The organism is Kroppenstedtia sanguinis (genome assembly GCF_050433445.1).
In the GTDB taxonomy this organism is placed as follows: Bacteria; Bacillota; Bacilli; order Thermoactinomycetales; family DSM-45169; genus Kroppenstedtia; species Kroppenstedtia sanguinis.
The window spans coordinates 57167-105165 of the sequence record NZ_JBNPXF010000010.1; the positions used below are offsets into that span (position 1 = coordinate 57167).

Genomic DNA, 47999 nt, shown 5'->3' on the forward strand with positions numbered 1-47999 from the left:
AGGCAGAAGATCCCAACAGCGGCGGTCGGCAGATGCCTGGCCATTACGGGGATAAACGGTTCCGGGTCGTTTCCGGCTCCAGCCCCGTCACCACCCAATTATTGCATGCTGTCGGTGTGGCTTTAGCCGCCAAGATGGAGAAAAAAGATTTTGTAACCTTGACTACCTTCGGGGAAGGCTCCAGCAATCAGGGGGATTTTCACGAAGGATTGAACTTCGCGGGTATTCATAAACTTCCCGTGATCTTTATGTGCGAAAACAATAAATATGCTATCTCCGTACCGGTGGAAAAGCAATTGGCCGGGGGAAGTGTTGCCGCTCGGGGGCAGGGCTACGGCATGCCAGGGATCGAGGTGGATGGAAACAATCCATTGAAAGTATTCCAGGCGGTGCGGGAAGCTGCTGATCGGGCCCGTCGAGGGGAGGGCCCCACTTTGATTGAAGCGATCTCCTACCGCCTGGTTCCTCATTCCAGCGATGACGACGATCGGACTTATCGGAAAAAGGAAGAAGTGGAGGAAGCCCGCAAAAAGGACTCTTTGGTTCAATTCAATCAATATTTGCAGGATATTGGACTGTTGGACGAAGAGAAAGAGGAGATTCTCAACCGGGAGATCACCCAACTGGTGGATGAAGCGACAGAATATGCGGAAGCGGCGCCCTACCCCGAGGTGGAACAGACTTATACTCATGTCTATGCGGATTAGGAGGAGAGAAACATGCCGGTGATTTCCTATATCGATGCAGTAACCCAGGCCCTCCAGGAAGAGATGCAACGGGATGAGCGGGTGTTTGTGTTGGGGGAGGATGTGGGCGTCCGGGGTGGAGTTTTCCGAGCCACCGCCGGTCTGATCGAAGAATTCGGCGCTGAGCGGGTGTTGGACACTCCCTTGACGGAGTCCGCCATCGCCGGGGTTGCCATCGGAGCCTCCGTCTACGGGATGCGTCCGGTGGCGGAGATCCAATTTGCTGATTTCATCATGCCGGCGGTCAACCAACTCGTCAGCGAAGCGGCTCGGATGCGCTATCGTTCCAACAATGATTGGCATTGTCCGATGGTGGTGCGAGCCCCTTATGGAGGCGGAGTTCACGGAGCACTCTACCATTCTCAGAGTGTGGAGAGCATGTTTGCAGGGGTGCAAGGACTGAAGATCGTGACCCCCTCCACTCCTTACGATGTAAAGGGTCTGCTCAAAAGTGCAATCCGGGATGAAGATCCGGTCCTCTTCTTTGAACATAAACGGTGCTATCGCCTGATCAAAGGGGAGGTACCGGAAGAAGATTACACCCTTCCGATCGGCAAGGCGGAAGTGAAGCGGGAAGGCACGGATGTGACTGTCATCTCTTACGGAATGACCCTCCATTTTGCGTTAAAGGCGGCGGAGGAGCTGGAGAAGGAGGGGATCAGTGTCCATGTACTGGACCTGCGCACCCTGATTCCCCTGGATAAAGAGGCGATCCTGGAAGCTGTAGCGCAAACGGGGAAAGTCCTGATCATCCACGAAGACAACCAGACCGGTGGCTTTGGCGGGGAAGTGGCGGCGGTGATCGCACAGGAAGCTTTCTTTGAACTGGATGCTCCGGTCCGTCGTCTCTGTAGCCCGGATGTGCCGGCGATGCCTTACAGCCCGCCTTTGGAAAAGGAATTTATGCTTAATCCTGAAAAAGTGACCCGGGCCATCCGGGAGTTGGTGGAGTTTTAAAGGAGGAGGTACACCGATGGCGACCGATATTACGATGCCTCAGCTGGGGGAGAGCGTGACGGAAGGGACGATTACCAAGTGGTTGAAGCAACCCGGGGATTCCGTCGCTAAGTATGAGCCCCTCTGTGAAGTGGCGACCGACAAAGTGAATGCGGAAGTACCCGCCACCTTTAGCGGTACGATGACGGAGATCGTCACGGAAGAAGGGAAAACGGTGGAGGTCGGGGAGCTGATCTGCCGGATCCAGGAAGATGGAAAAGGGGAGGCACTCCTTCCTGAGCAGAACACGGAGCAAAAGCCAGAAGCGGAAGCCTCCGTGACAGCCCCAGGGGACGAATCGATGAAACGTCGCTATTCCCCGGCGGTACTTCGCCTCGCCCAGGAGAACGACATCGATCTGGAGCAGGTAGAGGGAACGGGAAAAGGCGGCCGCATCACACGTAAGGATCTGCTGCAACTGATCGAATCCGAACAGGCCGATACTGCTACACTTCGCAAGGAACCTGTGGAACCGGTGACACCCACACCGACATCGGAGCCTGTCCAAGCCGCAGTCTCGCCAGCTACCCTTGCCGAGTCCGAATCCGCTATTAGTTTGGAGCCGGGGGATCAGGAGCTTCCTCTCACCAATGTGCGCAAAACCATCGCTCAGCGCATGGTGACCAGTAAACAGGAAGCCCCTCACGCTTGGATGATGATGCAGGCGGATGTAACCGGTTTGGTCAAACTGCGGCAAATGAGGAAGGAAGAGTTTAAAAAGAGAGAAGGCATCTCCTTGACCTATCTGCCTTTCTTCATCAAGGCAGTGGTGGACTCCCTGAAGGAATTCCCCTATCTCAATTCCACCTGGGGTGGAGACCGGATCATACTGAAAAAGCGGATCAACATCTCCATCGCTGTCGCCACGGAGGATGCACTCTACGTTCCGGTGATTCATGATGCCGACGAAAAAAGCATCCTGGGCCTGGCCAAGGCGATTCAGCAACTGGCGGAGAAAACCCGGGCTGGTAAGCTGGCTATGGATGATCTGTCCGGTGGTACTTTTACTGTCAACAACACCGGTTCCTTCGGTTCCATCGCCTCTCAGCCGATCATCAATCATCCCCAGGCGGCAATCCTCTCAATGGAGTCGATTGTGAAACAGCCGGTCATCAAGGAGGATATGATCGCTGTTCGCGATCTGGTCAACCTCTGCCTCTCTTTGGACCATCGCATTCTGGATGGTCTGATGGCTGGTCGCTTTCTCCAGCGGGTCAAAGAACGTTTGGAGTCCTACGGCCCCGATACACAGATTTAGATTGGTTCTTTTAGCACCCTGTGATCAGGGTGCTTTTTTGAGAACTCGGCGATATGGGGTAAGCGTTGTGATTTACTTGGGTCTTGGACGGTTGGGATGGGGTTTCACCTATTGTTCCGTTGTTCAGACGAGCCCAAGTCACTCCATGTGATCCCCACCCTCCCTGTGAACAGTTTTTTATGAAGGTTCTAGAGACAACGGCAATCTACTTTTCCGTCGCGCCTCTTTCATAGAGAAGGGATTGCCTTTGCTATTTTATATGCGATATATTTCATATAGCCTATGGAAGGATCCGGCGGAGCAGGGGGCTATTCCGGGAATGGGTCCATGAAGGACCAGGTGGGGTTGGCAGGGGGGAGATGGGAAAAGGAGGAACTCAATAAGTGTCTCAGGGTAAAAACGATCGGATCAAAGGTTTTGCTATGGTGTTGGGGGCGGCGATGCTGTGGGGAGGCTCTGGTACCGTGGCCCAGCATCTTTTCCAGCAACAACAGGTGGATCCCGGTTGGCTGGTGACTGTCCGTCTGCTGGTTTCGGGAATCCTGCTTCTCCTGTTTCTCTCCTTGCGCCAAGAAAGAAGGTCCGTGCAAGCCCTCTGGAAAAATCCGAAGGACCGGAGGGAGCTTCTGCTATTTGGAGTGGTGGGGATGTTGGGGGTCCAATATACTTTTTTCGCTGCCATCGATGCGGGAAATGCGGCTACAGCGACGTTGCTCCAATACTTGGGACCGGTCCTGTTGACGGGATGGGTGGCTCTCTCCATGGGACGAATGCCGCAGAACCGAGAGTGGGTGGCGGTTAGTTGCGCATTGGTGGGTACCTTCTTTTTGGTTACCGGCGGCAAGGGGTCTTCTCTCTCGATCTCACCTACGGCTTTGATCTGGGGATTGCTATCAGCGGGTACCCTCGCCTTTTACACGGTGTATCCTTCCCGGCTGTTGAAACGATGGGGTTCGGCACCGGTAGTGGGGTGGGCGATGTTGATTGGTGGGGTGACTCTGGCATTCCTCTGTCCACCTTGGGCAGCCCCTTGGTCGGTTTGGAGTGTAGGAACGATCCTTTTGATCTTGCTGGTGGTAGTGTTTGGGACGTTGGTGCCTTTTTTTCTTTATTTGGACAGTCTCCGTTTTCTTCTGCCATCAGAAACGGGAATGCTCTCCTGTGCCGAGCCTCTGACCGCTGCGGTGCTGGCGGTCTGGTGGCTGGGGGTGCCCTTTGGGCCGGGAGAGTGGCTGGGGGCCATTCTGATCATGGGGACAGTGATTCTTCTTTCTATCGGCGGCCGCCGGGAGCAAGCCCTGGACCAGAGCGACTCCAAACCTGCAAGAGGGGTTTGATATAGAGCAAAGCAAAGCGGCTTCCCCCGATGGAAGCCGCTTTTGTGAGGTGGGTATCACATTTGAGACCTAAATTCTAATGAGCCAAAGAGGCTCCATGAAAACCCAAGCTTCCCTGTACCGACTTTAGATCCCGATCAATTCGTCGTAGATCGCAAGGAAGGTGACACAGAGAGTGCCCAGAGTTAATAGACCGCCAATGTAAAATCCGGGCTTGTTCCCTTCCTTTTTGTTGGTCAGGGTACCTTTGATGGCGAGGGCGGAGATGAAGATCAAAATCACAGTCATGTACATATGGATGTTTCACCCGCTTTCTGTGTTTAGAAGACGCACCTTTCGGATCCCAGCGTCCTTAGGATTTCCATTCTCCAAATCCAGTATACTGTCGGGTCGACGGGAGGGCAAGAGCTCGGGTGGCTACTCCATCCTGTGGATCGAACCGGGAGGGGAAACTCTCCGTGATCTGCGGGTGAACAGGGTTTTTCACGGATTTGTGAACATCATTAAAAGAAGGTCATCGCACCGCTGATCAGTGTGGTGAGAAGAAGGGTGACAATAATGACATAGACAACGGTTTTCACCCAGATCGGTTGCATGGAATCACCTCAGATCTATTTTAGTCGAGGGCTTCCCCCCTGTCCAATAAAAGGACAAATTCCCGATTTATTGACGCAAAAGAGTTTATTTTTGATATATTAAAAACAAAAGTGGAAAGGGCTGTTGATTCACCAGGAAATAGGAAGTAGAACCAAATGCGTTTTCCCTTTCGCCCTCACTGTTTCCGCTTAAAATAGGGGGAGCCATAACCCGGAGACGTGCAAGCTTTTGCAGTATACAGATGGGAGGGAGATTTTTGTTCAAAAAGAAGTTTCCTGGTCAGGGATTCAGAGGGGGGGCTGACATGAGGCCCTCACTTTCTCCGGAGGAAATCGATCATGTGGGCATTGCAGTAAAAAGTCTGGAAACGGCGATTCCTCTGTACCGGGATATCCTGGGGTTCTCTTTTCTCGGAAAAGAGACCGTTGACAGTCAACAAGTGCGCGTGGCCTTTTTTCGGCTGGGAGAAATCAAAGTGGAACTATTGGAACCGACTTCTCCGGAGAGCACCATCGCTCGTTTTATCGAGAAGCGTGGAGAAGGGATTCACCATATCGCTCTTGCAGTGAAGGAGCTGGAGGGAGAGCTGGAGGGATTAGCAACAGCGGGGATCCGCCTTATCGATGAGTGGCCCAAACCGGGGGCCAACGGGACCCAGGTGGCCTTTCTCCATCCTAAATCCACAGGAGGTGTTCTTTACGAATTGTGCCAACCGGGAAAGCAGGGGATCCGAATCGGGGAGGACCAGGATGTATAAAAAACTGAATGAACTGGAAGCTCGTCGTCATCGGGCGGAGGTGGGCGGTGGTGATAAAAAAATTCGCTCACAACATGATAAAGGGAAACTGACTGCACGGGAGCGAATCGCACTCTTGCTGGATGAAGACTCTTTTGTGGAACTGAATCCCTTTGTAGAGAACTCCGCAGCGGACATCGGCGAGGCACCTGGGGAAGGGGTGGTGACAGGGTACGGGAAGGTAAGCGGTTGCTCGGTCTATGTTTTTGCCCAGGATTTCACGGTTTTCGGGGGAGCCCTGGGCGAGATGCATGCCTTGAAAATCGCTCGCCTCATGGATCTAGCGGCCCAGAACGGCGCCCCGATTATCGGACTGAACGATTCCGGTGGCGCCCGGATTCAGGAGGGGGTGGCCTCTCTGGATGGATACGGACACATCTTCTACCGAAATTCCATCTATTCTGGTGTTGTGCCCCAAATCTCGGTCATCATGGGTCCCTGTGCCGGTGGAGCTGTCTATTCTCCGGCACTCACCGATTTTGTTTTTATGGTGGAGGAGACCAGTCAGATGTTTATTACCGGACCTAAGGTGATCGAGACGGTCACAGGCGAGCAAATCTCCTCTGAAGAACTGGGGGGTGCCGGGGTTCACTCCACCCTGAGCGGAAATGTCCATTTTACCTCCGCTTCGGAATCAGAAGCGTTGGAATCAGTCCGGCGGTTGCTCAGTTTCCTGCCTCAAAACCATATGGAGGCACCGCCTCGTATTCGCACCCCCAAGGATGATGGCTGGGTGGAAGACCTGATGGATGTGGTTCCAGTGGAAGGGACCAAGGTGTATGATGTACATAGGGTGATCGAAAGGGTTGTCGACGGGGGGGACCTCATGGAAGTGCATGAGAAATTCGCCCGCAACATCGTCGTCGGCTTTGGCCGGATCGATGGACAACCGGTGGGGATCGCCGCTAACCAACCTAAGGTGATGGCTGGGGGATTGGATATCGATTCCTCAGACAAGCTGAGCCGGTTTATTCGGTTTTGTGACAGCTTTAATATCCCGTTGATCACTTTTGTGGATGTGACTGGGTTTCTACCCGGAGTGAACCAGGAGTACCAGGGGATTATACGCCACGGGGCCAAGATCCTGTATGCTTATTCCGAGGCGACAGTGCCCAAAATCACCGTCATTATCCGCAAAGCTTTTGGCGGGGCTTATGTGGCTCTCAATAGCAAAGCGATCGGAGCGGACGTGGTTTACGCCTGGCCCTCCGCCGAGGTGGCAGTGATGGGGCCGGAGGGGGCGGCCAATATCATCTATCATCGGGAGATCCGGGAAAGCGAGGACCCCTCCGCCACTCGCACTGAGAAAATTGAGGAATACCGCAAGCAATTTGCCAATCCTTACGTGGCGGCAGCCAAAGGGATGGTGGACGATGTGATCGACCCGAGGCAAACCAGGAACAAGCTGAGACAAGCTCTGGAGATGTTGCAGAACAAACGGAAGGACCGGCCTGCTAAAAAACACGGCAACATCCCACTGTAAAGAAGGTCCGGTACAGGGCGATCAGATCCGATTCCGATCCACCTGGTTTCAAGACTCGGAAGGTGCTTCTTTACACGGAGAGAGGGTGTGCGATTCCCTTCAAGGAGGCACAGAAGAAACACATAGAATGTAGCTGGCGGTGCCACTAAACTTAAAAACAAGCGTGGGAACAGGCGAACAGATTGAAATGATGGAGGAATCAGCATGGTTAATGAAGAGCGTTTGCTGGATGAGTTTTTGGAATTGGTCCAGACGGACAGTGAGACCGGAGATGAGAGGGCGGTTTGCGATCTGTTGAAGGAGAAGCTGACTCAAATTGGATTTACGGTGACGGAAGACGATTCCGCATCTGTGACCGGCCACGGGTCAGGGAACCTGATCGCCACGTTACCGGGAGATGACCTGTCAGCACCGGCGATTTACTTCACTAGCCACATGGACACGGTTGCCCCGGGGATCGGGGTGAAGCCCCGGATCGAGGATGGCTATGTGAAAAGTGATGGAACCACGGTGTTGGGAGCGGATGACAAAGCCGGCCTGGCCGCCCTTCTGGAGGGTGTTCGTACGGTAAAGGAGCAGGGGATTTCCCATGGTTCGATCCAGTTGATCCTTACTGCTGGTGAGGAATCAGGATTAGTCGGCTCCAAGAGTCTCGATCCTGGGATGCTGAAGGCGGATTTCGGATTTGCCATGGATTCCAATGGGCTGGTTGGTGAGATTATCACCGAAGCTCCTTCCCAAGTGCGGCTGGATGTAGTGATCCGGGGCAAAGCGGCTCATGCAGGGGTGAATCCGGAAGACGGGATCAGTGCGATTCAAGTGGCCAGCCGGGCGATATCCAAAATCCCCTTGGGACGGATCGATAGGGAAACTACTGCCAATATCGGCCGATTTCAAGGGGGCACCGCTTCCAATGTGATTCCGGAAACCGTGGAAATCCTAGCCGAGGCCCGTAGCCGGGATGAGGCCAAGCTGGAAGCCCAGGTGGACAAAATGGTGAAAGGGTTCAAAGAAGCGGCCACCGAACTAGGAGCAGAGGCGGAAGTGAAAGTGACTCAGATGTATCCGGCTTATAAGTTCGGAGAATCCGACGCCGTTGTGCAAAAGGCGGTTGCCGCCGTGAAAAAAGTGGGTCGTCAACCGAAATTATTGGCCAGCGGCGGCGGCAGCGATGCCAACGTCATCGCCGGTCATGGCATTCCCACAGTCAATCTGGCCATCGGTTATGAGGAGATTCACACGACCCAGGAACAGATGCCGATTGCAGAGCTGAACAAAGCAGCAGAACTGGTGGCCGCTCTGATCGAGGCGAGCCGGGAATAAAACAGAGAGGATATTTACAGGCTCACGGATCAGAAATCCGTGGGCTTTTTTATAGTAAGTATGAGACGAGGGTGTTCTTATGGTTACAAACCAGCTGTTTTGCTAGATGTCCCTGTCTGCTTGGATTCCCTCAAGCGGTGGGATTTCTCGTGATGAGGGGAGAGAATAGAATGCAGATTCAATCCCGCAAAGAGCGATGCAGGAATGGAAGTGAATTCATCATTCGGAGTGCTGTTCTGGAGGATGCATCAGCTTTGCTTGATCTCGCCAGGTCCGTGATTGCGGAAGGGCATTACCAGATCACAGAGCTGAGTGAATTTCAGTTGACTGTGGGGCAAGAGAGAAAGTGGATTCGGGAGATGACCAACTCTCAAGATGGAGTGATCTTGGTAGCGGAAGCAAGGGGAAAGGTCATCGGGATGCTGGACTTCCAAGGGGAATGAAAAAGGCGTCTGAGCCATACCGGTTTTTTCGGAATGAGTGTGAGCCAGCCATGGCGAGGTAGAGGAGTGGGTTCTGCTCTGCTCCAGACCTTACTGGACTGGGCTGAAACCCATCCAACCATCGAGAAGGTGTGCCTGGAGGTATTCGCAGACAACGACAGGGCCATCTCCCTTTACCATCGGTTAGGATTCCAAGAGGAAGGGCGATGGAATCGGCAGGTAAAAACAGGAGAAGGGAAATACGTAGATCTACTTCAGATGGGGCCGGTTTGTGGACGACAATGAATAAAATTCGCGATAATTCGGGATGAATCCCCCGATATTCGTACAATCTAACAGCGATGGAGGATGAATAAAAAGGGGGATGGATCACCTTGAGTAATCGTTTGGAAGATGAGGGGAACCGGCGCCAACCATTTTGGCTCCATTTGTTTCCGGGTTTAAAGCAGGAGGGTGGGGTTGGCTCACCCGTGCCCTCTGCTGTCCCAGTGAAGGAGGAAGTGATGGATGAGTTCAACTGGAAGGTCAGGGACCGGGAGGTTGGAATCCTCTGGCGTTACACCCTCTGGAAATGGACGGATGCGACGGGGAATCCCTGCTGGGTAAAGACCAGTCGGGGCACTTTGAACCTCTACTTTTTCTCCATTTCGCTGATCGGTGAAGAGCGAGCTCTGTCCACCTCTCCTGATCCAATCTGAGGTTAACAAAACTCTCGATGGGTAGGATTTTTTGTTATCCCTCTGGGTAGTAAGAGGGAAGGCGGGTTGTGACCGCAGGTAAAGCCGTCTCTTTACTTGCGGTTTTTCACTTGTTCTGATTCCTACCTGTTCACAAAACAGTCAAGGATCGGGGACGAATTTCGATGGACAGAGGTGTCTCCCCGATGATTTCCCCGTCGGAATGAATGACGAGGGGGGGATCGGAGCGAAGGGTGATCCGGCGCCCCTCCAAGAGGAGGACGGAAGGATGGGAGGTATGTCTGCCTTTGTAGACGGAGGGGAAAAGTTTGATCAGGCCTGCTCTGGATAACCCATGAACGCAACAGAGATTCAAGAGTCCATCATCAGAGCGGGCCTCGGGGCAAATCTGCATACCACCGCCATAGTTGGGTTGGTTGCAGATGGCCACCAGCCACACTCGGTCAAAAACTTGTTCAATTCCATCCGTGATCAAGGTCACCTGGGCGGGTCGGTACTGTTTCAATGTCTGAAGAAAGCCAAGCAGATAGGCGAAACGGCCAAGACGTCGGCTGATAGAGGATTGATTCACCGCTTTCGCCACTTGACCATCAAAGCCGATTCCTCCAAAGCCGATCAGAGATCGGGTGCCGATCCGGGCGGTATCCATCGGTTGTATTTTATTGCGGAGCACCCGATACAAAGCTTGTTTCGGGTGCAGGGGAATTCCCTGAGCCTGGGCAAAATCGTTTCCCGATCCAGCAGGGATATAGCCGAGGGGGATTCCTGTATCTACCAGGGCATTCCCCACTTCATGCACCGTTCCATCCCCGCCTACCGCTACCACCGCCTCGATGTCACGACGGATCATCGATCGGACCAGTTCCGTCGCCTGACTGGGGGCGCTAGTAAAATAGACCTCATAGGGGGTCTGTTTTTGGATAAGCCATCCCTCCACTCTGGACCAGACACGTCGCCCCCGTCCATTGCCGGATACCGGGTTGACAATGAAAACATACATAGCTCACACCTCGATGTCCTTCCTTTTCCATGTCCCATAGAGCTGTCGATTCATATGAAGAAAAAGCCCGGGAGCCCATCGGCGCAGGCGCATTGCCCAACTCAGGCTGTGAGGGATGACCTTCAGCCGGGGGCGGTCGATCAATTGCAGGGCATGACAGGCGACCGTGTTGGCATCCAGTAGCCGTCGGGCAATCGGAGGCGGAAAGTATCCCGAGGGATCTTCAGCGCCGAAGAAGGGAGTTTGCACCGGCCCCGGACACAAAACCCCCACTTGGATCGCAGGGGCATATTCCAGATGGAGTGACTCTGAAAATCCCACCAGCGCAAATTTGGAGGCGACGTAGGGGGCCAGATTGGGGCTACCGGAAAGTCCCGCTACCGAGGCGATGTTCACCACGCGTCCGCCACCCCGCTTCAACATATGGGGAAGGAGGGTCAGGGTCATGCGGACCGCTCCCAGGTAGTTCGTCTCCATCATCGCTTGGTAATCCGAAAGTGGAATTTGGAGTGCCCCGCCGAAGCGGCCGAATCCGGCGTTGTTGATTAACACATCCACCTGTGGGTGGCATCGGATCACTTCGGCTATCAAATTTTCCACTTCCTCTTGACGGGTTACGTCACAGGTGAACCAATCCCCGGTCCCCAACTCTTCTCGCAGATGGCGGAGAGAGCGCTCGTTCCGGGCCACCAGCAGTGGATAATCCCCCTTTGCCACCAGTTCCCGTGCAATTTCCTTGCCGATGCCGCTGGAAGCCCCGGTGATCAAAACGATTCGTGACATTTGAATCCCCCGTTCATGACATCGGGACCTGAGGGAGGATGCGGCCGTCAATCCGTTCAAAAATATCATCCAGATCCCGCCCGGTGATGGTCAAACCGTGATTTTTCAATCCCACCACTGCACGGGAAGGGTCTTCCGCTTTGCGGATCTGATCTGCCACCGCTTCCGCCAGTTGCACTGTTCCGCAGGGATAGTTGATTTCTGTAGAAGTCACCCCATCCATCCAAGCATGGATATGGATAATGGCCCCCACCTCAGGATGTTCCGTATAGATCATCCAATGTTCAATCGCATCGACGGATGCCCGTTTGGGTTCGATCTGAGGAGGAACGCTGATTTCCATGGCCGGGGTGGTGTCATCAAAACCTTTGATCAATAGGATATCCCGTCCGATTTGATGAAGATTACCCTTATTTACCCCGCGGGCGCTCATCCAGAATTGGTTTTCTTCCCTGCGGGCGCTCAAATTTCCGTAGCTGAGCCCGCCGATCCCATATAATCGCTGGATATGACGGTAATCCCTAGGGGGTAACAGCTCCTGAATCGGGAACGGGGCAGGTAGCAAGTTCATCTCATCCAGTTTTTTTCCGGACTGGTAAATGTCCCGGGTGATTCTGTCTCCATCCCACAATGTTTCCGGCAGATCGGGGAAGAAGTGGTTATCGATGACCAACTGCGAAGTGGCCAAGGGTTGCAACCGTTCAAATACCTCCCGAAAATAACCTTCCGTGCCGAAGCTTTCCTTGACGGAATAACAGCCCTGTTCCAGGGTAAGAAAATAAGTTTCCGGTTCCCCGTTGCCAATGGATAGATAGATCATCAGGTTCCCGAGGGAACGGATGAGAACAGGGTATGCCGTATGTAAGATGTCTGTATGTGGCTTGCCTTCAGCCACGGTCACAACAAATGTCCCCTGTCCACTCCGCCGAAAATGACGGGGGCAGGCTTCATCGACGAAATTAAGAACCAGCTGGATTTTCGGCGGGACCTCCTCATCCAGCTGATATCCTTTGGATTCCATCTCCCGTTGCAATCCGGCAGCGAATTCTTTCAAAAAGGGGGAACCCTCCTGAGATCCGATCATTGCGAAGGTATTCATCTGATTTATCCCTCCTGTGATACCATAGGATTTATATTTATTTTTCCCTTTAAAGCCAAAATATACCTCGAATTGAACTGGCTTGTTTCATATGGCGTCACAGGTGTGTTGATTAGCTATATTTTAAGCAGGAAATAAGGTCGGGATGGTGGGACGGTGAAGAACCTTTGCGCTCTTTGCAAGAGATCGTAGCCGTCCCGCCATCCCCCTTCCCACAAGAAAAATTTTGCGACTCGGACAAGGAGAAGAGCGAAAGGTCAGTTTGTTTCTTTCACTCATTTCCTGGTTAATCAACAGCTCTGATTTTAGGTGGTAGATCGTGTTCTACCCTGCTCCGGCCATCCTACCAGGAAGTGAAGACCGGCCGCTTAAGAATCTGATCATCGGTCAGGGGCAAAGCCGGGGAGGTCAGCAATACCAGGATGAATGTTGCCCCTAAGCGTCTCTCGTGAGACTTTCAGATTGTAGTACCTGTGGCACAAAGGTCGCTTGAGTAACACACGACTCTCCTTCGCCCCCATTTTCCCAACAGCCCATGGGGTCATAAACGCGGGTCATTACGCATACTCCCTTTCCGAGGGAAGGAAAGGGGGAAGTGATGTGATTATTTGGAAACAAGGGACGGTTCTTCGGGTGGTGGAGGAAGAGAAAGAGGTGCAATGGTTGGAAGTAAGAGAAGAGGAGGGAAGGGAGGAGCGGGCGGTTCATTATCCTCTTTTGTTGGGCCGTTGTGAACCGGGAGACCGAGTGTGGCTCAACACCACGGCGGTTCAGTTGGGCTTGGGTACGGGCGGGGTCCACTTTGTGGCGGGTTGGGTGGATCGTCCCCCCCAATCGGAACCGGTTCAAGGTCACATGATGAAATTGCGTTACACCCCTTGGCAGGTAGCCCTGGCAACGGGTGAGGAGCCGGGAAGCCGCTATTCCGAGATCCTGAAAGAAAGGAATTCACTCGATGGTACACCGGTGTTGATTGGGGAATTGCATAGTATGTTACCAGTAGCGGTGGCCACTTGGCGGGATTTGGCCGACAGTGACCCATCCCCCCGCATCGTCTATGTGATGACGGACGGTGGTGCTCTGCCGGCTCCTTTCAGTCGGCACATCCGGTTGTTGAAAGAAGCCGGTTGGCTAACGGGAACTGTGACTTGTGGTCATGCTTTCGGTGGGGATCTGGAAGCGATCAACCTCTATTCTGGGCTGTTGCTGGCCCGCCATGCTTTGCAGGCGGATCTGATCTTTGTCTCTATGGGACCAGGAATCGTGGGGACGGGGACCCCCTTCGGCTTTTCCGGAGTGGAGCAGGGGCAGGCGGTCAACGGGGTTTACAGTCTGCAAGGGTTGCCTGTGGTGATCCCTCGCATCCAGTCCGTGGATCCGAGAGAACGTCATTGCGGGTTGAGTCATCACACGGTCACCAACCTCACGTCAGTGGCGTTGGCCCCTGCAGTGGTTCCTCTGCCACAGCCTTTACCTGAAGAGATTCTGGAAGAGATCGGGGGCTTGCAGGAGCGTTGCCAGGTAGGACACCATTGGTTGGAGGCGTCCGTCACCGCCGAGGAAGTAGAGGAACGTCTCCTGAATTATCCGGGGAAGGTTCGCAGTATGGGGCGCGGGATTCGGGAGGATCCACTCTTCTATCGGACTATTTCTGCTGCGGCGGTTGTTGCTTTTCAACTATGGAAAGGGATCGGTGCCGGATGGACTGCTGCCGACGCAATAGCTCATCTAACGTCAGCTGTTGGCGGGAGTATTGCCGCAACCAAGCCTGCACCTGCCACCCTTTTCCGACGATCCTGAGCTGTCTTTCGCCCATCTCCACTTTCATCTGTTTCACCTCTGGTCATGGATTGGCAAATGCGGAGAAGAGACACGTCCGCACCAGTTTATCTGAAGGAGAAGAAGATTATACCTGCCCGCGTGTTTCGGTGAGGGGGGCAGAATCCTGTATAATGGATAGGGATGATTTAGGAGGTGCTGAAGTTGAGGAAATTGGAAGAGCAGACGATTCATAGTCGCACCCTATTTGAAGGCCGGGTGATCCGGGTGGAGTTAGATGAAGTAAGACTTCCCAACGGGGAGACCTCCACCCGGGAGTTGGTCCGGCATCCGGGAGCGGTTTCGGTGTTGGCTGTTACTGAGGAGGGGAAGATCGTCTTGGTACGGCAGTACCGGAAACCCTTGGAAAGGGAGATTCTCGAATTGCCCGCGGGCAAACTGGAGCCAGGGGAAGAGCCGGCAGACTGTGCTCGGCGAGAATTGGAGGAGGAGACGGGGTACCGGGCGACGGAGTTGACGCACTTGGTCTCCTTTTACACTTCCCCTGGCTTTGCGGACGAGCTATTGCACTTGTATGAGGCACAAGGGGTGTCCGAGGGAACTTTTCAACCTGATGAGGATGAGTTTGTGGAACGGGTGGAGCTGACTTTGGAGGAAGCTTTTGAGCGGGTGAAGTCCGGGGAGATTTGCGATGCCAAGACGGTGACGGCTCTTTATATTCTGCAAGGTCGGGAGCAAAGGGCTCGATGACCCTGAAATCGGTTTTTGCCGACCTCCATATCCACATTGGCCAGACGGAAGGTGGACTCCCAGTGAAAATCACTGGTTCTCGCAATCTCACCTTTGACAATATTGTTCAAGAAGCGGCCCACCGCAAAGGGATCCACATGATCGGCATCATCGATGCCCATTCGCCGCCGGTTCAAGAGGAGATCGCACGCAACTTGGATGAGGGACGTTATGAAGCTCTGCCCGGAGGCGGAATCCGTTATCGGGAGACCACTGCGATTCTCGGCGTGGAGATCGAGGTGAAAGGAACCGGGAGAGGTGTGGCCCATCTGTTGGCCTATTTTCCCAATTTGGATGTGATGCGCACCTTCAGCAGTTGGATGTCCCACCATGTGAAAAACATGCAATTATCCACGCAACGCTTCCACGGAGACTTGAGAGACCTGGAAGGGAAAGTGGCGGACTTAGGCGGATTGCTGATACCAGCCCATGTGTTTACCCCCTTTAAAAGTGTCTACGGCAGTGCGGTGGATCGGATGTCAGATCTGTTGAACCTGGATCAATTGGCCGGGGTGGAATTGGGACTCTCCTCGGATTCTACGCTTGCCGACCAGATTTTCGAGCTGGAGCGGTTTACTTTTCTCACTAATTCCGATGCCCATTCCCTGCCGAAAATCGGCCGAGAGTACAATGAGCTTTTGCTTGCAGAACCTAGCTTTCAGGAACTGAAGCGGGCTCTTCAGCGCCAACAGGGGCGGCGGGTGTTGGCCAATTACGGACTGGATCCAAAGCTGGGAAAATATCATCGGACGCGTTGTCTCAACTGTGGAGAATTGCTCATTCCCACAGAGTCCGGTCGCTGTGAGTACTGTGGTAGCACGAAAACGGTGAGGGGGGTGGCAGACCGGATTGAGCAGCTAGCCGACCGTCCGACCACTCATCCGGCCCACCGGCCTCCCTATATCTATCAGGTGCCCTTGGAGTTTATCCCGAAGCTGGGGCCCAAAACCTTGCAAAAGTTGCTTCAGCGGTTCGGGACGGAAATGGAGATCTTGCATCGGGCCTCCCTGGAGGACATCGCCGAACTGGTCGGGGCATCGGTGGCGACCCAGATCCGCCTCGCCCGGGAACGGCGATTGGAGTTTGAAGAAGGGGGCGGCGGTAGCTACGGCCGGGTAAAAAATCAGGTCGTGGCAGGCCGATTCAAGGAATGAAGGAACAAGGGATCACCTATGCTCTCAGGCAAATCGCACCTTGGAAACACGTGGGTCTCGCAATCACTTGGGAAAACACATCCTGACTGTGCAAGAAGGATATAAATCACGGCGTTTCTAAAAGCGTTGTGAAACAGGGAGGGTGGGGTTTCAAATGGAGTGATTTTGGCTCTCCAGAACAACCCCATCCCGACCGTCCAAGAAGATTCATGTAAATCGTAGCCTTTCTAGTCTATCTTTCTCCAACCGCTCATAGAGATAGAGAGAGTGGACAAGGAGGGAGTCTAGATGAGGAAGATGGGCATTCGCCAGACATTGCGGTTGCATGTGGAGAGCCAGATGTCTCTGTATCTGTTTGTAGGCGTGTTGTTTATGATGGGTGTGATTTTCGGGGCGATCATCGTCAATACCTTGTCCCCGGTTCAAAAGGAAAATCTCCTCGGCTACCTGGGACACTTTTTCCAGGGGCTGGATCAAAAAGATGCCGCCGATCCCAAGATCGCCTTTCAACACTCGCTAGGGGGACATTTTAAAACACTAGGACTGATGTGGATCCTGGGCATATCTGTGATTGGGATTCCCTTCGTCTTTGTCCTCATGTTTTTAAAAGGGTTGGTCATCGGCTTTACCGTCGGTTTTCTGGTGAACCAGCTCTCCTGGGAGGGACTATGGTTCTCACTGTCTGCGGTGGTGCCGCAAAATTTGTTGGTGGTTCCGGCATTGATGGTGGTTGCAGTCAGTGGAACGGCTTTCTCTGTCTTGTTAGCCAAAAATCGCTTGATTCAGCGTAGAGGAAAGATTTATCCGCAATTTTTATCCTACTCGATCCTGGTGACGTCTATGGCATGCATTCTGGTGGTGGCTTCTCTGTTTGAGGCATATGTCTCTCCTATGCTGATGCGGGTGGCAGTACCTCATCCTTAACAAATTATAATATTTATCAAATGATATCTTATATCATAAGAATTGACTTCCTTGTTCTCCCTCTTCTATAATGAGATCAGGAGTGCAGGGGGGTGTTCCAGATGGAAGAGCGAGTAAGACAGATTAAACAGCAGCTTTCTGCTCACAATTACAAGCTGACCCCCCAACGGGAAGCAACGGTCCGTGTTCTGTTGGAGAACAAAGAGGACCATCTGAGCGCGGAGGATGTCTACCTGTTGGTGAAGGAAAAAGCGCCTGAGATCGGGCTGGCTACAGTATATCGAACACTGGAGCTCCTCAGCGATCTGCAGATCATCCACAAGTTGAACTTCGGTGACGGTGTCACCCGATATGAATTCCGTGCCGAAGGGGCTGAACATCATCATCATCATCTGATCTGCCTGAATTGTGGAGCTGTGGATGAAATCACCGATGACTGGCTGGGTCCGATTGAAAAGCGGGTGGAGGAAGAGTTTAACTTTCAGATTGTGGATCACCGACTGACTTTTCACGGGGTCTGTCATCGGTGCAAAGACCAAGTTGAAGATCCCAAAAAACTAGTGGGTTCCAAGGTGACGTGAGATCCGGGATGATCTCGCGTTTTTTGTTGAACAAAGGCGGTATGAAGTGGGATTGTCAAGTGGTATGATAGGGTTGGAAAAGGAGGAGTGTATCATGATTATTGGAGTTCCAAAAGAAATTAAAGACAACGAAAACCGGGTCGCGATCTCTCCTGCGGGAGTGGACGCACTGGTGGGAGCCGGACACCAGGTTCTGATCCAAAAGGGGGCTGGCAATGGTAGCGGTTTCCCAGACGAGGATTTTTCGGAGCATGGAGCCAAAATCATGGACAGCGCGGAAGGAGTATGGGGTTCTGCGGATATGATCCTGAAAGTGAAAGAACCCCAAGCATCAGAGTTCCAATATTTCCGTGAAGGATTGATCCTCTTTACTTATCTTCACTTGGCCCCGGAGCCGGAATTAACCCGGGCTCTGATGGAGAACAAAGTAACCGCCATCGCCTATGAAACGATTCAGTTGGATAACGGGGCGCTCCCCTTGCTGACTCCCATGTCGGAAGTGGCGGGGCGGATGTCGGTTCAAGTCGGAGCGCAGTTCCTGGAAAAACCGAAGGGTGGAAAAGGGGTTCTGCTCGGCGGGGTTCCGGGAGTTCTGCCCGGTGAGGTGGTCATCATCGGAGGTGGTATCGTCGGCACGAACGCTGCCAAGATCGCTTTGGGTCTCGGAGCTAATGTGACGATTATCGACCTCAACCCCGACCGTCTGCGGCAACTGGATGATATTTTCCATGGACAGGTCCGAACCTTGATGTCCAATCCCTTCAATATCGGACAAGCCGCTAAAAAAGCGGACCTGCTGATCGGAGCGGTCCTGATTCCGGGGCGGCGCGCTCCGCGTCTGGTGACGGAAGAGATGGTCCAAGAGATGAGCCCAGGATCTGTGATCGTGGATGTGGCCATCGACCAGGGCGGTTCTATCGCCACCAGTGACCGGGTGACCACCCACAGCAACCCCACCTATGTCAAGCATGGTGTGGTTCATTACGCTGTGGCCAACATCCCGGGAGCGGTGGCCCGCACATCCACTTATGCACTTACCAATGTGACCATGCCCTACGCAGTGCAGATCGCCAACGAGGGATTGGAAAAATCTCTACAGAAAAACCGTCCTCTTGCCCGAGGGATCAATGTGATGGATGGGGTGGTCACCTATCAAGCGGTTGCGGAGGATTTGAAGCTTCCCTATCGATCCCTGGATGATCTGATGGGTCAGCCGATTCTGGGATAAAGTAAACATAGGAATCCCCCCTTTCCCATAAGATAAAGGTAACGAGGTGGGAAAGGACGAGGTCGATGATCATCTCGCTCCGCCGGTTGGCGGCATGGGCCAAGTTTTTGATCCTGTTTGTGATCCTGACTCTGATTTTATACCAGGCGATCGCCATCCTGTCCCAATGGATGCTACCCACCCATCGGTATGGGGAGCCGAGGGGACGAGCGGTCAAAGTGATGGCACCCTTGGAAGAGCCGGGGCGACGGGGGGATATAGCTGATATAAAAGAGCGCCTCCGTATGTTTTATTGGCTGGGCGAATAATCCTTTTCACCGCTTGGGGATGCCTTGAGCGGGCTTTTTTGTGAGACAGTGGATAGGGGTGAGACATGTGCAGAGATTTGATCGAATCGTTTTAGTCGTGTTGGACAGTGTAGGCATCGGAGCCTTGCCCGATGCGAAACAGTTTGGGGATGAGGGTGTTCACACCATGGGCCATATTGCTGAAGCAAGGGGGCTGCATCTTCCTCATCTCGCAGAGTGGGGGTTGTCCAATATTGAACCGATCCCGGGAATCGAGCCGGCAGACAAGCCCCGAGCCCATTTTGGAAAGATGGCGGAGGTTTCCGCAGGTAAAGATACAACGAATGGGCATTGGGAGTTGATGGGTGTACATACATCGACCCCCTTTAAAACGTATCCCGAGGGTTTCCCTGATGAATTGATCCAAGCCTTTGAACAACGGATTGGGCGCAAGGTACTGGGAAATAAACCGGCCTCGGGAACGGCGATCATCGAGGAATTGGGAGAGAAACAGATGGAGTCAGGGGACGTGATCGTCTATACATCGGCGGACAGTGTTTTTCAGATTGCCGCCCATGAAGAAGTGATCCCCTTGGATGAGTTGTACCGAATCTGTGAGGTGGCACGGGAACTGACCATGGATGAACGGTTTGCCGTGGTCCGGGTGATCGCCCGCCCCTTCGTCGGCCAGCCGGGGAGTTTTGTACGAACCGCTCATCGAAAGGATTATTCCGTTAAACCGCCGCGACCGACGGTGATGAACTTTTTGCAACAGGCGGGTCTGGATACGATTGCGATCGGAAAAATATCGGATATTTACGCCGGTGAGGGGATCACCCGCTCGATTAAAACGGAAAACAACATGGACGGGGTGGACAAACTGTTGGGGATTCTGAAGGAATCCTGGACCGGGTTGTCTTTTATCAATCTGGTCGATTTCGATTCCAAATATGGACATCGGCGGGATCCAGAGGGATACGGACAGGCTTTGGAAGATTTCGATCGACGGTTGCCAGAGATTATGGAGTTGATCCGCCCTTCCGATCTTCTGATCATCACGGCGGATCACGGAAATGATCCCACCTACACCGGAACGGATCATACTCGGGAATATGTCCCCCTCTTTGTCTGGGGGCCGTTGTTAGAGGAGGCGGGTCACTCCCTGGGGGTAAGGAAGACTTTTTCTGATGTGGGGGCCACGATAGCGGACAATTTTGGAGTGCAGATGCCGGAATATGGAACTTCATTTCTGCCCCAATTATCATACCGAGGGTAAGGGAGAGGGGATCTAGATGGAATCGATGCTACGAAAAACGGAGCAGGCCGCACAGGTGATCCGGGAAAAAATCACAGAGGAACCGAAGATCGGTTTGGTCCTCGGTTCTGGACTGGGAATTCTGGCGGAGGAGATCGAGGGGCCCGAAACCGTCGATTATGGAGAGATTCCCCATTTTCCCGTGTCAACCGTGGAAGGTCATGCCGGGCGGCTAGTAGTAGGAAGACTGGAATCTCAGCCGGTGGTGACGATGCAAGGAAGGTTTCATTATTATGAAGGATATGGGATGCAGGAGGTCACCTTTCCGATCCGGGTGATGAAAGCCTTAGGTGTGGAGACGCTGATCGTCACCAACGCCGCCGGTGGGATTCATACTGATTTTGAGGCGGGGGACCTGATGTTGATCCGGGATCATCTCAACCTGATGTTTACCAATCCCCTGATGGGTCCCAACCATTCTGAATGGGGGGTTCGGTTTCCCGATATGTCAGAGGCATACGATCCTCAGTACCGGCAATTAGCCAAAGAAGTGGCGAAGGCCCAGGGAATCCACTTGCGTGAGGGAATCTATGCCGGACTGACCGGTCCTTCCTATGAAACCCCCGCTGAGATTCGCATGCTGCGACAGATGGGAGCCGATGCCGTCGGTATGTCTACGGTTCCCGAGGTGATCGTAGCCAGACACGGGGGCATGCGGGTCATCGGGATCTCCTGCATCTCCAATCTGGCCGCGGGAATCTTGCCCCAGCCTCTCAGTCACGAAGAGGTGATGGAGACGGCGGAGCGGGTAAAGCCCCGTTTTATCCGGCTGGTGAAAGGGTTGATCCAGGAGATCGGATCGATTTAGGAAAGATGCGAAACCAAGGGAGAGGGGCCACATCCATGCAAAGACTAGAACAGATTGTAGAAGCAAAGGAAGTGATTGGGAAAAAGACAGATCATCGGCCGACGATCGGGTTGATCCTGGGTTCGGGACTAGGGGATCTGGCTCGGGACCTGGAGGAGGCGGACTCGATTCCCTATGAGGAGATTCCTCACTTCCCCGAATCCACAGTAGAGGGTCATGCGGGCAGACTGGTTGTCGGTCGCCTCTCGGGCAAGACGGTGGTGGCGATGGAGGGACGTTTTCATTATTATGAAGGATATACTCAGCAGGAAGTGGTCTTTCCCGTCTATGTTATGAAGGCACTCGGGGTGAAAAGCCTGGTGGCAACCAATGCTTGTGGCGGGATGAATGGTTCCTTTCAGGCGGGGGATCTGATGTTGATTGAGGATCATCTCAATTTTACCGGAGCCAATCCCTTGATCGGTCCCAATGAAGACCGCTTAGGCCCTCGTTTTCCCGATCTGTCGAGGGCATATGACCGGGATTTGATTCAATTGGCCCGGGAAGTGGCGGATGAGCAGGGAATCCGACTGCAACAAGGGGTGTATGCAGGAATCAGTGGTCCTTCCTACATGACTCCGGCGGAATTGATTATGCTTCGTAACCTGGGAGGGGATACCGTCGGTATGTCGACGGTTCCAGAAGTGATCGCAGCTCGCCATGCAGGACTGAAAGTGCTGGGGATTTCCTGTATTACGGATATGGCCATCGGTGAGGAGCTGGAACCTCTGACCCATGAACAGGTGGTGGAGGTGGCCAACCAGACCAAACCTCGGTTTATCAGGTTGGTAAAAGGAATCCTGGCCCGGATGGAGGGGTAAAATGGAGGTCGTGGAACTCATTCGGAAAAAACGGGACGGACAGGCACTAACTTCCGAGGAGATCCGGTTTCTGATTCAAGGATATGCCCACGAGCGTATTCCGGACTATCAGATGTCTGCCTGGGCCATGGCTGTCCGCCTGCAGGGGATGGATACCCGGGAAACGGCGGATTTGACTCTGGAGATGGTTCGATCCGGTGAGGAGGTGGATCTCTCCGCGATTAAAGGAATCAAAGTGGATAAGCACAGCACCGGAGGGGTGGGGGACACTACCACGCTGGTGCTAGGCCCCCTGGTGGCGGCGGCGGGTGTGCCGGTGGCTAAACTGTCTGGCCGCGGTCTCGGTCATACGGGAGGAACCATTGACAAACTGGAATCTTTTTCTGGGTTTGACACGGCGTTGAGCACGGCGGGTTTTGTCCAGCAAGTCAATGAGTGGGGTTTAGCCGTGATGGGACAGACCGCTGATCTCACTCCCGCAGACAAGAAGCTCTACGCCCTGCGAGATGTCACTGCCACGGTGGATTCCATCCCGTTGATCGCCAGTTCAATCATGAGCAAAAAGATCGCTGCCGGTGCGGATGCGATTGTGCTGGATGTCAAAACCGGTAGCGGGGCGTTTATGAAAGAGGAAAAACAGGCTCGTGAGCTGGCCCGGTCCATGGTTGAAATTGGGCAGCGGATTGGACGGCAGACCGTAGCGGTGATCAGTGATATGAATCAACCACTGGGGTATGCTGTGGGCAATGCCCTGGAAGTGAAGGAAGCGATTGAAACTCTGAAGGGCAAGGGCCCACGGGATCTGACGGAACTCTGCTTGACCCTAGGGGGACAGATGGTGACCTTGGCCGGAATGGCGGGATCGAGGGAGGAGGCTGAAGCGAAGTTGAAAGCCACCCTCGATGACGGTTCGGCTCTGGAGCGTTTTCGCCAGTTGGTGAAAGCCCAGGGAGGAGATGTCCGGGCAGTGGATGAGCCGGATCGGCTTCCGCAATCTCCGGTACAATTCCCCGTTCACTCCCCCATTCAAGGGATCGTCACCTCCTTGGATGCGGAGGCGATCGGCTTGTGTGCCATGCAACTGGGAGCCGGCCGGAAGACCAAGGAGTCTCCTATCGATTACAGTGTCGGGGTGGTTCTGCAGAAAAAAATCGGGGATGTGGTACAAAAAGGGGATACACTGGCCGTTCTTCACGCCAATAGCAGAGCAGAGGCAGAAGCGGTACAGGAGCGTTTCCTGAGCACGGTCACCCTGGGAGAGCAAAGGGTGACACCGCCTCCCTTGATCCGAGAATTGGTGACAGCGGGACAGGAGGAATCATGAATCATTTCATGAATCATTTCACCGGACAAAAGTCCGGTTTTTTCTTTTGACAAATATGGAATAATCATCCTCTCCTCCGCTCACAATAAGGGTACGAGAAGGAGGGAAGCCTCGATGCGAGTGCGTTTATGTGTGTGGGTACTGTTGGTGTGTCTCCCCGTTGCGGTAGCTCCCACCTCCGTGTGGGCGGCGGAAGAGGGGTTGGCGCCCCATTCTAAATCGGCTGTTTTGGTCGATGCAGATACCGGAACGGTGTTGTATGAGAAAAATAGCCGGGAGAAGCTGCCACCGGCAAGCATCACCAAAATTATGACGATGCTTTTGGTGATGGAAGCATTGGAGAAGGGCAAAATCTCCTATGAAGATCAAGTACGGACCAGTGAATATGCCTCCTCTATGGGAGGGGCCCAGATTTTTTTGGAAACCGGCGAAGTGATGAAGCTGGAAGATCTATTGAAAGCAGTGGCAGTTGGAAGTGCCAATGATGCTTCAGTGGCTCTCGCCGAACATTTGGCGGGAACAGAAAAGAAATTCGTGGAAATGATGAATCAGCGAGCCGAAGAGTTGGGCATGAAAGATACCTGCTTTCAAAACCCCAATGGTCTGCCTGCACCTAACCATTATTCCACGGCGAGAGATATTGCGATCATGTCCCGGGAGTTGCTTAAACACCGGGAAATCACCCGCTTTACGAAAACCTATGAGGATTATCTGCGAAAAGACAGTAAAAAGCCTTTTTGGTTGGTGAACACCAATAAGTTGGTGAAGTTTTACGAAGGATTGGATGGACTTAAAACAGGATTTACAGGAGAAGCGGGTTTTTGCCTCGCCGCTACTGCCAAGCGCCGGGATTTGCGGGCAATTGCGGTGGTTATGGGTGAACCGGATGTGAAGGATCGAAACCGGGAAATTACACGTATGTTGGATTTTGCATTCAATCAATACGCCAACCGAGTGATTTACAAACCGGGCCAATTGATTGGCAAACTTCAAGTGGACAAGGGAGAAAAAAGTGTGATCGAGGTGCGTTCCCCCCAACAGTTCAGCGTGTTGATGAAAAAGGGGGAGAATGCTGAGGATTACCGGAAGAAAATTCACTGGGAAAAGCTGAAGGCACCGATTAAGAAAGGACAACTCTTGGGAACAGTGGAAGTGGAGAAAGACGGAAAAACAGTTGCCCGGATGGAGTTGGCTTCGGCCCGGGAAATTCCCCAAGCGAGTGTATGGACCCTACTGAAGCGAACTGCTAGGAAACTGTTTTTTATTCCGGATGAAGCGCCGGCTGCTGATCCCGAAACTTGAGACCGATTCCGCCCGTCTCCGAACGGGCGGAATTGGTCTTGTCGGTCTTTCCCGGTTTTTCTCTATTTTTGTCATAAGGGAGGAACCCCTTTTGAAATCGTAGAAGTGGAGAGAAACCGGATTTTTACAGAACGACAGGGGGAAGAGAAATGAGCTTACACGTAGAGATTTCGCAACAACGGGACGTACTTGTCGTGCGTCTGGATGGAGAGTTGGATCATCATTCAGCTGCAGAGGTACGAGAACGGATCGACCAAGAATGGTCCAAAGGAATCCACGGACATATGGTTTTAAACTTATCCAAACTAACCTTTATGGACAGCTCAGGACTGGGAGTGATCCTGGGTCGTTATCGTAGAATCTCTGAAATGGGTGGAAAAATGGTTCTTTGTGCCGTTCAGCCTTCGATGTTCCGTTTGTTTGAATTGTCGGGAATGATGAAAATCCTTCCCTTTTACGAAGATGAGCAAACAGCTCTCAATGTCTGTGGGGTGGCATCATGAATTTAGTACATACCAATTTCATGGAGATGAAGTTTGCTAGCCGTTCAGAGAACGAATCTTTCGCCAGGGTGGCGGTAGCCTCTTTTGTTTCCCAACTGGATCCAACAATGGAAGAGCTGACCGATATAAAAACGGTGGTTTCGGAAGCGGTCACCAATGCGATTATTCATGGTTACGAGGAGAGGACCGACGGTGAGATCACGATCCGAACTGAAATCGATGGGAGTCGGATCAGCATTCAGATCGAGGATCAAGGAGTAGGTATGGCAGATGTGGACAGGGCACGTCAACCTCTCTTCACTACCAAGCCGGAACTGGAACGTTCAGGGATGGGATTTACCATCATGGAAAACTTTATGGACCAAGTGGAGGTTATCTCCGGTGCGGGCAAGGGAACGAGCGTACGTATGGTGAAAGATTTAAAAACCCACCGCCAGGCTGTTGGAAACTGAGGGCGGCCATGGAATCTGATGTGCGCAATTCCCGCCATAAGCACCTGTCGGACAATGAAGTGAAAGAGCTGATTCAAAAAAGCCAAAAAGGGGATACGGAGGCACGGGATCGACTGGTTCAGCATAACATCCGGCTCGTGTGGTCTGTGGTGCAACGTTTTCTGAACCGGGGTTATGAAGCGGAAGATCTCTTTCAAATCGGTTGTATCGGTCTCCTGAAAGCCGTGGACAAATTTGATCTCACTTATGATGTGAAGTTTTCCACTTATGCGGTACCGATGATTATCGGAGAGATTCAACGATTTCTGCGAGATGACGGCATGGTGAAGGTGAGCCGCTCCCTCAAGGAACTGTCCAATCGGATTCGCAAGGTGAAGGATGAGATGACGAAAGGATTGGGCCGTTCTCCGACCATCCAGGAGCTGTCTGAAGAGATGGAGGTGACGCCGGAGGAAATTGTGTTTGCCCAGGAGGCAAACCGCATGCCTACTTCCATCCATGAGACGGTCTATGAGAATGACGGGGATCCGATCACCTTGATGGATCAGATAGCTGATGAAGAGGAGGGAGAGGGCTGGTTTGATCGCATGGCTTTAAAAGAGGCGATCCGCCAGTTGGAAGAGAGAGAGCGTTTGATCGTATATCTCCGCTTCTTCAAAGATCAGACTCAGTCGGAAGTGGCACAACGGCTGGGGATTTCTCAGGTTCAGGTCTCCCGTTTGGAGAAAAAGATTATTCGCCGCATGCGAGATGCCATCGACGACGGTGAGGTTTGAAAAAAAGGGAAGCACCCTAAGAGGGTGCTTTTTTGTATGGGGAGCCGGGACCGGTTACATACTACCTGAGGGGAGGGAGCGCCATGAGTGCCAGGCAAGTGTTTATACAGATGAAAAAAAGAATACTGGCTCGACACGGACAAATCCTGCGGGTAGGGGATGTCTCCCAAGTGTTGGCAGAGTCAGATCGGGAACAGATCGAAAGTCTTCCCATCAGTCGGTTTGGCCCAGAAGAAGGAAATCGGGCCGTAGTGGAACTGATGGATGTGGTTCGCATCATCCAAGGGGAATTTCCTGATTTAGATATTCGGACGGTGGGACATCCACAAGTCTTGATCGAATTGAAGAAAAACGGTCCGCAGCCCCGCTGGATCGCGGTGGCAGCAGTCTGGCTGTTGATGTTTGTCGGGGCGGGACTGGCCATTATGAATTTCCATGCGGATGTCAGTATGAAAGAGGTTCATGAACGGATCTATTATCTCATGACTGGAAGGCACCATTCCCGGCCGCTGATTCTGCAAATCCCGTATTCTTTGGGGATGGGTCTGGGCATGGTATTGTTTTTTAATCACCTCTTCAAAAGGAAGTTTAACGAGGAACCCAGTCCCTTGGAACTGGAGGTTTTTATGTATCAGGAGAGTATCGATCAATATGTGATCGATCATGAGAAAACGAAAGGACAAAAACGTTCCCATGTTCCTTCTGGTTGATTTGGCACTGGTTTTCATCGGATTGGCTGGAGGAGTTGTAGTAGGGGGCGGTTTGGTTGCGTTTTTGACCGTATTGGATATCGTTCCGCGGCTGACGGTTCTCACCGACAGCCGGCAGCAGGTCCGTCTGTATGAGATCGCCTTTGTTCTGGGAGCTGTCGTATTCACCTGGATGGATTTTCGGGAATGGGCGGTCTTTTTGCCTCCAATCAGCACGGTGGCGATCGGATTATTGTCAGGTGTTTTTATCGGGCTGTTGGCGGGGGCATTGACTGAGGTGGTCAATGTTTTGCCGATCCTTGCCAAGCGGATCGGAATGGAGTCCAAGGTTTTCTGTTTATTGTTGGCGATGGTATTGGGAAAAGTGGTGGGGTCCTTGTTCCAGTGGATCGTCTTTGTCTCTGATTGAAACAGGGAGTTCTATCCATCTTGACGCCGATACAAAAAAATTAGGCGTGTTGATTAGCTATAATTTAGGTGGGGGAGATCGTGTTCACCCACGCTCCAATGCCATCCAACAAGGAAGTATAAACCATGATTTCGTTTCAAATTGTAGTGCCTGTGAAGGTACAAAGGTCGCTTTGGCAGTACATGACTCCCTTCCGCCACTCATTTTTTTAATTAATCAATGCCTTGACTTTAGAGGTTTAAAGGTTGTCGGAAATTGAATTTCAGCAATTGGATCCTAAGCATTTTATCTGCGAAGTCACCCCTTCCGCGCTCTTGGCATGGAATTTGTAATGTGGTAATCTGGTCTAAATTTAGCCACAGAATAAGGGGAGAGATGTCGATGGTCGGGAATTGCTCTTCCCTGAACTGGCTATTGATGTTTCGGGCGCTGTAGGTTCATTCATTCAAGTTTTATAGCCATAAAGGGGGGGTTTACATGGAATCACTTTGGTTCGCAAGAACTTTGGCGCCGAAGGTGAAACCCCATCCTGACCGGCTCGACCTAGAACCAGACACGCCCGAGTTGGAGAGGAGCGGAAGGGATGAAACTGCGTGGAACTAGTCGCATCAATGAACAAGGACATTTAGAGATCGGGGGATGTGATACGGTGGAATTATCCCACCGTTTTGGCACGCCCCTGTATGTAATGGATGAAATGATGATCCGACGACAGGTCCGCTCCTTTGTGGAAGCTTTTGAAAGGACGGGACTTTCCTATCGGGTGGCCTATGCCAGCAAGGCCTTCAGTACATTGGCGATGTGCCGATTAGTGGCAGAAGAGGGCCTTTATTTAGATGTGGTTTCTGACGGAGAACTTTATACTGCATTACAGGCGGGCTTTCCTCCAGAGCGAATCTATTTCCACGGTAACAATAAAACGTTAGATGAACTTGTGATGGCACTGGATGCAGGGATTGGCCGGTTTGTGGTTGATAATTTTACGGAGCTGACGTTGCTGAATCAGCTGGCCCAGGATCGGGGGCGCCGGGCGAAGGTAATCTTGCGAACCACTCCCGGAGTGGAAGCTCATACCCATCACTATATCCAAACTGGGCAGGAAGACTCCAAGTTCGGTTTCGATTTGGAAAGCGGCCAGGTTCACGAAGCCCTAAAACAATGTTTAACAGCGGAAGGATTGGAGCCAGAAGGGTTCCATTGCCATATTGGTTCCCAGATTTTTGAATCTGATGGATTTCGCTTGGCGGTTAGGAAAATGGCTGCACTGGCTGCTGAGTGCCGACAAGCCCTGGGATTTCGGACGAGGATCCTCAATTTGGGCGGTGGATTTGGGATCGGGTATAACGAAAAGGATCATCCAATGCCGGTAGATCACTATATTGCAGCTATTGCTGAAGAGGTGCGCAAGGGATTTGCCAATGAGGATCTTCCACAAATCTGGTTGGAACCTGGACGAAGCATTGTGGGAGAGGCTGGCACCACTTTATATCGAGTGGGCACGGTGAAGGAGATTCCTGGTCTACGCAAGTATGTCGCTGTGGATGGAGGAATGAATGACAACCCCCGCCCGGCGCTGTATCATGCTTCCTATGAGGCTTCCTTGGCCAATCGGGCAGAAGAAGAGCCCACCGAGACAGTATCGATTGCGGGAAAGCTTTGCGAATCTGGGGATATGTTGATTTGGGATGTTCCCTTGCCTTCAGTAAAAACTGGTGACCTGCTGGCCGTGAGTTGTACCGGGGCTTACAATTATTCGATGGCGAATAACTACAACCGGCTCCGTCGCCCAGCGGTGGTTTTTGTCCGGGAAGGGGAAGCTTTGGAAGTGGTGCGTCGGGAGACGTTGGAGGATCTGATTCGAAATGACCAGATTCCCGGAAGAATGGGGAAACTGGAGTATCGTTGATGCCATTGGGATGACCACAATAGGATCTATGAACTATTTGCCTCCTGCATCAGGAGGCTTTTTAGCAAATCTCATCTCTTTCATATTGAACAGGATCAGGAGCATTAGTATACTATTTTTTGAAATGGATCTGATTTATAGGAAGATGGGTTTCCCTTTGGAAAACATCTGCAGGATGTCTGGCGTTTGAATAAAAACACCGGATTTATATGGTGGAAAGGGTGATCCCTGTTTTGAGGATGATCGGCGAAGGTGGGTGGAAGAGGACAGCAGTCGTTGTGGTGACATCTTTGGGTCTAGCCTTCTCCATTTGGCCGACGAATCTTGTTCATGCAGACAAGAAGTCCGAGTTGGAAAAGAAGTTGGATGATGTCGAGAAAAGCCAAACTCAAAAAGAAAAAGAGATTGCAGAACTGAAAAAAGAAATTGATGACTACAAAAAGGATTTGAGCTCCCTGGAGCAGGAACTGGAGAAAGCGAAGACAGAGGAGAGAAAGAAAGAGAAGATTTTGAAGAAAGCCGAAAAGGAACTGGACAAATATGATGATAAATATAAAACGAGTGTCCGTTCCATGTATGTCCACAGTGGAACCAATCAGATGCAGGTTCTACTGGAGTCGAAATCTTTCGGGGAATTCTTGGCCAGATATGAAATTCTCCGCCTGATCCTCAAACAGAATTACGGAGAAGTGAAAAAGTATTACGATCGAAAGGAAAAGGCGGAGAAAGCGGACAAAGAGGTGAAAGAGTCCAGGAAAAAAGTAGAGAAAAAAGCACAAGAAGCGAAAAAAGAGTATGATAAAATGGTAGCCTTGATGGAGAAGAACCAAGATAAACTGAGTTCTCTGAAGCATGAAGAGGGGGATTACCGGAAGGAACTGTCTGAATTGAATTTGGAGCACTTGAAGGCGGGCTCTTTTTCTTTTCAGGGTCCTCTGAGTCGTCCGGCAGGAGGTCATATCTCATCCGGTTATGGATATCGCGGAAGTGAGTTCCATACAGGGATCGATTTTGCAAACGGTCAAGGCTCCCCAATTTATGCGGCTGCTAACGGACGGGTGATCCGTGCTCAAAGTTGCAGTTGCGGTTATGGTTACTATATCATGATCGATCATGGTGGCGGTATTTTCAGTCTCTACGCCCACATGTATTCCTGGCAATCCAAGGTGTCTGTGGGGAGTGTGGTGAAAAAGGGACAACGGATCGCCTCGATCGGAAACAACGGACGTTCCACAGGTCCTCATCTTCATTTTGAAGTGCATGAAGGACGCCCCGGTAACTATGTAAATCCCCATAAATATTTGCAATGAAACCTGCCCTCTTCCATTCGGAAGGGGGTTTTTGAAGTATGGAGAATTTGTGCCTGTTAACGGCTCGAAGCTATAGAAATACCGGGAGTGTGGTAGAATGATGGATGTCAAAAGGTATACAGAGAGAGGAGGTACTCCCAATGAATCGATCGATTCGGGGAATGTCTATTCTGGGAGCGGCGGGAACTTTGCTGATTGTCTTGATGGGGGCATTGGTAACCAAGACCGGTTCCGAAGACGGATGTGGGAACACCTGGCCCTTCTGTCACGGCGAAATTTTACCCAGCTACCATACTCTGGAGTTGTGGATTGAATATAGTCACCGGATTGTTTCTGGACTGGTCGGTTTGATCGTTGTGGTAGCCTCAGTCGGAGCTTGGATTTTGTACAAAAAAAACTTTACTGTCAAGTTCTTAGCATTTAACAGTGTGTTTTTTATCCTTTTGCAGGGTCTGCTCGGAGCGGCAGCAGTGATTTGGGGACAGTCAGATGCTGTGTTGGCTCTTCACTTCGGCATTTCCCTCTTGTCCTTTGCCAGTATACTCCTGCTGGCGTTGGTTCTGACCCGGATAAATCGTCAGGGATCTTCCCGAAGTAGCAGTGCTTCGTCTGTGTCCCCAGGGTTGAAATATGGAATATGGGGCTTGGCCGTTTATACCTATGTGGTCGTCTATACCGGTGCCTATGTCCGGCATACAGGTTCCAGTTTGGGTTGTGCCGACTGGCCTTTGTGCGGAAATAGCTGGGTACCGGATCTGTTCAGTCAAGTGGGAGTACAATTGACTCACCGCCTGTTTGCCGGTCTGTTGTTCCTGTTTACGATTTGGTTATGGTGGGTGGTCAGGAAAAAATATCCCCAGCGGAAGGATTTAAACCGGGGGGCACGCTGGTCTGTTATTTTGACCTTTCTTCAAGTGTTGACCGGCGGTGCAATCGTTTTGACCAAGCTGGAATTGATGGTGGCTCTCGTCCATGCGACTTTGATCTGTCTCTTCTTTTCTGTGATCTGTTATCTTTGTATGCAAGTGGGTCTGCCCTGGAAGGGAAACCAAGCTTCTTCGCTTCCGAAAGGGAATCGCGATCCCTTAACTCCATGATGTGATATCGCCATACTGGATTGGGTATGCTATACTGTAAACGCATCACTCAATTGAATGCTGTTTTACATCCTTCGGGGCGGGGTGAAATTCCCGACCGACGGTGATGGAGGGGTCTCCCTCCTCAGTCCGTGACCCGCGATTGCGGTGGATCCGGTGAAACTCCGGGGCCGACAGTTAAAGTCTGGATGGGAGAAGGATGAAGGGGAACACGGGTGCCTATTGTGGCAGTGGTGATGTTTTGCTGTGGCCGCTGCCTGCAAAAAATCGGTTTTTAAGTTGAAACCGAGGGTATTCCGGTGTTTTCATATCCTGTTTCCCTGTTTTCAAAAAGCCCTGATGGAAAGGGCTTTTTTTATTTGACTTCAGGGGGGAGTCTCCTTGAGCATGAATTGGACAGAAGAGGAACGGTGGATGGAGTTGGCACTTCGCTTGGCGGAGGCGACCCGTGGACAGACGTCTCCCAATCCCCTTGTGGGAGCTGTGGTGGTGAAGGACGGCCAATTGTTGGGCGCCGGGGCCCATTTGAAAGCGGGGACCCCTCATGCGGAGGTGCATGCCCTGGAACAAGCAGGGAAGGCGGCGGAGGGGAGCACTCTTTATGTCACTCTTGAACCATGTAATCATGAGGGGCGGACTCCCCCCTGCACCGAGCGATTAATCGCCTCGGGAGTGAGACAGGTGGTAGTGGGAAGCACCGATCCAGACCCGTTGGTGTCGGGAAGAGGTGTGCAACGGCTCCGGGAAGCCGGTTTGTCGGTAAAGACCGAGGTGCTTGCGGATCGATGCATCCGATTGAATGAGGCCTATTTTCACCATCGTCGCACAGGATTTCCCTTCGTCACCTTGAAAGCAGCCGTCACCCTCGACGGAAAGACGGCCACCTCTGCCGGAGACAGCCGTTGGGTGACAGGGGAAGCATCCAGGGAAGAGGTGCATCGGCTGCGTCATCAACATGATGCGGTTCTGATCGGCTCCGGGACCGCTTGGCACGATCGGCCGCAGCTGACGGTCCGGTTGCCGGGAGGCGGTAAAAATCCCCTGCGGGTCGTGGTGGACAGCCAGCTCCGCATTCCCTTGAACAGTCCGTTGGCAGAGGTGAAGTCTGCTTTTACTTGGGTGTTTTGTACCGACGAGGCGGATCCCGGACGAGAAGCGGCCTTGACAGCTCAGGGGATACGTGTATTTCGAACAGGGGCGGGCTCGCAGGTGAAGCTGGCATCGGTTTTTCGCCGTTTAGGTCAAGAAGGGATCGTCTCAGTACTGACGGAGAGCGGTGGGGAATTAAACGCATCGCTGTTGCGAGAAGGGTGGGTAAACCGGGTGATGTTTTTCATTGCACCCAAGATTTTAGGGGGCCGAGACAGCCTGACTGCTGTCGAGGGGGCACCGGTGGCGCAAATGAAAGAAGCTCTCTCACTGGAAGATGTATCTGTGGATCTCTTTGGCCAGGATATTTGTGTCACTGGAATTCCCCGCAAGCCTTGATGGAAAGGAAGGGATGCTTTATGTTTGCCGGGTTGGTGGAAGAGGTGGGCCGCATTGGCTCCTTGGATCGTAGGGGGGAGGGGATGCGCCTGACTATCTCCTGTAAACAGGTGTTGGAGGGAGTTCGGGTAGGGGACAGTATCGCTGTGAACGGTGTCTGTCTGACGGTGGTCGGTTTTGATTCTCATCAGTTTTGGACCGATGTGATGCCGGAGACGATGAATCGGTCCAACCTGAATCATCTCGCCCTCGGCAGTCCGGTCAATTTGGAGCGGGCATTGCGGGTGGGGGACCGGTTGGGAGGCCATTTTGTACAAGGACATGTGGACGGAATGGGACGCATTCTTCTTTGCACTTCCCGGGAAAATGCGGTGCTGTTTCGGATCGGGGTTCCCCCTGAGTTGACCCAGTGGATGGTGGATCAAGGGTCAGTGGCAGTTAACGGAATCAGTTTGACGATTGTGACGGTGGAACCGGAAGCTTTTACGGTCTCCATTATTCCCCACACTTTGCGGTCGACCCAATTAAAAGAGGCGAGGGCGGGAGATTCCGTAAATATCGAGTGTGACATGATTGGTAAATATGCAGCCAAATGGGCCACGACAAATGAGGCGTCTGCAAGGGCAAAATGGCAGGAGGCGGAGGCAGATGCGCGATTTTGATCTGATCGAAGATGCCATTTATGAGTTGATGCAGGGGGGAGTCATCATCGTGGTTGATGACGAAGATCGGGAGAATGAAGGGGATTTTATGGCCCTTGCCGAAAAGGCGACTCCCGAGGTGATCAATTTTATGATCACCCACGGCAGGGGACTGGTCTGCGCCCCGATCACAGAGGATAGGGCTCGGGAGTTGGATCTTCCCTTAATGGTTCGCCGGAACACAGATACCTACGGTACGGCTTTCACTGTTTCTGTCGACCATGTTTCCAATACCACAGGAATCTCCGCCCATGAACGTTCAGCGACAGTAAAGGCTTTGATCCATCCAGAGGCAGGGGCAGGTGATTTTCGCCGCCCCGGCCATATCTTTCCCTTGATTGCCAAAAAGGGAGGAGTACTCCGTCGTGCAGGCCATACGGAAGCGGGGGTGGATTTGGCCCGTCTGTGCGGTGCCGCCCCGGCTGCGGTGATTTGTGAAGTGATCAAGGAAGACGGTCATATGGCTCGTGTGCCGGATTTGATGGAGATTGCCGAGGCACATCAACTTAAAATGATCACCATCCAGGACTTAATCCACTATCGCAACCACAAGGAAAAATGGGTGGAGCGAGTGGTTTCCACCCGACTTCCTACGGAGTTTGGTGAGTTTATCGCTTATGGATATCGAAATGATGTGGATGAAAAAGAACATATTGCCTTGGTCAAAGGGGAGATCGATGCCGATCAGCCGGTGATGGTCCGGGTGCACTCAGAATGCCTCACAGGAGACGTATTTGGGTCTCATCGCTGTGACTGTGGTCCCCAGCTACATGCCGCTTTGAGACAGATTGAAGAAGAGGGGAGAGGCATCCTTCTCTATATGCGTCAGGAAGGACGCGGGATCGGTCTTCTCAATAAATTGAAGGCTTATAAGTTACAAGAAGAGGGGTTGGACACCGTCGAAGCCAATCTAAAGCTAGGTTTTCGGCCTGACTTGCGTGAGTATGGGATCGGGGCTCAGATCCTGCGCGATCTCGGGGTGAAGAAGATGCGTCTGTTGACTAACAACCCCCGCAAAATCACAGGTTTAAAAGGTTATGGGCTTGAGGTGACGGAAGTGTTGCCCATCGAAATGCCCCCCCAGCCAGATAATGAACATTATTTGCGGACCAAAAAGAACAAGTTGGGCCATAGGCTCCACCTGTGAGCAAAAGTGAAGATCCCTTGTCTCCATCCATATGAATTAATCACATCCTCGAGAAAAGGAGTTTTTCCAGCATGGGGAGAATTTTTGAAGGAAACCTGATTGCAGACGATCTGCGTTTCGGAGTGGTAGTGGCACGTTTTAATGACTTGATCACTTCCAGATTGCTGGAGGGGGCTGAACGTGCATTATCTCGTCATGGGGCCAAGGGAGAGGCGATTGATGTGGCCTGGGTTCCAGGAGCCTTTGAAATCCCTTTGATCGCTGATCAAATGGCGGCTTCAGGCAGATATGATGCCATCATCTGCCTGGGCGCAGTAATCCGGGGCTCTACACCCCATTTCGATTATGTCTGTTCTGAAGCGGCGAAAGGGATCGGAGCTGCTGCTACCAAACATGGCCTCCCTGTGGTCTTTGGGATTTTAACGGTGGACACCATCGAGCAGGCGATCGAGCGGGCCGGTACCAAGGCGGGAAATAAAGGATGGGATGCGGCGATAACAGCCATTGAAACCGCCAATTTGCAAAAGGCTCTGACATAGGTAGGGAAAGAAAGGGCAGTGAAGGGAGGGGTCCATGATTGGAAATGAAAGTCAAGCTGGATATGTTTGAGGGGCCTTTAGACCTCCTCCTCCATCTGATCGATAAATCGGAACTGGATGTGTGTGAGATTCCCATCGCCCGGATCACGGATCAGTATATGGAGTCTTTGACGGCGATGCAAGTTTTTGAGTTGGAGTCGGCCAGCGAATTCCTGGTGATGGCGGCCACACTGCTGGCCATTAAAAGCAGGATGTTGCTTCCTCGGGCGGAACCTGCCGATCTATCTGATGTCCTGGAGGATGAAGAGGGGATGGACCCGCGGGAAGAGTTGGTTCAGCGGTTGTTGGAGTATAAACGGTATAAACGCCTGGCCGATGTCCTGCGTGAGCGGGAAGCGGACCGGAGCCAGGTTTACACCCGGATGCCGATGGATCTAACAGAGTATACCCCAGATGAAAACCCCTTGGAAGGGATCACCCCAGACGAACTATTGCAGCACTTTGTCGATGTGATCCACAAGCGGGAGGAGGAAGTTAGGGAAGAGGAACCGACTAAAATGACGCGGGAAGAGATTTCGGTGAGTGACCGGATGGATGAAATTGATGATTTTCTCACTCGTCAGGAAGGATCCCTCTTTTTTTCGGAATTGCTCCATTGGGAGGTGATCACCCGAGAGCGGGTGATCACGACTTTTTTGGCCTTGCTTGAATTGTTGAAGTTGAAACGGATTCGGGTTCGCCAGAGCGAGCTGTTTGATGAAATCCAAATCGAAGCTTTAGTAGCGGCGGAAGGAGGAGAAGCTTCTGGAGGATCAACGGTTGAAGTCCATTATTGAGGGTCTTCTCTTTGTTGCCGGGGAAGACGGGCTCCGGGTGGCGGAGATCGCCGAGGTGACGGAAACGGATAAACGTACACTTCGTCGGATCTTGAAAGAGATGGCTCAGGAATGGAAAGAACAAGGGCGGGGGATCCAATTGGTTGAAGTGGCGCAAGTCTATCAGCTTACCACACTGCCGGAGCACCGGGAGTATTTCGAACGTCTTGCCAAATCCCCTTCTCGTTCTCAGATTTCCCGGGCGGCTCTGGAGACATTGGCAGTGATCGCTTACCGTCAGCCGATCATCCGGGCTGAGGTGGAAGAGGTTCGTGGAGTAAAAAGTGAAAAAGTGATCCATTATCTGAAACGGAAGGGATTGATCCGCGACGTGGGGAGGGCGGAAGGAGCGGGTCGACCGATCCTGTATGGCACCACCCGGGAATTTTTGGAGTATTTCGGGTTGCGCAGCTTGGATGAGCTGCCCCCGGCGGATTCGATCTTTGAGTGGGCCGAGTGGGAACGGGAGCGACAGGAATTATACGAACGTCTGGGGGTGAATACTCCCTCAGATGAAGATTCGCCCGCTTCCGACGCAGAAGCAGAGGTGGCTGAAGTTTCAAACCGGGATAGTTGATCGGTTTTTGCGAAAAGAGCCGCGGGAAAGCCCGCGGTTTTTTGTATGAATTGCAGACAGAGAGCCGATACTATCATCATTGGAAGATATTGGTGTCGGGTGGTGGTAGTGTTGGTCTGGTGGATCATCTCGGCAGTGATCCTGATCGTCTTGATCCTGTTTCCGTTCACATCCGTCCGGATTCATCTGATCTATCGAAGAAAGGCAGAAAAGGATCATCTGGAGCTGCACTTTCGGCTTTTTTTCGGATGGATCCGGTTTCGGATCCAAGTTCCCTCCCTTAAGTGGCAGAAATCGGGAGTCAACCTCCAGTCCGAAGAAAAAGGCAATCTACCCGGGAGGGAACCTCGACGCCAAAAGACGAGAGTTACCTGGAGAAAAATCTTGAATATGCGGCGTAGATTTGTTCGGCTCCAACGGCGCATCTTGCAGTTGAATGCGACCTTGATGGAGACAGGTCGCCGGTTTATGAGCCGGGTGGTGTGTGAGCGGTTGGAGTGGGAGACATGGATTGGGACAGGGGATGCAGCGTCGACGGGAATAGTGACGGGAATGATCTGGGGAGTAAAATACACGTTGATCGGGTTCGTTGGTTCCCATATTCGCTGGGAGAAAGCTCCCCAAATTGAGGTGCAACCCCGGTTTAACAGCGAACGGATCGAGACCTGTTTAGAGAGTATATTTCGGTTTCGAATCGGACATGCTATCCTTGCTGTCATTCACCTGCTCGTAGGTTTGTTGCAGAATCAAAAAGGGGGTGAAGGGAGTTGGCAGAACACCCGATTCAAGGTTTGATGACCACTGCGATGGAAAATATCAAAGAGATGGTGGATGTCAATACGATCGTGGGTGAGCCGGTTGAAACACCCGATGGAAGCATCATTATCCCGGTATCTCGGGTGGGATTTGGCTTTGCCGCCGGTGGGAGCGAATTTAAAGGGATTGAGTCGGAACCATCGGAAAAGAAAGAGGGAGCGGGGAAAAAAGGAGGGGACTCTCCTGACTTGCCTTTTGGCGGAGGTAGCGGAGGCGGAGTCTCCATCACCCCAGTGGGATTTTTAGTGGTCTCGGAAACAGGAATCCGGATGTTGAATATGGAAGGCTCCACCCATCTGTTGGACCGGCTGTTAGATCTGGCCCCCAGTGTGGTGGAGAAATTGCAGAAATGGACCCAAGGGGAAACGAAATCTTGTGAGATACCGAAAACCGACATTTGAAATTTGCTCCCAACACCGTCCCGCAGATCAGGGTCGGTGTTTTTTGGTTCACTTTTCATAACCCTGTCCTATCGGCATATAAATTTAGAAAACAAGCCTGAGGTGGAGGATCAATGCGGTTGACACGATGGTTGTTCTCCATGTGGATCGGATGTGTCCTGGTGTTCCTCCCTGCGGAATCCTGGGCTTCCCGTCGGTTGGATCCCGTGGAATTAAGTGCAGTGAGTGCGCAGGCTGCGGCTATGATCGATGTCCAGTCCGGACGTATCCTGTATGAGAAAAATGCCGGGCAACAGATGCGAATTGCCAGTCTGACCAAGATTATGACTGCAATTGTAGCTATTGAAGACGGTGATTTAACAGAAAAAGTGAAGGTGAAGCCGGGAGCGGTGGGTGTAGAGGGATCCTCTATCTATCTCAAACCGGGAGAAGAAATTCCACTGGAACATTTATTGTATGGTTTGATGTTGCGTTCAGGAAACGATGCGGCAGTGGCAATCGCAGAGCATATCGGCGGATCGGTGGAAGGGTTTGTTTACAAAATGAATGAAAAAGCGGAGTATTTGGGATTGGAGAAGACTCATTTCCAAAATCCCCATGGGCTGGATGCAAAGGAGCACTATTCTTCAGCTGGGGATCTAGCCCGGTTGACCGCCTATGCTCTTAAAAATCCCGTATTCCGGAAAATAGTTTCCACCCAGGTGAAAACTCTACCCTGGCCGGGCGAAGAATGGCATCGAAAATGGTACAACAAAAACAAAATGCTCCGTCTTTATCCGGGCGGGGATGGCGTGAAAACCGGTTTCACCAAGTTGTCCAGGCGCACGTTGGTCTCCTCGGCTACGAGGGAGGGAAGACAGATCGCCACGGTGACGCTAAATGCTCCCGATGACTGGGAAGACTCCATGAAATTGTTGGAATATGGGTTTCGTCAGTTTCAACCAGTGCAATTAGTTAAAAAAGGGAAAAAATTCTCCTCTGGGCAAAAAGAGAGAGATTCCTTAGAAATTGTGGCCTCCCGTTCCTTTACCTATCCTTTACTGGAGAAGGAGCAGACTCAGGTGGAAGTGCGCCCCATGATCACCTATCCCTTGAAAAAGGCGAGGGTGGCAGGAATTCGTGTGGGAACCGCCCGGATTTTCGTGGAGGGAAAGCCCGTCGGTTCGATCCCTTTGATCACTCAAGGTGAAAGTGAAGAGACGGTGTGGGGGGATTGGTTTACGGTGTTGGCTTCCATCTACGAGGGGGAGGGATAGGATTGGTCAACTACATCTGGTTGTTTATGATTGTGAGTGGTGTCGTGGCTGGTGTGATTCAAGGAAATGTGGACCTGGTGACTGAGGCGGCGTTGAAAGGTGCGAAAGATGGAGTGGCAGTCTGTCTCGGTTTGGTCAGTATCCTCGTCTTCTGGTTGGGGATGATGCGGATCGCTCAGGAAGCGGGGCTTTTGGAAAAGCTGGCCCGCCTGCTGGGGCCTGCAGCCCGGTTTTTATTTCCGGGAGTCCCCCAGGATCACCCTGCTATGGGGTATATTCTGTCCAATATGAGTGCCAACCTCTTCGGCTTGGGTAACGCCGCCACTCCCATGGGGCTGAAGGCGATGGAGGAATTGCAGAAGTTGAATCCAGATCCGAAGACTGCTTCTCCGGCCATGTGTACCTTTTTGGCCTTAAATACATCCAGTCTGACTTTGATTCCGACGACGATCATCGGACTCCGGATGGAACATGGTTCAGCATACCCCACGGAAATCATCGGGACGACGATTTTTGCCACCTGTTGTTCCACTGTGGTAGCCATTCTGTTGGATCGTTGGTATCGGGCCCGGATTGCGAAGGAATAGTGGGATCAGGGAGCGCTAGGTTTGATAGTATAATCCCTGTTCGCATAAACACGTTTATCCGATTAGAGGAGGGGTTGGGATGCTGGAAGCAGTCTCATTTTTGTCAAAAATCATGATTCCCGCCATCCTAGCCTTTATCCCTCTCTATGCCACTTATCGTAAAATTCCTGTCTACGAAAGTTTTGTCGAAGGGGCCAAGGAAGGGTTTCCCACTGCGATTCAGCTGATTCCTCACTTGGTCGGGATGATGGTGGCGGTATCTATTTTCAGAGAGACGGGAGCCCTTCAGTTCTATCTCGGGTTTCTTAAACCCCTGGTCGCATGGATCGGTTTTCCAGAAGAGGCACTCCCGCTTGGTCTGTTGCGGCCGATTTCGGGGTCCGGTTCCTTGGCCTTTGCTGAGAGTATCTTTCGCACTCACGGTCCGGATTCCTATCTGGGGCGTCTGGCTTCCACCATGCAGGGAAGTACGGACACCACGTTGTATGTATTGACGGTCTATTTTGGCGCAGTGGGTATTCGTCGTTCTCTTTATGCGGTGAAAGTGGGTCTGTTTGCCGATCTGTGCGGACTGGTGGCCTCCTGGTTGATCGTGACTTGGGTCTTTGGAATGTGAGAGGGTGCTCCCTTTCCAGATCTATCATCGGTGAACCTTACGCACACTCCAAAGTGCGTTTTTTTTATGTCTGAATGTAACTCTTACCCTCCGGCTTGTGATTGAGTCATGAGATGGATAAGATGTTCAATGAGGTGAAAACATGGAACGGTTGCAAAAAGTGATGGCCCGGGCAGGGGTTGCCTCCCGGCGGAAGAGCGAAGAATGGATTCTCAGCGGGAAAGTTCGGGTGAACGGGGAGACGGTGACGCAACTGGGAACCCGGGTGGATCCCGAGCGGGATCGGATCGAAGTGGAGGGCCGTCTGATCCAATCGGAGCAGAAGCGCTATTTTATCTTTTACAAACCGAGGGGGGTGATCACCAGTTTGTCCGACCCCGAGGGGCGTCCGGTGGTGGTGGACTGGTTTCGCGATGTGGATGAGAGGGTATATCCCGTGGGACGTCTGGATTACGACACAGAGGGGCTCCTTCTGCTGACCAACGATGGAGAGTTGGCCCATGGGTTGGTTCACCCCCGCCATGAAGTGGACAAGATTTACCAAGTGACGGTGGAGGGGACCCCTGCCAAAAAATCCCTCCTCCGTTTGGAGACGGGGGTGAAACTGTCCGACGGCTGGACGGCTCCTGCCAAAGTTCGCATGTTGAGGAGGGAGAAAGGACAGGCTTGTCTGGAGATAACCCTCCATGAAGGAAGAAACCGACAGGTGAGACGAATGTGTGAGGCGGTGGGTCATCCTGTGGTACACTTGGTTCGTGTCCAACTGGCATTCCTTACGCTGTCCGGTCTGCAACCGGGGGAACATCGAGAGTTGAGCAGAGCAGAAGTCCAAGGGCTGAAAGAACTTCTGTAACAGCGTCAGCTTTCAAACAATATTCAATCCGGCACCTGATTAAGGGAGATGGCGGCGTTATAATAAACATGGGTAGGCATGTTGATTCGTTATTGCTTCCTGTGGTGTCACCTGCAGGTGCAACCACCAGTCTCCTTGGCACCTGTGAGGCTTCATGGCGGTTCATGGCCATGACATGGATTTGAAAAAAAGCGAGTGGTTTCCGAAACGGGGGGTGGAATAGATGGTTAAAAATACCAAGTGTGATTGCGGACACAACAACCCCGTCGGTACGGTTTTGTGTGAGCACTGCGGGAAACCGTTGGATGAACAGGGAGATTCCGACCGTCCCTTGGAGATGCGTTATGAGGGGAAAGCCCGGCGATCCCAGACCCAGAAGACCACGCTTTTGGATCGGATATGGAATTTTTTCTCTTCGGTCAAGGTGGCGATCTGGCTGATTTTGATTACCTTGGTTGTCTCCATTCTGGGAACGTTGTTACCTCAGGAGCAGTACATACCGTCCAATCGGCCCGAGGTTTATTATGCCGAGACCTATGGCTTCTGGGGAGATGTGTTCTACCGGCTGGGCTTATCCAATTTATATGAGTCTCCTGTCTATATCGCTTTGTTAGCCAGTATCGGCATTTCCTTGGTGGTTTGTAGTCTGGATCGGGTGGTCCCCCTATATAAAGCGTTGACTCAACAAAAAGTGGTCAAAAATATCCGGTTTATCGATCGACAACGGGTGAGCCGAACAGAAGCTGCACCTGAGTCGAGCGAGGAGACTCTTCTGGATCAATTGGCGGAAAGTTTAAGTCAGAAGCATTACCGGATTCGTCGGGAAGGAAGTTCCATCCTGGCGGAGAAAGGCAGGTTCAGCCGGTGGGGCCCTTATATCAACCACATCGGTCTGATTCTGTTCTTGGTGGGAATCCTTCTGCGGCATGCTGTCCCTGGATGGTATATGGATGAATTTCTATATGTCCGGGAAGGGGAGACGAAAAAATTGCCGGAGCTGAACTACTATGTCAAAAATGAGAAGGCGACGGCAGAGTTTTATGACCCGGAGGAGATGCCTAAGTCAGACAAAGGGCAACCGATGGTGAAAAAGTATGAAACGCGTCTCACCCTCTATGAAAGGGACCCGGAGACGGGCAAACTCCATGAGCTGAAGCGAGGATCGGCCATAGTCAATCATTCTTTCAAATACGAGGAGCTGGAGCTTGTCCAATCGGATTTTAAGACGGAAACCCAGGCGATCCAGCTGAATGTGAAGGATAAGAAAGAAAAGCGAAATCTGGATACGTTTCAGGTGAACCTGTTTGATCCGGCACAAAAATATCAACTGAAGAACGGGCTCCATATTGAAATTCTCGACTATTTTCCGGATTTTGTGATGGAGGGGAACCGTCCCGCGACCCGCTCGGAGACTCCCAACCGTCCCGCCTTCATCTTTTCCGTGGACGCTCCGGATTTGAAAAAGCCGGAGGTCTCCTGGGTGATCTCTGGGACCAATCTGGATGATATCAACCAGAAAAATCGATACACCATGGAATTGAAAGGTTTGGAGACTGCCAATGTCTCCGGATTGATGGTCCGGGTGGACAAAGGGCTGCCGATCATATTCCTGGGAGGGATCATCTCCATGATCGGTCTAGTGATGGGATTTTTCTGGAACCATCGCAGGGTGTGGATCCGCTGGCAGGATGGATACCTCCACGTCGGAGCCCATACAAACAAGAATTGGTTCGGTCTGAGGCGGGAGTTGGAGCAGGCTACGGAAAAAACGGATCTGCCGTTGTCTTTCAGTCCCGATCGACGTCAGGAGGTTGATTGAACATGGTGCAAGTGATGGAATATGCTCTCCTGGGGGCTTTTATCTTCTATCTGTTCGCTACCATCGCTTTTGTGACGGCAGTGACCGGAAAGGCTTCGCGGGTGGGTAAAGAGGCTCACACGCGAACCTGGGGTAACTGGGGGATTATCCTGACTATCATCGGGGTAGCTCTCCATCTGGTGTTTATTGTGACTCGAGTGTTGTTGGGGGGGCACTTTACCAGCAACATGTTTGAATTTACGGCATTTCTTTGCTTTACGATCGTGGCTGTGTTTATCGTGCTTTTTTTCCTCTATCGAAGTGTGACCCTCGGAGCCTTCGCTATGCCGATCGCCATGTTGATGGTGGCTTATGCGGCGGTCTTCCCCAAAGACGTGGAGCCTTTGATTCCGGCTTTGCAGAGTAACTGGTTGCATATCCATGTCACCACGGTGGCAGTGGGCCAAGGCGCTTTGGCAGTCGGTTTCGTCGCGGCTTTGATCTACCTTATCCGCTGGGTGGGGATGAATCGGAAGAGCAAGACGGCGATCTGGTTGGAAGTGATTATGGTTACGATTCTGATGGTGGCAGGCTTTGTCATCACAACCTTTCTCTTTTCGGCCACAGACTATGAAGCAACCATCCAGCATTCGGTAGAAGGGCAGCCGCTGGTTCAGGAGTATGACTTGCCGCCGATTGCAGGTCCCCATAACGGTAAGGTTGTCCAGATGGACTCCTTCCTCGGCATGAACAACCCACTGTTTGAAGCTCCTTCCTGGATGAAGGGGGAAGAGGCGGCCAAAAAGTTTAACTCTGTGCTGTGGTCGGTTCTCTCTGGACTGGTCTTGTATGCGGTGTTGAGGCTACTGTTCCGGAAACGGGTCTATGAATTGTTGTACCCGTTGGTGAGAAACCTGGATCTGGAGAAGGTAGACGAAATCAGCTACCGGGCGATTGCCATCGGATTTCCGATCTTTACCCTGGGCGGTCTTGTTTTTGCTATGATTTGGGCCCATGAAGCCTGGGGGCGGTTCTGGGGTTGGGATCCCAAAGAAACCTGGGCTCTGATCACTTGGCTCTATTACAGCGGTTATCTTCATCTTCGATTGTCTCGGGGATGGATTGGGTTGAAATCCTCCTGGCTGGCGGTGGGCGGATTTGCGGTCATTATGTTTAACCTGATCGCGATCAATCTGGTGTTCGCTGGTCTTCACTCCTATGCTTGATCCCAGAGAAGGTGGACCCGGTGGTTGCATTTGCATCATCGGGTTTTCCGTTGGGGCATAATGGAGAAGAATTCTCAGCCTGTGAAAGGGAGGAGTTGATCAGAAGGGATTGGACTCGTATTGCTAACAAATTTGTAAACAATCCCACACAGAACTGACGCAGGATGAAATGGTTTGCTAAGATGAATGTGGAAGGATTTTGTATAAGCTCAATCAAGAGCGAGGTCCATCCTCTATAGAGCTCCCTTTTTATCCGTGCGGATATGGTATTCTATAGAGAAGGAACCCAGTTGATTGGCCCTGTGAGGTGAATCAGGTGAAAAAGCAGGAACGTATTTTAGTTGTGGATGATGAAGACCGGATCCGCCGTCTGCTTCGCATGTACCTAGAACGGGAAGGCTACTGGATCGATGAAGCGGAAGACGGTGAGATGGCCCTGAAAAAAGGGATGGAAATCGATTATGATTTGATTTTACTCGATTTGATGTTGCCTGGTATGGATGGTGTGGACGTATGCCGGGAGCTACGGAATAAAAAGTCGACCCCGGTGATTATGCTGACAGCTCGGGGAGAGGAGACCAACCGGGTGGAAGGTTTTGAGGTGGGGGCGGATGATTATGTGGTCAAGCCCTTCAGCCCACGGGAACTGGTACACCGGGTGAAGGCGGTTCTCCGGCGTTCTTCGGCAACGGCTTTTCTGTCTACGGAGACGGAGACCCACAATGTGATTGTTTTTCCCGAGTTAACCATTGATCACGACGCTCATGAAGTGCGGGCGGGTGGGAGGGAAGTGTCCCTAACTCCAAAGGAGTATGAGCTTCTCCATTATCTGGCGACTTCCCCAGATAAAGTGTTTTCGCGGGAAGAGTTGTTGCGGGACGTCTGGAACTATGAGTTTTTCGGTGATCTGCGGACCGTGGATACCCATATCAAGCGATTGCGGGAAAAATTGAACCGGGCTTCTTCCCAAGCAGCCGCCATGATTCATACGGTTTGGGGGGTCGGTTACAAGCTTGAGGTGCCCAAAGATTGATCTGGCGTAGTGTGGTCGGGAAGTTGTGGTTGACCATCATCGCGTTGGTCACTTTGGTTCTCCTGATTCTTACTTTTTTTATGACGGGGCAGATTTTGTCTACGTATTACGAAGCGGAATTAAATAACATGAATGCCCTGGTCCGGGAGGTTCAAGACACTTTGCAGGGACCGGAGAAGGAGAGTCAAGAGGGGTATCTGCGCTCGGTTTTGAAAGTGGCGGAGTTGAATGAGACTTACACCATCCTTCTCGATCCGGACGGTTCCGTGAAGTCACTAACCTCCCCCAAAGTTCCCGATATGCCATGGCGGGACATCCTGGAACAGACGGAGATTGACAAGGTGTTTCGCGGGGAACCCGTCTCCCTGCGAACACGAGTGATTGTCGGTGACCAGGGTTCTCTGTTTAAAGATGAAGTGATGTTGGTGGCTCTTCCTCTGAAAAAAGGGGAAAAGGTGACCGGCGCGGTGGTGATGTATCGCACCCAAGGCCAGTTATCGGAAAACGAGATCAAGAAAGTGATCCTTTATTCCGTTTTGATCGGTATTTTTTTAACGACGATCTTTGCTTTCTTTCTGTCGAGTCGAATCACACAGCCTCTAATCCAGATGAAGCGGGGGGCAGAACGTATGGCTCGAGGAGAGTTCTCAGCTCGGGTTCCTGTTCGTTCTCATGAGCGGGATGAGATCGGCGATCTAGCGGTAACCTTCAACCGGATGGCAGGTCAGTTGGAAGAATCGATTCAGGCTTTGTCCAGGGAAAAGGAGCAACTGGCCAGTATCCTCCGTAGCATGGCGGACGGAGTGATCACTCTGGATGCCAAGGGACACGTGATTATGACCAATCCTCCAGCGGAGAGATTTTTGTCCGATTGGCGGAAAACAAAAGGGGATTCGGCATGGCCCTCACCATTGGAGCAGTTTTTCCGTCAGGTTCTCGAAGGGGAGAAAGAGGTTTTCGGGGACATCGATGTACATGGAAGTAGCTGGGCGCTGGTGATGGCCCCTCTGTATGCTAGTCCGGAGGAGATCCGGGGAGCGGTGGCGGTATTGCGGGATGTGACCGAAGAGCGAAGGATGGATAAACTGCGGAAGGATTTTGTGGCCAATGTCTCCCATGAATTGAGAACTCCATTATCGATGTTGCAAGGGTATAGTGAGGCTCTGATGGACGATATTGCCGCTTCACCGGAGGACCAACGGGAGATTACCCGAGTGATCCACGATGAATCCCTCCGCATGGGTCGTCTGGTAGGAGAACTGCTGGATCTGGCTCGGATGGAGGCTGGGTATATCCGGCTCGAGCCCTCGACGATGGATGTTTTGGCTATGATTCGACGGGTGCATCGTAAGTTCCAGGCGATCTCCAAAGAAGAAAAAGTGGCTCTGCAGGTGGATCTTCCCGACGGGATGGACCCTGTTCAATGGGATGAGGATAAGGTGGAGCAGGTGTTGACCAATCTGGTGGACAATGCCATCCGGCACACACCGGAAGGAGGCCGGGTCACACTGAGAGCGATGCCTGCTGAGAAGGGGGTTCAACTGATTGTGGAAGATACCGGCAGTGGCATTCCACAAGAAGATCTCCCTTTCATCTTTGAACGCTTCTACAAGGCGGACAAAGCGCGGACCAGAGGACAGGGAGGGACCGGACTGGGGTTGGCGATTGCCAAACATATCGTTGAGGCCCATGCTGGCTCGGTCAGCGTCAAGAGCATAGAAGGAAAGGGTACCCGCTTTACGGTGCAATTACCTATGAAAACGCCTATGGAGAAAAAGACATCATGATCAAAAAACGTCCCTGAGCAATGGTCTTGACCCTGTCAAGTAGACAATGAAAAAAAGAACGGTTATGCGGCGATTTTTTCCCGATGCTCTACAGGGGAAAGGTCGCCCAATTTTTTCTGGAAACGCTCTTTGTTGTAGAAGGTGATGTATTCCTCGACGGCTGTGTAGGCTTCCTCAAAGGTCTTTGGGCGTATAAGGTGAATCTTCTCTGTTTTCAGATGGGAGA

52 protein-coding genes, 1 pseudogene and 1 riboswitch (1 of these 54 cut by a window edge) are annotated in these 47999 nt (G+C 52.2%); of the genes and pseudogenes, 46 read left to right on the top strand and 7 right to left on the bottom strand.

Annotation, left to right across the window (positions count from 1 at the left end; translation table 11 throughout):
- The 4 genes from JOD24_RS08035 to JOD24_RS08050 all read left to right on the top strand — a co-directional run.
- Window positions 1-707: the 3' portion of a thiamine pyrophosphate-dependent dehydrogenase E1 component subunit alpha gene (locus JOD24_RS08035; RefSeq protein ID WP_429246710.1), read on the top strand. Its footprint begins 286 nt before the window's first position; 707 of the gene's 993 nt are visible here — the last part of the coding sequence; its start codon lies off the left edge, out of view; its stop codon occupies window positions 705-707.
- 12 nt (window positions 708-719) lie between these two features.
- A complete protein-coding gene (locus JOD24_RS08040) occupies window positions 720-1703 on the top strand; it encodes an alpha-ketoacid dehydrogenase subunit beta (RefSeq protein ID WP_429246711.1) in 984 nt (327 codons plus the stop codon).
- A gap of 16 nt (window positions 1704-1719) precedes the next feature.
- Window positions 1720-3000 carry a dihydrolipoamide acetyltransferase family protein gene (locus JOD24_RS08045; protein ID WP_380166690.1) on the top strand — a complete coding sequence of 427 codons (1281 nt, stop codon included), beginning with the start codon at window positions 1720-1722 and terminating at the stop codon, window positions 2998-3000.
- A 383-nt stretch (window positions 3001-3383) separates the two neighbouring features.
- Entirely contained in the window at window positions 3384-4337 is a 954-nt protein-coding gene (locus JOD24_RS08050; protein ID WP_380166692.1) for an EamA family transporter, read from the top strand.
- Window positions 4338-4463: 126 nt separating this feature from the next.
- On the opposite strand, the gene JOD24_RS08055 is transcribed toward JOD24_RS08050, so the two are convergent.
- Both JOD24_RS08055 and prli42 read right to left on the bottom strand, forming a co-directional pair.
- Window positions 4464-4631 carry a hypothetical protein gene (locus JOD24_RS08055; protein ID WP_380166694.1) on the bottom strand — a complete coding sequence of 56 codons (168 nt, stop codon included), beginning with the start codon at window positions 4629-4631 and terminating at the stop codon, window positions 4464-4466.
- Window positions 4632-4840: 209 nt separating this feature from the next.
- Window positions 4841-4933, bottom strand: coding sequence for a stressosome-associated protein Prli42 (gene prli42, locus JOD24_RS08060; RefSeq protein ID WP_380166696.1), 93 nt, complete (start codon window positions 4931-4933; stop codon window positions 4841-4843).
- 305 nt (window positions 4934-5238) lie between these two features.
- Between prli42 and mce the strand changes: the two genes are divergently transcribed.
- From mce to JOD24_RS08090, 6 genes are all read left to right on the top strand, one after another.
- Entirely contained in the window at window positions 5239-5691 is a 453-nt protein-coding gene (mce, locus tag JOD24_RS08065) for a methylmalonyl-CoA epimerase (protein ID WP_380166698.1), read from the top strand.
- Window positions 5684-7213 (top strand): acyl-CoA carboxylase subunit beta, encoded by a 1530-nt coding sequence (locus tag JOD24_RS08070; RefSeq protein ID WP_380166700.1) that lies wholly within the window; start codon window positions 5684-5686, stop codon window positions 7211-7213. The genes mce and JOD24_RS08070 overlap by 8 nt, the downstream gene beginning before the upstream one ends.
- Before the next feature lie 204 nt (window positions 7214-7417).
- Window positions 7418-8536, top strand: a complete 1119-nt coding sequence (locus tag JOD24_RS08075; RefSeq protein ID WP_429246712.1) for a M20/M25/M40 family metallo-hydrolase — start codon at window positions 7418-7420, stop codon at window positions 8534-8536.
- Window positions 8537-8706: 170 nt separating this feature from the next.
- The gene (locus JOD24_RS08080) at window positions 8707-8979 is read left to right on the top strand and encodes a GNAT family N-acetyltransferase (RefSeq protein ID WP_380166704.1); all 273 of its coding nucleotides are present in this window, start codon (window positions 8707-8709) and stop codon (window positions 8977-8979) included.
- A gap of 9 nt (window positions 8980-8988) precedes the next feature.
- Complete coding sequence (locus JOD24_RS08085) at window positions 8989-9264, top strand: GNAT family N-acetyltransferase (protein WP_429246725.1); 276 nt, start codon at window positions 8989-8991, stop codon at window positions 9262-9264.
- A gap of 89 nt (window positions 9265-9353) precedes the next feature.
- Window positions 9354-9677: a hypothetical protein gene (locus JOD24_RS08090; protein ID WP_429246713.1), complete on the top strand. Its 324-nt coding sequence runs from the start codon at window positions 9354-9356 to the stop codon at window positions 9675-9677.
- 130 nt (window positions 9678-9807) lie between these two features.
- Here the strand turns inward: JOD24_RS08090 and JOD24_RS08095 are convergent, their stop codons facing one another.
- From JOD24_RS08095 to JOD24_RS08105, 3 genes are read right to left on the bottom strand one after another with little or no spacing between them, the layout of a single operon-like run.
- Complete coding sequence (locus JOD24_RS08095) at window positions 9808-10677, bottom strand: diacylglycerol/lipid kinase family protein (protein WP_380166174.1); 870 nt, start codon at window positions 10675-10677, stop codon at window positions 9808-9810.
- A 3-nt stretch (window positions 10678-10680) separates the two neighbouring features.
- Complete coding sequence (locus tag JOD24_RS08100; protein WP_380166172.1) at window positions 10681-11460, bottom strand: SDR family NAD(P)-dependent oxidoreductase; 780 nt, start codon at window positions 11458-11460, stop codon at window positions 10681-10683.
- Window positions 11461-11473: 13 nt separating this feature from the next.
- Window positions 11474-12559 carry a class II aldolase/adducin family protein gene (locus tag JOD24_RS08105; RefSeq protein ID WP_429246714.1) on the bottom strand — a complete coding sequence of 362 codons (1086 nt, stop codon included), beginning with the start codon at window positions 12557-12559 and terminating at the stop codon, window positions 11474-11476.
- Window positions 12560-13213: 654 nt separating this feature from the next.
- Here JOD24_RS08105 and JOD24_RS08110 point away from each other — a divergent pair.
- The gene (locus JOD24_RS08110) at window positions 13214-14359 is read left to right on the top strand and encodes a DUF3866 family protein (protein ID WP_488168471.1); all 1146 of its coding nucleotides are present in this window, start codon (window positions 13214-13216) and stop codon (window positions 14357-14359) included.
- Here JOD24_RS08110 and JOD24_RS16090 read toward each other — a convergent pair.
- Window positions 14334-14387 (bottom strand): annotated as a pseudogene (locus tag JOD24_RS16090) (hypothetical protein); the annotation flags it as partial. The gene JOD24_RS08110 and the pseudogene JOD24_RS16090 sit on opposite strands and share 26 nt — an antisense overlap.
- Before the next feature lie 146 nt (window positions 14388-14533).
- On the opposite strand from JOD24_RS16090, the gene JOD24_RS08115 reads away from it, so the two are divergent.
- The 35 genes from JOD24_RS08115 to JOD24_RS08285 all read left to right on the top strand — a co-directional run bounded on the left by JOD24_RS08115 (window position 14534) and on the right by JOD24_RS08285 (window position 47773).
- Window positions 14534-15088, top strand: coding sequence for an NUDIX domain-containing protein (locus JOD24_RS08115; RefSeq protein WP_380166166.1), 555 nt, complete (start codon window positions 14534-14536; stop codon window positions 15086-15088).
- Window positions 15085-16281 (top strand): endonuclease Q family protein, encoded by a 1197-nt coding sequence (locus JOD24_RS08120; RefSeq protein WP_380166164.1) that lies wholly within the window; start codon window positions 15085-15087, stop codon window positions 16279-16281. The genes JOD24_RS08115 and JOD24_RS08120 overlap by 4 nt, the downstream gene beginning before the upstream one ends.
- 288 nt (window positions 16282-16569) lie before the next feature.
- Complete coding sequence (gene spoIIM, locus JOD24_RS08125) at window positions 16570-17205, top strand: stage II sporulation protein M (RefSeq protein ID WP_380166162.1); 636 nt, start codon at window positions 16570-16572, stop codon at window positions 17203-17205.
- 101 nt (window positions 17206-17306) lie between these two features.
- Entirely contained in the window at window positions 17307-17786 is a 480-nt protein-coding gene (gene fur / locus JOD24_RS08130) for a ferric iron uptake transcriptional regulator (protein WP_380166160.1), read from the top strand.
- Window positions 17787-17880: 94 nt separating this feature from the next.
- Window positions 17881-19014: an alanine dehydrogenase gene (gene ald / locus JOD24_RS08135; RefSeq protein WP_380166158.1), complete on the top strand. Its 1134-nt coding sequence runs from the start codon at window positions 17881-17883 to the stop codon at window positions 19012-19014.
- Between the two features lie 65 nt (window positions 19015-19079).
- Complete coding sequence (locus tag JOD24_RS08140; protein WP_380166156.1) at window positions 19080-19322, top strand: DUF4227 family protein; 243 nt, start codon at window positions 19080-19082, stop codon at window positions 19320-19322.
- 67 nt (window positions 19323-19389) lie between these two features.
- A complete protein-coding gene (locus JOD24_RS08145) occupies window positions 19390-20577 on the top strand; it encodes a phosphopentomutase (RefSeq protein ID WP_380166154.1) in 1188 nt (395 codons plus the stop codon).
- A gap of 25 nt (window positions 20578-20602) precedes the next feature.
- Window positions 20603-21424, top strand: a complete 822-nt coding sequence (locus tag JOD24_RS08150) for a purine-nucleoside phosphorylase (protein WP_380166190.1) — start codon at window positions 20603-20605, stop codon at window positions 21422-21424.
- A 35-nt stretch (window positions 21425-21459) separates the two neighbouring features.
- Window positions 21460-22284 (top strand): purine-nucleoside phosphorylase, encoded by an 825-nt coding sequence (locus JOD24_RS08155; protein WP_380166152.1) that lies wholly within the window; start codon window positions 21460-21462, stop codon window positions 22282-22284.
- Between the two features lies 1 nt (window position 22285).
- Window positions 22286-23608, top strand: coding sequence for a pyrimidine-nucleoside phosphorylase (locus tag JOD24_RS08160; protein ID WP_380166150.1), 1323 nt, complete (start codon window positions 22286-22288; stop codon window positions 23606-23608).
- A 114-nt stretch (window positions 23609-23722) separates the two neighbouring features.
- Entirely contained in the window at window positions 23723-24910 is a 1188-nt protein-coding gene (locus JOD24_RS08165) for a D-alanyl-D-alanine carboxypeptidase family protein (RefSeq protein WP_380166148.1), read from the top strand.
- 149 nt (window positions 24911-25059) lie between these two features.
- Entirely contained in the window at window positions 25060-25413 is a 354-nt protein-coding gene (gene spoIIAA / locus JOD24_RS08170) for an anti-sigma F factor antagonist (protein ID WP_380166146.1), read from the top strand.
- The gene (gene spoIIAB / locus JOD24_RS08175; RefSeq protein WP_380166144.1) at window positions 25410-25865 is read left to right on the top strand and encodes an anti-sigma F factor; all 456 of its coding nucleotides are present in this window, start codon (window positions 25410-25412) and stop codon (window positions 25863-25865) included. Before spoIIAA ends, spoIIAB begins: the two co-directional genes overlap by 4 nt.
- 8 nt (window positions 25866-25873) lie before the next feature.
- Window positions 25874-26641, top strand: coding sequence for an RNA polymerase sporulation sigma factor SigF (gene sigF / locus JOD24_RS08180; RefSeq protein WP_380166142.1), 768 nt, complete (start codon window positions 25874-25876; stop codon window positions 26639-26641).
- A gap of 83 nt (window positions 26642-26724) precedes the next feature.
- Window positions 26725-27351, top strand: a complete 627-nt coding sequence (locus tag JOD24_RS08185) for a stage V sporulation protein AA (protein ID WP_380166140.1) — start codon at window positions 26725-26727, stop codon at window positions 27349-27351.
- The gene (locus tag JOD24_RS08190) at window positions 27335-27760 is read left to right on the top strand and encodes a stage V sporulation protein AB (protein ID WP_380166138.1); all 426 of its coding nucleotides are present in this window, start codon (window positions 27335-27337) and stop codon (window positions 27758-27760) included. Before JOD24_RS08185 ends, JOD24_RS08190 begins: the two co-directional genes overlap by 17 nt.
- A 583-nt stretch (window positions 27761-28343) precedes the next feature.
- On the top strand, window positions 28344-29666 hold the full coding sequence (gene lysA / locus JOD24_RS08195; protein ID WP_380166134.1) for a diaminopimelate decarboxylase: 1323 nt from the start codon (window positions 28344-28346) through the stop codon (window positions 29664-29666).
- Window positions 29667-29905: 239 nt separating this feature from the next.
- Window positions 29906-30976: a murein hydrolase activator EnvC family protein gene (locus JOD24_RS08200; protein WP_380166188.1), complete on the top strand. Its 1071-nt coding sequence runs from the start codon at window positions 29906-29908 to the stop codon at window positions 30974-30976.
- Between the two features lie 140 nt (window positions 30977-31116).
- Window positions 31117-32073 carry a COX15/CtaA family protein gene (locus JOD24_RS08205; protein ID WP_429246716.1) on the top strand — a complete coding sequence of 319 codons (957 nt, stop codon included), beginning with the start codon at window positions 31117-31119 and terminating at the stop codon, window positions 32071-32073.
- A gap of 66 nt (window positions 32074-32139) precedes the next feature.
- Window positions 32140-32277: riboswitch (FMN riboswitch) on the top strand.
- A gap of 183 nt (window positions 32278-32460) precedes the next feature.
- Window positions 32461-33561, top strand: a complete 1101-nt coding sequence (ribD, locus tag JOD24_RS08210; protein WP_429246726.1) for a bifunctional diaminohydroxyphosphoribosylaminopyrimidine deaminase/5-amino-6-(5-phosphoribosylamino)uracil reductase RibD — start codon at window positions 32461-32463, stop codon at window positions 33559-33561.
- 20 nt (window positions 33562-33581) lie between these two features.
- A complete protein-coding gene (locus JOD24_RS08215; RefSeq protein WP_429246717.1) occupies window positions 33582-34223 on the top strand; it encodes a riboflavin synthase in 642 nt (213 codons plus the stop codon).
- Window positions 34210-35409: a bifunctional 3,4-dihydroxy-2-butanone-4-phosphate synthase/GTP cyclohydrolase II gene (locus tag JOD24_RS08220; RefSeq protein WP_429246718.1), complete on the top strand. Its 1200-nt coding sequence runs from the start codon at window positions 34210-34212 to the stop codon at window positions 35407-35409. The genes JOD24_RS08215 and JOD24_RS08220 overlap by 14 nt, the downstream gene beginning before the upstream one ends.
- Before the next feature lie 71 nt (window positions 35410-35480).
- Window positions 35481-35948, top strand: a complete 468-nt coding sequence (gene ribH / locus JOD24_RS08225) for a 6,7-dimethyl-8-ribityllumazine synthase (protein ID WP_429246719.1) — start codon at window positions 35481-35483, stop codon at window positions 35946-35948.
- 44 nt (window positions 35949-35992) lie between these two features.
- The gene (locus JOD24_RS08230; RefSeq protein WP_429246727.1) at window positions 35993-36784 is read left to right on the top strand and encodes a segregation and condensation protein A; all 792 of its coding nucleotides are present in this window, start codon (window positions 35993-35995) and stop codon (window positions 36782-36784) included.
- Complete coding sequence (gene scpB, locus JOD24_RS08235; RefSeq protein ID WP_429246720.1) at window positions 36768-37400, top strand: SMC-Scp complex subunit ScpB; 633 nt, start codon at window positions 36768-36770, stop codon at window positions 37398-37400. Before JOD24_RS08230 ends, scpB begins: the two co-directional genes overlap by 17 nt.
- Before the next feature lie 111 nt (window positions 37401-37511).
- Window positions 37512-38195, top strand: a complete 684-nt coding sequence (locus tag JOD24_RS08240) for a DUF2953 domain-containing protein (RefSeq protein WP_380166122.1) — start codon at window positions 37512-37514, stop codon at window positions 38193-38195.
- Window positions 38168-38617, top strand: coding sequence for a GerW family sporulation protein (gene ytfJ / locus JOD24_RS08245; protein WP_429246721.1), 450 nt, complete (start codon window positions 38168-38170; stop codon window positions 38615-38617). Before JOD24_RS08240 ends, ytfJ begins: the two co-directional genes overlap by 28 nt.
- A gap of 113 nt (window positions 38618-38730) precedes the next feature.
- Entirely contained in the window at window positions 38731-39873 is a 1143-nt protein-coding gene (locus JOD24_RS08250; protein ID WP_380166118.1) for a D-alanyl-D-alanine carboxypeptidase family protein, read from the top strand.
- Between the two features lie 2 nt (window positions 39874-39875).
- Window positions 39876-40460: a nucleoside recognition domain-containing protein gene (locus JOD24_RS08255; RefSeq protein ID WP_380166116.1), complete on the top strand. Its 585-nt coding sequence runs from the start codon at window positions 39876-39878 to the stop codon at window positions 40458-40460.
- 79 nt (window positions 40461-40539) lie between these two features.
- The gene (locus JOD24_RS08260) at window positions 40540-41076 is read left to right on the top strand and encodes a spore maturation protein (RefSeq protein WP_380166114.1); all 537 of its coding nucleotides are present in this window, start codon (window positions 40540-40542) and stop codon (window positions 41074-41076) included.
- A gap of 142 nt (window positions 41077-41218) precedes the next feature.
- Window positions 41219-41929 (top strand): pseudouridine synthase, encoded by a 711-nt coding sequence (locus JOD24_RS08265; RefSeq protein ID WP_380166112.1) that lies wholly within the window; start codon window positions 41219-41221, stop codon window positions 41927-41929.
- 223 nt (window positions 41930-42152) lie between these two features.
- Window positions 42153-43748, top strand: a complete 1596-nt coding sequence (resB, locus tag JOD24_RS08270) for a cytochrome c biogenesis protein ResB (protein ID WP_429246722.1) — start codon at window positions 42153-42155, stop codon at window positions 43746-43748.
- Between the two features lie 2 nt (window positions 43749-43750).
- Entirely contained in the window at window positions 43751-44953 is a 1203-nt protein-coding gene (gene ccsB, locus JOD24_RS08275; RefSeq protein WP_380166108.1) for a c-type cytochrome biogenesis protein CcsB, read from the top strand.
- Between the two features lie 316 nt (window positions 44954-45269).
- Window positions 45270-45986, top strand: a complete 717-nt coding sequence (locus JOD24_RS08280; RefSeq protein ID WP_488168470.1) for a response regulator transcription factor — start codon at window positions 45270-45272, stop codon at window positions 45984-45986.
- Window positions 45983-47773 carry an ATP-binding protein gene (locus JOD24_RS08285; RefSeq protein WP_429246723.1) on the top strand — a complete coding sequence of 597 codons (1791 nt, stop codon included), beginning with the start codon at window positions 45983-45985 and terminating at the stop codon, window positions 47771-47773. Before JOD24_RS08280 ends, JOD24_RS08285 begins: the two co-directional genes overlap by 4 nt.
- Before the next feature lie 62 nt (window positions 47774-47835).
- On the opposite strand, the gene JOD24_RS08290 is transcribed toward JOD24_RS08285, so the two are convergent.
- Window positions 47836-47999: IS3 family transposase (locus tag JOD24_RS08290; protein WP_429246728.1), on the bottom strand; the 164-nt coding region annotated here is incomplete at its 5' end.

Bases quoted from the DNA above. Each gene is read 5' to 3' on its own strand.
- ribD (WP_429246726.1), top strand. From the start codon at position 32,461: ATGAATTGGACAGAAGAGGAACGGTGGATGGAGTTGGCACTTCGCTTG.
- JOD24_RS08205 (WP_429246716.1), top strand. From the start codon at position 31,117: ATGAATCGATCGATTCGGGGAATGTCTATTCTGGGAGCGGCGGGAACT.
- lysA (WP_380166134.1), top strand. From the start codon at position 28,344: ATGAAACTGCGTGGAACTAGTCGCATCAATGAACAAGGACATTTAGAG.
- spoIIAA (WP_380166146.1), top strand. From the start codon at position 25,060: ATGAGCTTACACGTAGAGATTTCGCAACAACGGGACGTACTTGTCGTG.
- JOD24_RS08095 (WP_380166174.1), bottom strand. From the start codon at position 10,677: ATGTATGTTTTCATTGTCAACCCGGTATCCGGCAATGGACGGGGGCGA.
- JOD24_RS08155 (WP_380166152.1), top strand. From the start codon at position 21,460: ATGCAAAGACTAGAACAGATTGTAGAAGCAAAGGAAGTGATTGGGAAA.
- JOD24_RS08140 (WP_380166156.1), top strand. From the start codon at position 19,080: ATGATCATCTCGCTCCGCCGGTTGGCGGCATGGGCCAAGTTTTTGATC.
- JOD24_RS08045 (WP_380166690.1), top strand. From the start codon at position 1,720: ATGGCGACCGATATTACGATGCCTCAGCTGGGGGAGAGCGTGACGGAA.
- JOD24_RS08080 (WP_380166704.1), top strand. From the start codon at position 8,707: ATGCAGATTCAATCCCGCAAAGAGCGATGCAGGAATGGAAGTGAATTC.
- JOD24_RS08040 (WP_429246711.1), top strand. From the start codon at position 720: ATGCCGGTGATTTCCTATATCGATGCAGTAACCCAGGCCCTCCAGGAA.
- JOD24_RS08200 (WP_380166188.1), top strand. From the start codon at position 29,906: ATGATCGGCGAAGGTGGGTGGAAGAGGACAGCAGTCGTTGTGGTGACA.
- JOD24_RS08230 (WP_429246727.1), top strand. From the start codon at position 35,993: ATGAAAGTCAAGCTGGATATGTTTGAGGGGCCTTTAGACCTCCTCCTC.
- JOD24_RS08165 (WP_380166148.1), top strand. From the start codon at position 23,723: ATGCGAGTGCGTTTATGTGTGTGGGTACTGTTGGTGTGTCTCCCCGTT.
- JOD24_RS08260 (WP_380166114.1), top strand. From the start codon at position 40,540: ATGCTGGAAGCAGTCTCATTTTTGTCAAAAATCATGATTCCCGCCATC.
- JOD24_RS08160 (WP_380166150.1), top strand. From the start codon at position 22,286: ATGGAGGTCGTGGAACTCATTCGGAAAAAACGGGACGGACAGGCACTA.
- JOD24_RS08055 (WP_380166694.1), bottom strand. From the start codon at position 4,631: ATGTACATGACTGTGATTTTGATCTTCATCTCCGCCCTCGCCATCAAA.
- spoIIAB (WP_380166144.1), top strand. From the start codon at position 25,410: ATGAATTTAGTACATACCAATTTCATGGAGATGAAGTTTGCTAGCCGT.
- prli42 (WP_380166696.1), bottom strand. From the start codon at position 4,933: ATGCAACCGATCTGGGTGAAAACCGTTGTCTATGTCATTATTGTCACC.
- mce (WP_380166698.1), top strand. From the start codon at position 5,239: ATGAGGCCCTCACTTTCTCCGGAGGAAATCGATCATGTGGGCATTGCA.
- JOD24_RS08120 (WP_380166164.1), top strand. From the start codon at position 15,085: ATGACCCTGAAATCGGTTTTTGCCGACCTCCATATCCACATTGGCCAG.
- JOD24_RS08075 (WP_429246712.1), top strand. From the start codon at position 7,418: ATGGTTAATGAAGAGCGTTTGCTGGATGAGTTTTTGGAATTGGTCCAG.
- spoIIM (WP_380166162.1), top strand. From the start codon at position 16,570: ATGAGGAAGATGGGCATTCGCCAGACATTGCGGTTGCATGTGGAGAGC.
- JOD24_RS08265 (WP_380166112.1), top strand. From the start codon at position 41,219: ATGGAACGGTTGCAAAAAGTGATGGCCCGGGCAGGGGTTGCCTCCCGG.
- JOD24_RS08190 (WP_380166138.1), top strand. From the start codon at position 27,335: ATGTTCCTTCTGGTTGATTTGGCACTGGTTTTCATCGGATTGGCTGGA.
- ald (WP_380166158.1), top strand. From the start codon at position 17,881: ATGATTATTGGAGTTCCAAAAGAAATTAAAGACAACGAAAACCGGGTC.
- JOD24_RS08185 (WP_380166140.1), top strand. From the start codon at position 26,725: ATGAGTGCCAGGCAAGTGTTTATACAGATGAAAAAAAGAATACTGGCT.
- sigF (WP_380166142.1), top strand. From the start codon at position 25,874: ATGGAATCTGATGTGCGCAATTCCCGCCATAAGCACCTGTCGGACAAT.
- JOD24_RS08150 (WP_380166190.1), top strand. From the start codon at position 20,603: ATGCTACGAAAAACGGAGCAGGCCGCACAGGTGATCCGGGAAAAAATC.
- ribH (WP_429246719.1), top strand. From the start codon at position 35,481: ATGGGGAGAATTTTTGAAGGAAACCTGATTGCAGACGATCTGCGTTTC.
- fur (WP_380166160.1), top strand. From the start codon at position 17,307: ATGGAAGAGCGAGTAAGACAGATTAAACAGCAGCTTTCTGCTCACAAT.
- JOD24_RS08250 (WP_380166118.1), top strand. From the start codon at position 38,731: ATGCGGTTGACACGATGGTTGTTCTCCATGTGGATCGGATGTGTCCTG.
- JOD24_RS08215 (WP_429246717.1), top strand. From the start codon at position 33,582: ATGTTTGCCGGGTTGGTGGAAGAGGTGGGCCGCATTGGCTCCTTGGAT.
- JOD24_RS08070 (WP_380166700.1), top strand. From the start codon at position 5,684: ATGTATAAAAAACTGAATGAACTGGAAGCTCGTCGTCATCGGGCGGAG.
- ccsB (WP_380166108.1), top strand. From the start codon at position 43,751: ATGGTGCAAGTGATGGAATATGCTCTCCTGGGGGCTTTTATCTTCTAT.
- resB (WP_429246722.1), top strand. From the start codon at position 42,153: ATGGTTAAAAATACCAAGTGTGATTGCGGACACAACAACCCCGTCGGT.
- JOD24_RS08220 (WP_429246718.1), top strand. From the start codon at position 34,210: ATGCGCGATTTTGATCTGATCGAAGATGCCATTTATGAGTTGATGCAG.
- JOD24_RS08105 (WP_429246714.1), bottom strand. From the start codon at position 12,559: ATGAATACCTTCGCAATGATCGGATCTCAGGAGGGTTCCCCCTTTTTG.
- JOD24_RS08100 (WP_380166172.1), bottom strand. From the start codon at position 11,460: ATGTCACGAATCGTTTTGATCACCGGGGCTTCCAGCGGCATCGGCAAG.